The sequence below is a fragment of the Kitasatospora sp. NPDC054795 genome (assembly GCF_053611565.1).
On record NZ_JBSHAP010000069.1, the window covers coordinates 1 to 47,416 of the forward strand.

General features: G+C 74.9%; 39 protein-coding genes and 1 pseudogene. 12 read left to right on the plus strand and 28 right to left on the minus strand.

Features of this window, described 5'->3' with window-relative positions; translation table 11 throughout:
- Positions 1-68 precede the first annotated feature (68 nt).
- Positions 69-938 carry an NAD-dependent protein deacetylase gene (locus tag ACWGJO_RS24085; RefSeq protein ID WP_452186723.1) on the minus strand — a complete coding sequence of 290 codons (870 nt, stop codon included), beginning with the start codon at positions 936-938 and terminating at the stop codon, positions 69-71.
- 277 nt (positions 939-1,215) lie between these two features.
- The gene (locus ACWGJO_RS24090) at positions 1,216-2,019 is read right to left on the minus strand and encodes a class I SAM-dependent methyltransferase (RefSeq protein ID WP_359898524.1); all 804 of its coding nucleotides are present in this window, start codon (positions 2,017-2,019) and stop codon (positions 1,216-1,218) included.
- Between the two features lie 271 nt (positions 2,020-2,290).
- Between ACWGJO_RS24090 and ACWGJO_RS24095 the strand changes: the two genes are divergently transcribed.
- A complete protein-coding gene (locus tag ACWGJO_RS24095; RefSeq protein ID WP_452186725.1) occupies positions 2,291-2,986 on the plus strand; it encodes a Tat pathway signal sequence domain protein in 696 nt (231 codons plus the stop codon).
- Between the two features lie 86 nt (positions 2,987-3,072).
- Here the strand turns inward: ACWGJO_RS24095 and ACWGJO_RS24100 are convergent, their stop codons facing one another.
- From ACWGJO_RS24100 to ACWGJO_RS24130, 7 genes are read right to left on the minus strand one after another with little or no spacing between them, the layout of a single operon-like run.
- On the minus strand, positions 3,073-3,837 hold the full coding sequence (locus ACWGJO_RS24100) for a methyltransferase domain-containing protein (RefSeq protein WP_452186727.1): 765 nt from the start codon (positions 3,835-3,837) through the stop codon (positions 3,073-3,075).
- A 3-nt stretch (positions 3,838-3,840) separates the two neighbouring features.
- Positions 3,841-4,626: an SDR family oxidoreductase gene (locus ACWGJO_RS24105; RefSeq protein WP_452186729.1), complete on the minus strand. Its 786-nt coding sequence runs from the start codon at positions 4,624-4,626 to the stop codon at positions 3,841-3,843.
- Complete coding sequence (locus ACWGJO_RS24110; protein ID WP_452186730.1) at positions 4,623-5,486, minus strand: TauD/TfdA family dioxygenase; 864 nt, start codon at positions 5,484-5,486, stop codon at positions 4,623-4,625. The genes ACWGJO_RS24105 and ACWGJO_RS24110 overlap by 4 nt, the downstream gene beginning before the upstream one ends.
- Positions 5,487-5,498: 12 nt before the next feature.
- Entirely contained in the window at positions 5,499-6,773 is a 1,275-nt protein-coding gene (locus ACWGJO_RS24115) for an aspartate aminotransferase family protein (protein ID WP_452186784.1), read from the minus strand.
- Between the two features lie 11 nt (positions 6,774-6,784).
- Positions 6,785-11,308 carry an AMP-binding protein gene (locus ACWGJO_RS24120; protein WP_452186732.1) on the minus strand — a complete coding sequence of 1,508 codons (4,524 nt, stop codon included), beginning with the start codon at positions 11,306-11,308 and terminating at the stop codon, positions 6,785-6,787.
- Complete coding sequence (locus ACWGJO_RS24125) at positions 11,305-11,874, minus strand: DUF6309 family protein (RefSeq protein WP_452186734.1); 570 nt, start codon at positions 11,872-11,874, stop codon at positions 11,305-11,307. The genes ACWGJO_RS24120 and ACWGJO_RS24125 overlap by 4 nt, the downstream gene beginning before the upstream one ends.
- Before the next feature lie 11 nt (positions 11,875-11,885).
- Positions 11,886-12,713 (minus strand): phytanoyl-CoA dioxygenase family protein, encoded by an 828-nt coding sequence (locus ACWGJO_RS24130; RefSeq protein ID WP_452186736.1) that lies wholly within the window; start codon positions 12,711-12,713, stop codon positions 11,886-11,888.
- A 375-nt stretch (positions 12,714-13,088) separates the two neighbouring features.
- Here ACWGJO_RS24130 and ACWGJO_RS24135 point away from each other — a divergent pair, with 375 nt between their 5' ends.
- The 3 genes from ACWGJO_RS24135 (at position 13,089) to ACWGJO_RS24145 (ending at position 14,789) form a co-directional block, all read left to right on the plus strand.
- Positions 13,089-13,751 carry a TetR family transcriptional regulator gene (locus tag ACWGJO_RS24135; protein WP_387728081.1) on the plus strand — a complete coding sequence of 221 codons (663 nt, stop codon included), beginning with the start codon at positions 13,089-13,091 and terminating at the stop codon, positions 13,749-13,751.
- 127 nt (positions 13,752-13,878) lie between these two features.
- Positions 13,879-14,073: a DUF1918 domain-containing protein gene (locus ACWGJO_RS24140; RefSeq protein ID WP_359898515.1), complete on the plus strand. Its 195-nt coding sequence runs from the start codon at positions 13,879-13,881 to the stop codon at positions 14,071-14,073.
- A gap of 44 nt (positions 14,074-14,117) precedes the next feature.
- Positions 14,118-14,789 carry a DedA family protein gene (locus ACWGJO_RS24145; RefSeq protein ID WP_452186738.1) on the plus strand — a complete coding sequence of 224 codons (672 nt, stop codon included), beginning with the start codon at positions 14,118-14,120 and terminating at the stop codon, positions 14,787-14,789.
- A 7-nt stretch (positions 14,790-14,796) separates the two neighbouring features.
- Here ACWGJO_RS24145 and ACWGJO_RS24150 read toward each other — a convergent pair whose 3' ends face one another.
- The 6 genes from ACWGJO_RS24150 to ACWGJO_RS24175 all read right to left on the minus strand — a co-directional run bounded on the left by ACWGJO_RS24150 (position 14,797) and on the right by ACWGJO_RS24175 (position 21,235).
- A complete protein-coding gene (locus ACWGJO_RS24150; protein ID WP_380540520.1) occupies positions 14,797-15,537 on the minus strand; it encodes a PIG-L deacetylase family protein in 741 nt (246 codons plus the stop codon).
- Between the two features lie 145 nt (positions 15,538-15,682).
- Complete coding sequence (locus ACWGJO_RS24155) at positions 15,683-16,885, minus strand: MFS transporter (RefSeq protein WP_452186741.1); 1,203 nt, start codon at positions 16,883-16,885, stop codon at positions 15,683-15,685.
- A 5-nt stretch (positions 16,886-16,890) separates the two neighbouring features.
- On the minus strand, positions 16,891-17,463 hold the full coding sequence (locus ACWGJO_RS24160) for a GNAT family N-acetyltransferase (RefSeq protein ID WP_452186743.1): 573 nt from the start codon (positions 17,461-17,463) through the stop codon (positions 16,891-16,893).
- A complete protein-coding gene (locus ACWGJO_RS24165; RefSeq protein ID WP_452186786.1) occupies positions 17,460-18,674 on the minus strand; it encodes a type III PLP-dependent enzyme in 1,215 nt (404 codons plus the stop codon). The genes ACWGJO_RS24160 and ACWGJO_RS24165 overlap by 4 nt, the downstream gene beginning before the upstream one ends.
- Before the next feature lie 171 nt (positions 18,675-18,845).
- Entirely contained in the window at positions 18,846-20,159 is a 1,314-nt protein-coding gene (locus ACWGJO_RS24170) for a DUF6271 family protein (protein ID WP_452186745.1), read from the minus strand.
- Complete coding sequence (locus tag ACWGJO_RS24175) at positions 20,141-21,235, minus strand: phytanoyl-CoA dioxygenase family protein (RefSeq protein WP_452186747.1); 1,095 nt, start codon at positions 21,233-21,235, stop codon at positions 20,141-20,143. The genes ACWGJO_RS24170 and ACWGJO_RS24175 overlap by 19 nt, the downstream gene beginning before the upstream one ends.
- 432 nt (positions 21,236-21,667) lie before the next feature.
- Here ACWGJO_RS24175 and ACWGJO_RS24180 point away from each other — a divergent pair, with 432 nt between their 5' ends.
- A complete protein-coding gene (locus tag ACWGJO_RS24180) occupies positions 21,668-23,629 on the plus strand; it encodes an FUSC family protein (protein WP_452186749.1) in 1,962 nt (653 codons plus the stop codon).
- Positions 23,630-23,735: 106 nt separating this feature from the next.
- Here the strand turns inward: ACWGJO_RS24180 and ACWGJO_RS24185 are convergent, their stop codons facing one another.
- Positions 23,736-25,139, minus strand: coding sequence for an amidase (locus ACWGJO_RS24185; RefSeq protein ID WP_452186751.1), 1,404 nt, complete (start codon positions 25,137-25,139; stop codon positions 23,736-23,738).
- 308 nt (positions 25,140-25,447) lie between these two features.
- Between ACWGJO_RS24185 and ACWGJO_RS24190 the strand changes: the two genes are divergently transcribed.
- On the plus strand, positions 25,448-26,797 hold the full coding sequence (locus tag ACWGJO_RS24190) for a cytochrome P450 (RefSeq protein WP_452186752.1): 1,350 nt from the start codon (positions 25,448-25,450) through the stop codon (positions 26,795-26,797).
- A gap of 140 nt (positions 26,798-26,937) precedes the next feature.
- Complete coding sequence (locus ACWGJO_RS24195; RefSeq protein ID WP_452186754.1) at positions 26,938-27,669, plus strand: rhomboid-like protein; 732 nt, start codon at positions 26,938-26,940, stop codon at positions 27,667-27,669.
- 72 nt (positions 27,670-27,741) lie between these two features.
- On the opposite strand, the gene ACWGJO_RS24200 is transcribed toward ACWGJO_RS24195, so the two are convergent.
- The gene (locus ACWGJO_RS24200) at positions 27,742-28,323 is read right to left on the minus strand and encodes a DUF421 domain-containing protein (protein ID WP_452186756.1); all 582 of its coding nucleotides are present in this window, start codon (positions 28,321-28,323) and stop codon (positions 27,742-27,744) included.
- 54 nt (positions 28,324-28,377) lie between these two features.
- Complete coding sequence (locus ACWGJO_RS24205; RefSeq protein ID WP_452186758.1) at positions 28,378-29,205, minus strand: LysR family substrate-binding domain-containing protein; 828 nt, start codon at positions 29,203-29,205, stop codon at positions 28,378-28,380.
- Positions 29,206-29,263: 58 nt separating this feature from the next.
- Here ACWGJO_RS24205 and ACWGJO_RS24210 point away from each other — a divergent pair, with 58 nt between their 5' ends.
- Positions 29,264-29,701: a DUF5997 family protein gene (locus ACWGJO_RS24210; protein WP_359898503.1), complete on the plus strand. Its 438-nt coding sequence runs from the start codon at positions 29,264-29,266 to the stop codon at positions 29,699-29,701.
- A gap of 82 nt (positions 29,702-29,783) precedes the next feature.
- On the opposite strand, the gene ACWGJO_RS24215 is transcribed toward ACWGJO_RS24210, so the two are convergent.
- Entirely contained in the window at positions 29,784-30,914 is a 1,131-nt protein-coding gene (locus ACWGJO_RS24215; protein ID WP_452186760.1) for a YncE family protein, read from the minus strand.
- A gap of 356 nt (positions 30,915-31,270) precedes the next feature.
- Between ACWGJO_RS24215 and ACWGJO_RS24220 the strand changes: the two genes are divergently transcribed.
- Positions 31,271-31,975 (plus strand): hypothetical protein, encoded by a 705-nt coding sequence (locus ACWGJO_RS24220; RefSeq protein ID WP_452186788.1) that lies wholly within the window; start codon positions 31,271-31,273, stop codon positions 31,973-31,975.
- Between the two features lie 23 nt (positions 31,976-31,998).
- Here the strand turns inward: ACWGJO_RS24220 and ACWGJO_RS24225 are convergent, their stop codons facing one another.
- The 4 genes from ACWGJO_RS24225 to ftsH form a co-directional block, all read right to left on the minus strand.
- Positions 31,999-32,766 carry an SDR family NAD(P)-dependent oxidoreductase gene (locus tag ACWGJO_RS24225; protein WP_452186762.1) on the minus strand — a complete coding sequence of 256 codons (768 nt, stop codon included), beginning with the start codon at positions 32,764-32,766 and terminating at the stop codon, positions 31,999-32,001.
- A gap of 174 nt (positions 32,767-32,940) precedes the next feature.
- Positions 32,941-33,921: an ADP-ribosylglycohydrolase family protein gene (locus tag ACWGJO_RS24230; protein ID WP_452186764.1), complete on the minus strand. Its 981-nt coding sequence runs from the start codon at positions 33,919-33,921 to the stop codon at positions 32,941-32,943.
- Positions 33,918-34,757, minus strand: a complete 840-nt coding sequence (gene nadE / locus ACWGJO_RS24235; RefSeq protein ID WP_452186766.1) for an ammonia-dependent NAD(+) synthetase — start codon at positions 34,755-34,757, stop codon at positions 33,918-33,920. Before nadE ends, ACWGJO_RS24230 begins: the two co-directional genes overlap by 4 nt.
- 65 nt (positions 34,758-34,822) lie before the next feature.
- Positions 34,823-36,706 (minus strand): ATP-dependent zinc metalloprotease FtsH, encoded by a 1,884-nt coding sequence (gene ftsH / locus ACWGJO_RS24240; RefSeq protein ID WP_452186768.1) that lies wholly within the window; start codon positions 36,704-36,706, stop codon positions 34,823-34,825.
- 787 nt (positions 36,707-37,493) lie between these two features.
- Between ftsH and ACWGJO_RS24245 the strand changes: the two genes are divergently transcribed.
- Entirely contained in the window at positions 37,494-38,087 is a 594-nt protein-coding gene (locus tag ACWGJO_RS24245; protein WP_452186770.1) for a DUF1707 SHOCT-like domain-containing protein, read from the plus strand.
- Between the two features lie 111 nt (positions 38,088-38,198).
- Here ACWGJO_RS24245 and ACWGJO_RS24250 read toward each other — a convergent pair whose 3' ends face one another.
- The 5 genes from ACWGJO_RS24250 to ACWGJO_RS24270 form a co-directional block, all read right to left on the minus strand.
- The gene (locus ACWGJO_RS24250; RefSeq protein ID WP_401054577.1) at positions 38,199-38,906 is read right to left on the minus strand and encodes a mycothiol-dependent nitroreductase Rv2466c family protein; all 708 of its coding nucleotides are present in this window, start codon (positions 38,904-38,906) and stop codon (positions 38,199-38,201) included.
- Positions 38,907-38,993: 87 nt separating this feature from the next.
- Positions 38,994-40,583 (minus strand): alpha/beta hydrolase, encoded by a 1,590-nt coding sequence (locus tag ACWGJO_RS24255; RefSeq protein ID WP_452186772.1) that lies wholly within the window; start codon positions 40,581-40,583, stop codon positions 38,994-38,996.
- Positions 40,584-41,194: 611 nt separating this feature from the next.
- Positions 41,195-41,935 (minus strand): DUF6461 domain-containing protein, encoded by a 741-nt coding sequence (locus ACWGJO_RS24260; protein WP_452186773.1) that lies wholly within the window; start codon positions 41,933-41,935, stop codon positions 41,195-41,197.
- 241 nt (positions 41,936-42,176) lie between these two features.
- A complete protein-coding gene (locus tag ACWGJO_RS24265; protein WP_452186775.1) occupies positions 42,177-43,412 on the minus strand; it encodes a glycosyltransferase in 1,236 nt (411 codons plus the stop codon).
- Between the two features lie 269 nt (positions 43,413-43,681).
- On the minus strand, positions 43,682-45,118 hold the full coding sequence (locus ACWGJO_RS24270) for a purine-cytosine permease family protein (RefSeq protein WP_452186777.1): 1,437 nt from the start codon (positions 45,116-45,118) through the stop codon (positions 43,682-43,684).
- 71 nt (positions 45,119-45,189) lie between these two features.
- On the opposite strand from ACWGJO_RS24270, the gene ACWGJO_RS24275 reads away from it, so the two are divergent.
- Positions 45,190-45,882 (plus strand): TetR/AcrR family transcriptional regulator, encoded by a 693-nt coding sequence (locus ACWGJO_RS24275; protein ID WP_452186779.1) that lies wholly within the window; start codon positions 45,190-45,192, stop codon positions 45,880-45,882.
- A gap of 62 nt (positions 45,883-45,944) precedes the next feature.
- A pseudogene (locus tag ACWGJO_RS24280) lies at positions 45,945-47,414 on the plus strand (amidohydrolase); the annotation flags it as partial.
- Positions 47,415-47,416 lie beyond the last annotated feature (2 nt).

Below are 47,416 nucleotides of genomic sequence, written 5' to 3' on the forward strand. Positions count from 1 at the left end.
GGCCCACCAGGGCCGCGAACAGGCCGCTCAGGGCACCGATCGGGCCGCCCGCTGCCCGAACAGGCCCGTCAGGCCGCGTCGAGCAGCCGGGCGACCTCCGTCATGGCCGGCCCCAGCGGCAGGTCGAGCCGGAGCGCGGCGAGTTCGTCGCCGCGCGTCGGCCCCTGGTTGACGATCGCGACCGGCAGCCGCGACCGGGCGGCGCGGCGCACGAAGCGCAGCCCGGACAGGACCGCCAGCGAGGAGCCGAGGACCACCAGCGAACTGGCCGCGTCGACCAGTTCGAAGCAGTGCTCGACCCGGGGCAGCGGGACGTTCTCGCCGAAGAAGACCACGTCGGGTTTGAGCACTCCGCCGCAGTCCGTGCAGGCGGCGACCCGGAAGCCGTCCACCACGGGCTGCGGCAGCTGCGCGTCGCCGTCGGGCCGCAGCTCCGCCCCGGTCGGCCGGAAGCCGTGGTTGAGCTCCTCCAGCCGCCGATCCAGCTCGGCCCGGGTGCTGGTGCGGCGACAGTCGAGGCAGACCACCCGGCGGAGTCCGCCGTGCAGCTCGACGGCCTCCCGGGTGCCGGCCGCGTGGTGGAGACCGTCCACGTTCTGGGTGATGACCGCCGCGACGTGCCCGGCCCGGCGCAGCCGTTCCACCGCGTGGTGTCCGGCGTTGGGCCGGGCCCCGGCGATCGCGGGCCAGCCGGTGTGGCTGCGGGCCCAGTAGCGGCGCCGGGCGTCGGCGCTGCCGGTGAATTCCTGGTACGTCATCGGGGTGCCGCCGCGGCGGCGTCCGGTGGCGCCGCGGTAGTCGGGGATCCCGGACTCGGTGGACAGGCCCGCCCCGCTGAGCACCACCGTGCCACGCCGGTCCAGCAGCCCCACCAGGGCTTCCAGCCCCTCCCCCGGTGGCACGGCGGCCCGTCCGTCCGGGTGTTCGAACGCGTCCATACCGTCGAGGTTAGACCGAGAACGGCCCCCGCTTCCCCGCCCGGCCGGAGGGATCCTCGGCGGCGCCGGTGGCGAAGGCCGTGATCCGCTCCAGGGGCGGGTTCCAGCCCCGGGTGGTCTCCACGGCCAGGCAGGGGGCGTCCAGCGCGATCGGTGTCCAGGACTCGATCGGCCGCTCGCCGCGCGCGATGCGGCGGCGCCAGCGTCGTCTTGCCCGCCCCGGGCGGGCCGCTCACGACGAGCAGCCGCGGGCGGCGGTCCGCGGCCGGGCGGCGGTTCACGGCCGGCGCGCCCAGGCGGAGATCATCGGGGCGGTGGCCAGGTCGAGCCGGCCGCCGGCGACGTTGGCCAGGTGGCGGTCGATCTCCTCGTCCGTCGCGAGCCCTTCCCGCACCAGCAGCCCGCGGATCTGCCGGACCGTCGCGTCCTCCAGGACCGCGCAGGCCGGCGAGGTGATCGGGAAGTAGGCGTCGGCCCGGACGTCGACGAGGCCGGCCTCGCGCAGCGCCCGGGGCAGCGTCCGCCCGTACGCGAGGTCGGCGCCGCGCCCGGCCATCAGGGTGCGGAAGCCCGACCGCAGCCGGTTGGCGAGGCGCTCGTCGGGCCCGGACTCGTCCGGGCAGAGCAGCGGCTGGAGGGCCGGGTCGGCGTCCTCCAGGAGCAGTCGGCCGCCGGGGCGCAGCGCCTGGACCATCCGGCGCAGGGCCTCGGCGCGGTCGGCGACGTGCACCAGGACCAGCCGGGCGTGCACCAGATCGAAGCCGCCGGGCGGCGGCGGGTCGGCGGCCACGTCGTGGCGCAGCACCTCGATCACCCCGCCGGCGGCGGGGGCGGTCCAGGAGACGTCGATGTCGGTGGCGACCACCGTGCCGGTCGGGCCCACGCGTTCGGCGAGACCGAGCGGCACCGAGGGGCCGCCCGCGCCGACCTCCCAGCAGCGCATGCCGGGGCCGATTCCGAGGGCGTCGACGTGCCGGAAGGTCACCGGGTCGAACAGCTCGGCGAGGGCGCGGAAGCGGATTCCCGCCTCCGACTGGCGGTTGTCCAGGAGGTAGCCGTGGTCGCTGTCGTGCTCAGCCATGCCGGAATTCTCGCAGGCGGCGGGGCCGCCGGGTGCTCCGGCCCCTCGGGGTCGCGGGGTCGGGCCGGTGAGCCGGCGGTCAACCAGACCGCAGAGACGGCGAGTTGGGGTTTATTGACGAAAAGTCAGCAAGTTCGTCCCATCGCCTTGACGGCGCACGGTCACGGCTGGACCGTAGGGAACCCGGAAACGCCGCGCGCTCCCCGGTCCCCACCGCTCGGGAGCCGCGAGAGGACGTCTTCTCGCCCCTCACCGAGGAAGAGGTTTTCCCATGCGCTTCAGCCGTCACCTCGCCGTCACCGCCGCCGCCGTCACCGCCGTCTGCGCGGCCGGCGCACTGGCCGCCGCCCCCGCCTCCGCGTCGCCGCAGCCCCTCGCCGCCGGTCCGGTGCTCACCACCGGGAGCGCGGGCGGTACCGCCGTCGCCGTGGGCGACGCGCTCTCCGCGCCGCTCGCCACCGGCAGCAAGGCCACCTTCTACTCGACCGCGACCAGCACCACCGGCGTCACCTGCGCCACGTCGCAGCTCTCGGCCTCGGTGCTGGGCAACCCGGCGGCGCCGGGCAGCGCGACCGCCTCGCTGACCGGGCTGACCTTCGGCTCGTGCACGGCCAACGTCACCGGGGTCACCTCGGTGCGCAGCCTGACCGTCGGCAACCTGCCGTACGGCGTCACCGTCTCCGACGCGCCCGGCCTGCCGGTCGCCCTCACCGGCGGGTCCGCCGGGACGATCCAGGCCACCGCCGTCCTGGACACCTGGTTCGGCACCATCACCTGTTCCTACCAGCTGAGCGGCGCCTTCACCGGCAACGCCGACAACGCCGCGCACAGCCTGGCGTTCCGCACCGAGCACTTCGCCAAGAGCGGCGGCTCGACGCTCTGCCCGGCCGACGGCTACTTCTCCGCGACGTACGGCCCGGTCGCCGACACCAGCCAGGCGGGCGGCCCGGCGGTCTTCGTCAACTGACCGCCCCGCGGGACCACCGGGGTGGGCGCGGCAACGCCGCCGCGCCCACCCCGGTTCCCGTCGTCCGGCCCGCGACCGCCGGCCGCTCAGGCCCCCGGCTCCCGGTGCCGCCACCGCACCGGGTCCACGGCCTCCGCCGCGCCCGGTGCGCCCGCCGCACCCGGTGCGGTCCGGGCCGACGGCCGGTGGGCGGCGGTGGAGAGCACCAGCAATTCGTTCCCCCCGGGCCGGTACTCGTAGGACACCTGCTCCACCCGGCTCGGGACGCCGAGTTCGGCCAGTTCCCCGCGCAGCCGGTCCAGCCCCTGGTAGCGGACTCCCGTGTCGTACACCACGAGCGGGAAGATCCTGACCTCCCGGCGCGCCACCCGGGCGAGTTCCAGCAGGGCCGCCCGGTGGAAGTCCTCGTCCAGCCGGTTGCCGTAGGAGAACAGCAGGTGCGAGCTGAGCACGAGGTCGAAGGAGTCGTCGGCGAAGGGGAGTTCGGGCAGCGATCCGGCCACGTAGCGCTCGGGTCGGGCGGCGATGTCGGCGCGGAAGGTGCGGGCGTTGGCGGTCCACTGGCGGATCATGTCGTCCGCGTCGGCGTACCAGGACCGGTCCCAGCCCTCGGTCTCCTTCACCAGCAGCTCGCGTTTGAACGCGGTCTCCCGCTCCACCAGCAGGCCCAGTTCCTCGCGGTGCTCGGCGTACTGGAGGTCGACGGCGACGGCGTCGACACCGCGCCGTCCGGCCTCGGCGACGAAGCTCGCCGCGCCGGCCGGGCAGTCCAGGATGCGCTGTTCCAGGTCCCGCTCCCCCAGCGCGAACATCGCCCGGTACTCCGCGAAGGAGCGTGCACTGACCAGCACGGCTCAACCCCGTCCGACGAACGGCATGGTGGTCGGCAGCACCACCAGGGACTGGATGGTGGTGTCCGGCGGCTGCGAGGCCATCAGCACCAGCGCCTCGGTGAAGCGGTCCACCGGGATGGTCGCCTCGACGGCCATGGTCCGGTCGGCCTGCATCGCGGCGGGCTGCGGGCCGCCGTCCACCGGGGTGACGTTGCCGACGTCGATCTGCCCGCAGGAGATGCCGTACGGCCGGCCGTCCAGGGCCAGCACCTTGGTGAGGCCGAGGACGGCGTGCTTGGCGGCGGTGTACGCGATCGAGTTGGGGCGCGGCACGTAGGCCGAGGGCGCGCCGTTGTTGATGATCCGTCCGCCCTGCGGGGACTGGGTGCTCATCACCCGGAAGGCCTCGCGGGCGCAGAGGAATCCGCCGGTGACGATGGTGTCCAGCACCCGGTTCCAGTCCTCGAACGGGGTCTCGGCGATCGGCCGGCGCGGGGCGGCGGCGCCCGCGTTGTTGAACAGCAGGTCCAGTCGGCCGTACCGGTCGAGGACGGTGTCGAAGAGCCGGGCGACCTCCTCCGGGCTGCGGATGTCGGTCGGGACGGGCAGCACCCGGTCGGCGGCCGGGCCGGCCAGGGCCGCGGTCCCCTCCAGCGCGTCCTTGCGGCGCCCGGCGACGACCACGGTCCAGCCGGCCGCCAGCAGGGCCAGCGCCGAGGCCCGGCCCAGCCCGCTGCCCCCGCCGGTGACGATCGCCACCCGTCCGTGCGGCCCGGTCACCGCACCGGGATCTCCTCCGCTGGTCACGGCGCCCACTCCTCCCCCTCGTTCACCCAGACCCGCAGCATCCGCCGGGAGTACGGCCCCGGCTCGTCGACGAACGGCGAACGCCCGTGCAGCACACGGCTGTTGCGGATGATCAGCAGGTCCCCGGCGGCCATCGGCAGCCCGAAGGCGATCTCCGGCCGGTAGAGCACCTCGTCCAGCACGCCGAGCGCCTCCCACTGACGGTCCGTCAGGTCCGGCCCGCCGCGGTCGGGCGAGGAACGGACCGTGCGGGTCTGGTAGTAGCAGCCGACCGTCCCGTCCTTGCGGTCGTACAGGATGGGGGTGACCACCACCTGCGGGCCGGCCCGGCCGCTGCGCTCGAAGGTCCACTCCTCGCGGAGCGTGGCCAGCGCGTCGGGCCGCTCCCGCTGGATCAGGTCGTGCACGTGCCGGGCGCTCGCCAGCTTGGTCAGCCCGCCGCCGTCGAAGGCGGGCCGCAGGCACAGCAGGACCAGCAGGTCGCAGGTGTCGCAGTGGAAGCCCAGTTCGGTGTTGCCGTCACCGTCCTGGTCGTGCAGCACCGAGGTGAGGTCGCCGCGCCCGTTCTGCGGGACGATCCGGCCGAAGTCCCGCAGCAGGAAGGAGAGCACCTCGGTGATCTCCTGCTCCGGGTGGGCCGGGTCCACCAGGCCGCTCACATGGGTGATGCCGACCGAGTCGGCGGCGTTCCGGACGAACTCCCGCAGCCGGGCCCGCACCTTCCCGGCCGCGTCCCACCGCCCGGCCCGCGCGTCGGCCCAGAGCAGCCGTCGCTCCCGCTCCCCCAGCGGGAGCGACCAGAGCTCCCGCCGGGCGTCCAACTCCAGGCTGCTCCAGCCGATTTCGGTCACCGCATCCATGTCCTCTCCTCCCTATCGGTCGCCGGCCGCAACGGCCTTCGCCCACAGCTCCAGGCCCTCGTCGATCTGTTCGGCCGTGACGACCAGCGCGGGGATCATCCGGACCACGTTGAGGTGGATCCCGCACAGCAACAGCAGCAGCCCGTGCTCGGCCGCGGCCTGCTGGGCGCGCCGGGCCGCCTCCGGGTCCGGCGTGCCGTCGGGACGGCAGAACTCGCTGGCGGCCATCAGCCCGAGCCCGCGGACGTCGGCGATCCCGGGCGTCCCGGCGGCCACCGCCCGCAGCCCGGCCAGCAGCCGGACGCCCTGCTCGGCCGCGTTCTCGACCAGCCGCTCCTCGCGCAGCACGTCCAGGGTCGCCAGCGCGGCGGCGCAGGCCACCGGGTTGCCGCCGTAGGTGCCGCCCTGCGAGCCCGGCCAGGCGCGCCCCATCAGCTCGGTGGGCGCGGCGATCGCGGACAGCGGGAAGCCGCTGGCCAGCCCCTTGGCGGTGATCAGGACGTCGGGACGGACGCCGGCCCCGCCCGGGTGGGCGCTCTCGTGCTCGTGGGCCCAGAACCGGCCGGTACGGCCGAAGCCGGTCTGCACCTCGTCCACCACCAGCAGGAAGCCGTGCCGGTCGGCCCGCTCGCGCAGCCCGGCCAGGAAGCCGGGCGGGGCCGGGACGTAGCCGCCCTCTCCGAGCACCGGTTCGACGAACACGGCGGCCGTCTCGGCGGGCGCGGAGACGGTGGCGAGCACCTCGTCCAGTCCGCGCAGGGCGTGCGCGACGGCCTCGTCCTCGGACAGGCCCAGCCGGAACGCGGCCGGGAAGGGCGCCACCGCGACCCCGGGCATCAGCGGGCCGATACCGGCCCGGAACCGGGTGCCGGCCGTGGTCAGCGAAGCCGCGCCCATGGTCCGGCCGTGGAAGGAGCCCTCGAAGACGATCACGTTCTGCCGTCCGGTGGCGTGCCGGGCGAGCCGCAGCGCGGCCTCCACCGCCTCGGTGCCGGCGGTGGCGTAGAACAACGAGTCCAGGCCGGGCGGCAGCACCTCGCCGAGCCGCTCGGTGAGCGTGAGGAGCTGGTCGTGCAGCACGGTGGTGTACTGCCCGTGGATCAGCCGGCCGGCCTGCTCCCGGACGGCCTCGACCACCTTCGGGTGACAGTGGCCGGTGCTGGTCACCCCCACTCCGGAGGTGAAGTCGAGGTAGCCGCGGCCGGCGGCGTCGTAGAGGTGGAGTCCTTCACCGCGTACGGCGACGACCGGGGTGGCCTGCTTGAGCGCCGGGGAGAGCTGGGACACGGGGCCTGCCTTCACGGGTTGGTCCTGCCTTCACGGATGTCGTCACGACGTCGGTCGCGACGTTCGTCACGGATGTCGTCACGGATGTCGTCACGGGTGGGTGGGATCGGGCCGGCGCCCGGCAGGTAGCCGGCCTCGGCGGCCCAGGTGAGCGCGGCCGACCACCACTGCGGGGTCGGCGCGGCGAAGCGCACGCCCAGCCGGTCGAGCACCGCGGTGGTGTACGCGCTGTCCACCAGCACCCGGCGTTCCTCCTGCGCCGCCCACGCGGCGGCCACCCGGGCGGCCGTCGGGTGGCGGCGCTCGGCCCGGGCCAGGGCGGCCGCGAAGCCCTCCTCGTCGGTGAGCCGCACGGAGTGGCCGTGCCCGGCCAGCCACCGCACCAGCTCGTCGTGCGGGACGGCGTGCGGCGTCTCCACGTGGTACGCGCCGGGCGCGGTGTACGGGTCGAGGGCGATCGCGGCGATCCCGGCGGCCACCGTGTCCACGTACGAGAACGCGAAGGCGGTGTCCGGCCGGCTCGGCGCGGCGCCGGCCAGCAGGTAGCCGCGGATCAGCTGGTAGATCCGGTTGTCGCCGGCGTTGGCCTGGAACGCGCCGGTCCGGCTGTGCGCCGCGATGTGGCCGCTGCGGTGGAGGTGGGCGGTGTGCCCGCGGGCGGCCCAGGCGCGGACGGCCTGCTCGGCCCGGTACTTGGTCCGCTCGTACGGAGTGCGGAAGTACTGGCCGATCTCCAGGTCCGCCTCGCTGAAGCGGCGCGGCGGGCCGTCGACGCCGCCGGAGACGGCGAGCGTGGAGACGTGGTGGAGCCGGGTGTCCGGCGCGTTCTCCGCGACCCAGTCGAGCAGCCGCCGCACCGCCGTGTGGTTGGTGCGCTCCAGCTCGTCGGGCGAAGCCACCAGCCGGACGTCCGCCGCCGCGTGCACCACCAGGTGGGCGCCCCGGGCGAGTTCCAGCCCGGCCGGGGAGAGGCCGAGGCCGTCCCGGTCGATGTCCCCGGCGAGCGCGCGGACGGGACCGGCCGCCCCGGCACCGAGCCGCTTCAGCGCCTCGGCGTCGTCCGCGGCCCGCACCAGGCAGGTGACCTCGGCGCCACGGCGGAGGAAGGCCTCCAGCAGGTGCCGCCCGAGGTAGCCGGTGGCGCCGGTGAGCAGTACCCGGGCGGGTTCGCGCACCCTCGCCCGGGCCGCCGGGGCGACGCCGGGGTGCAGCAGCTGGCCGGAGGTGGACAGCGGCGCCCGGACGACCGGTGCGGCCTCCGGGGCCCCCGCCTCGGCCGCCACCGCCCGGGCGAACCGCCCGGTGATCCGCTCGGCGGCGGAGTGCGGCAGGCCGGGCCGCCCGTACACCAGGTCGGCGACCAGCCGCTGCTCCACCACCCGTGCGGTGAGGCGCAGTTCGTACAGCGGGTCGCCCCCGGTACAGCGGGCCGTCCCGGCCTGTTCGGCGGCGACCGTCCAGTCCAGCGCGGGTTCCTCGGGCAGCCGGAAGGTGCCGAGGAAGTTGAAGCCGACGTCGGGCCGCCCGCCGGGCGCGTCCATCGGCCGGACGGGTGCCTCGCGCAGCCGCCGCGCCACGGTGTCCGGGGTGGCCCCGGCGTCCAGCGCGACGTGCTTGACGGCGGTGAACCAGCCGACGGTGTCCAGGAATTCGCCCTCGTCGCCGACCGCGTCCCGGCCGTGGGTCTCGACCTCCACCGCGAGCCGGGGGCGGCCGCTGTCGCCGGTGACGGCCCCGGCGAAGGCGGCCAGCAGCACGGCCTCCAGCCCGGACCCGGCGCCGTGCCGGGCGATCAGCCGGGCGGTGGCCTCCGGGTCGAGCGCCCAGCTGAGCGCGCCGGGCGCCTGGGCCTCTCCGACGGCGCCCTCCCCGAGCGCGGATTCCCCGACCTCGGGCTCCCCGGCCTCGGGCTCCCCGGCCTCGGGCTCCCCGGCCTCCCCGGTGACCGGCTCGGCAGCGGGAGACGCGGCCGCCGCCCAGGCGTAGAAGTCCGCCGTCGGCGGCAGATCGGCCGGCTTCCGGTCGAGCACCGCCCGGTACGCGTGCGCCAGGTCGTCCAGCAGGATCCGCCAGGACAGCCCGTCGACCACCAGGTGGTGCGCGATCAGCGCGAGCCGGTCGTCGGTGCCGGGCGGACCGGTGAACAGGTGGGCGCGCAGCAGCCGGCCGGCCGCCGGGTCGAGGCTGCGGTGGAGTTCGGTGCAGACCCCTGCGACGGTGTCGGCGATCTCCCCGGCCGCGCGCGGGAGCCGGGAACAGGAGACCGGGTCGAGGCCGGCCACCTCCCGGAGCTCGCCGCAGCCGTCGGGGGTGACCGGGCGGCGCAGCGCCGGGTGCCGCTCCAGGACGGCCGCGACGGCCACCGAGAGCGCCTCCGGGTCGACGGAGGTGCGGCAGCGCAGCAGCACGGACTGGTTCCAGTGCCGCGGCTCCCGCAGCGACCACTGCCGGTACAACCAGCGCTGCGCCGGGGCGAGCCGGTAGCCGCCGGCGTCACCTTGCGGGGCGGGGACGGACGGCGCGGCCGGGACGGCGGCCGCCGCCAGGCCCTCGGCCGTCGGGTGCCGGTAGAAGTCCTCGTAGGCGACCCGCAGGCCGGAGCGCCGCAGGAAGGCGATGGTGCGCATGGCGAGGATGGAGTCCCCGCCGAGGGCGAGCACGTCGGCGCGCGGCCCGACCGCGGGCAGGCCGAGGGCGCCCGCCCAGAACCGGGCGATCTCCCCGGCCGGGCCGCTCCCGGCGGTGCCGCTGGACTCCGCCCGGGCCTCGACCAGTTCGGCCGCCAGCTCGGCCAGCCGCTGCCGGTCGAGCTTGCCGTTCGGCCCGACCGGGAACTGCGGCAGCACCAGGATCGGCTGCGGCACGGAGTAGCCGGGCAGCCGGTCCCGCAGGTGCGCGCGCAGGTCCTCCAGCGTCTCCTCCCCCGCCGACCCCGCCGACCCCGCCGAATCCGTCGACTCCGCCGCCCCTGTTGCCCCCGTTGCTCCCCTCGGCCCCTCCGGGCCGCCGGCGCCTCCCAACAGCCGGACGACGCCGATCAGTTGGTTGCCGAGTGCGGTCTCCCGCAGCAGCGCCGCCGAGCGGGCGACGCCGGGGTGACCGTCCATCGCCCGCTCGACCTCGGCGAGGTCCACCCGGTAGCCGCGGACCTTCACCTGGCGGTCCACCCGGCCCAGGAAGACCAGGCCGCCGTCCGCCCGCCGGCGGCACAGGTCCCCGGTGCGGTAGACGAGTTGGCCGTCGTGCCGGACGAAGCCGCGTGCGGTCTCGGCCGGCCGGCCGTAGTAGCCGGCGGTCACGCCCCGGCCCCCGATGAGCAGTTCGCCGACCGTGCCGTCCGGTACCGCCCGGCCGGTGCCGTCCACCACGGTCAGCAGCACCTCGCCGATCCCGGTGCCGATCGGTACGGTCGGCTCCTCGGCGGGCAGTTGGCCGGCGGAGGTGACGAGCAGGCAGGTGGCGCCGACGGTGGTCTCGGTCGGGCCGTAGTGGTTGGCCAGCCGCGCGGTGGTGCCCCGGTCGAGCAGGGCGGCGGCCAGCGGACGGGGCAGCGGCTCGCCGCCGAGCAGCACGGTGTGCAGCGGCGGGGAGTCGGCCGGACGGCCCTCCAGCAGGGCGGTCAGGTGCGAGGGGGTGGTCTTCAGCACGTCCACCCGGGCCCGGCGCAGCGAGGCCCAGAAGGCCTCCGGGTCGCGCACCTCGCGGTCCGGCACGAGGTGCACCGAGCCGCCGGTGGCCAGGGCGAGCAGCCAGGCGGTGTGGCCGAGGTCGGCGGCCAGGGTGGTGACGTGCGCGGCGCACGGGGCGTCGGCCTCGGTGAGGCAGAGCCGCCCGGCCAGCGCCCGGGCGTAGTGCACGGCGTTGGCGTGGGTGACGGCCACCGCCTTGGGCTCGCCGCTCGACCCGGAGGTGAAGGAGAGGTAGGCGAGGTCCTCGCCCCGTACCTCGACGGTCGCCGACCGCGGCCCAGGCAGCGCCTCGACGACCGGCGCGACCCCGACGACCGGCGCGACCCCGACGCCGGTGCCCGGCGCCTGCCCGGTCCCGGTGCCGGGCGCCCCGGCGTCCTCGACGCTCAGCGCCTCCGCGCCCTCGGCGCCCGGCGTCCGCCCGGCCCCGACATCCACCACCTCCCCGCCGAGCCCGCCCTCGGTGGCCAGTACCCGGGCCACCCGCACGGACGCCAGCCGCCGGGCCAGGTCGGCCGCCGACCAGTCCGGATCGGCCAGCACGGCCGCCGCACCCGAGCGCAGCACCCCGTACAGCAGCACCAGCATCCGGGCATCCCGGGGCCCGACCAGGGCGACCCGGTCGCCCCGGCCGGTGCCGGCGGCGGCCAGCCGGGCGGCGATCCGGCCGGCCGCGGCGTCGACCGTGCGGTAGTCGAAGCTGCGGACCCCGTCGCCCAGGGCGGGCCGGTCGGGGTGGGCCCGGGCGAGGTGCGCGAGAAGTTCGGGCAGCGAGCGGGCCCCGAGGACGGGGTCGGCCGCGTGGCCGCGGGACGCGGAGCGGAGGTGCTGCGTCGCGGGGGTCACGCCGACTCGCCCCCCGTCCGGCCCGCCCGGGCCGGCCCGGCGACCACCCCCGGGTCGCCCACCAGGTACCCGTCGAGCAGCGCCCGCTCGGGCAACCGTCCGGCCAACTCCCAAGCCAGCATGCGGTGCAGGCCGTCGAGGTGGATCAGCCCGGACCGGACCGCGAGGTCCCCGTAGTCGGAGTGGTCGACCGGCGCGGTGCTGAGGAAGACGGGCGTGAACGGTGCCCACCGCAGCAGCCGCAGCTTGGCCGCGCAGACCGGGTTGGCGGCCGCCCAGGCGGCTCCGCCGGCACGGATCCGCTCGGCCGCCTCGGCCACCGTCAGCCCGGAGCGCGGCACCGTTTCGAGCTCCCCGCCCTCGCTGAGGTGCCAGGGCAGCACGACGCCCAGGACGTCCGCCCGGGAGAGCCGGATCCGCCACCAGCCGCCGGGGATGCGGTCGGCACGTTCGAGGTTCTCCTCGCCGTACATGTTGCTGTTCGCCTCGTGGGCCCGCTCCACCGGGTGGTCCCGCAGGTAGGCGTCGTGGACCTCGGGGAAGGCGACGGCGGTGACGATCTCCACGGCAGTGCTCCTCAGACGGTTCCGGTGTACTCGGTGCGGGCGTGTTCGCCGGCGGTGTACTCGGTGAAGTGCCGCTCGGCGAACAGCTCGGGCCACTGGCCGTCGGCCAGGTCCAGTTCGCGGGCCCGGGCGAGCATCTGCCGCCAATAGGGCTTCACCGGGCGCCAGCGCGCCCCCACCTGGCAGTACGAGGCGTCGACGAAGTACCGGGGGTGGCCCGGCCCTTCGGGCGCCGGTCTGCGGGTGTGGAACAGTGCCGAGTTGAGCAGCACCGTCGAGCCGGGCGGCAGCCGGTCGAGGACCACCTCGCCGGGCAGTTCCGCGGTGCCGTGGTGGGCGAAGGCGGACTTGCCGACGGCGCGCAGGTGCGAGCCGGGCAGCACGGCCAGGCTGCCGACCCGCTCGTCCAGTCCGCCGAGGTAGTGCAGCGCGTGGACCATCAGCAGCGACGGGTCGGAGCGGTCGTTGGGCTCGTAGTCGTGGTGCCAGGCCTTGCCCGGGATCCCCGGGTCCTGGCGGTCGCTGTGCAGGTGGTGGAAGACGAAGTCCGGCCCGAGCAGGCGGGTCAGGGTGCGCAGCAGCGGTGGGTGGGTGAGGAGTTCGCCGTGGGCGGGCAGTTCCAGTTCCAGCAGCGGAGGCGGTCCGTGGCGTAAGGGGTCGGCGCACGCGGCGATCGACCGGGCCCGCAGGCCCTCGTCCACCCACCGGTCGACCTCGGGGGCGAGCCGTTCGCGCAGCGCTTCCGGCAGCAGGCCGGGCAGGACCAGGTATCCGGACTCCAGGAACTGGCGGCGGTGCTCGGTGTCGAGGGCCTCACGCCCTCCGGAGTGCAGCGTCACCGAACCGATCCCCTCCTTCCGTCGGGCGGGCACACACAGGGTCGTGACGCCACAGGACGTGGCGCGGGCAGTGGAGGCACACGGTGTCGTCCAGACCTCGGGTGGCGGCGGTGCGTCCGTCACAGGCGTCTCGGCCGCCACAGCTGAATCGCGATCACCACGAAGAGGCATGCGTTGATCACGCAAAGTAGTCCGCCCCAGGAGTATGAACCTGTCATCGCGTCCACGACAAGGCCTATACCAGCTCGTGGACACCTTCCCGCCACCGTGCCGTTCAGCTCCGGCCACCAGTCGGCTCCCGCCCCACGGGGAACTCCGGGCCGTTCGCGCCCCGGTGATTCGCCGCCGTCACGGCGGATGCGGCACAGTGAGGTCATGAGCGACAGGAGTCACCCCGCCCCCGGACCGGTCAGGCGCCGCCCGGTCCAGCAGCGCAGCCTGGAGCGGTACGGCCGCATCCTGGACGCCTGCGCCGGGCTGCTGGACGAGGTCGGGGCGACCGCGCTCACCACCAAGGAGGTCGCCCAGCGCGCCCAGGTGCCGATCGGCACCCTCTACCAGTTCTTCGCCGGCAAGGAGGACCTGCTGGCCGCACTCGCCACCCGCAACCTCGACCACTACCTCCAGCGCCTGGACGCCCGGCTGGCCGCCGCCGCGCCGGTCGGCCCCGCCCTCTTCACCGACCTGGCCGTGGAGGAGTTCGTGGCGATGAAGCGCGCGGTGCCGGGCTTCGGCCAGCTGGACTTCGGCCTGGCGGGCCCGGCCGTCCCCAGCGGCGTCCAGGACGACCTGCACCTGCTGGACGCGGGCGTGGACAACAACACCGCCGTCGCGCTGCGGCTCCAGGCGCTCGGCGGCGAACTGTTCCGGGCGGGCGACCCGTCGGCCACCACGCTGACCCTGCGGGTGGCCCTGGAGGCCGCCGACGCGGTGCTCAAGCTGGCCTTCCGGGAGGCGCCCGACGGCGATCCGGCGCTGATCGCCGAGTGCAAGCGGTTGGTCCGCGGCTACCTCGCGCAACAGTCCTCCGCCCGCTGACGCCGGACCCCGCGCCCCTCGCGCACCCCGTCCGCCCGAGGCGTTGCGCGCCCGCCGCACCCGCAGCACAGTGGATAGCGGGAACGGCCGTGGAGGCGGCCGGGCACACGACCCGAGGGAGCAGACCATGCAGGCAGCGGTAGGTGACCAGCTCCACATCCACAGCAGGTCGGTGGGCATGGTGGACCAGAAGGGCGAGATCGTCGAGGTGCGCGGCACCGACGGACAGCCGCCGTACATGGTCCGGTTCGAGGACGGCCACGAGGGTCTGATCTACCCGGGCCCCGACTGCAACATCGAGCGTCGCGAGGCGAACCTCTGACCGACACCCCCGTCACCCCGCCCCGCGCGAGGTGGTGAGGAGCGGTGTCCGCTCCCACGACCCCGCTGCCCGGGGCACTCGCCGGGCTCGCGCCACTGCTGGACCACTACGGGTACCTCGCGGTGGCGCTGCTCGTGCTGCTCGACAACTGCGGCATCCCGGTGCCCGGACAGACCGTGCTGGTGCTGGCCTCGGTGTACGCCGGCGCCGGGCACCTCGACTTCGCCGCCGTCCTGCTGGTCGCGGCCGGCGCCGCCGCGCTCGGCAACAGCCTCGGCTACCTGATCGGCCGCACCGGCGGGCGCGCCTTCGTCCACCGCTGGGGCCGCTACGTGCTGCTCACCCCGGCCCGGATGGACCGCGCCGAGGACTTCTTCGCCCGGCACGGCGGCAAGGTGGTCACGGTCGCCCGCTTCGTGGACGGGCTGCGCCAGTACAACGGGATCATCGCCGGGACCACGGAGATGCCCTGGCGCCGGTTCCTGCCGTTCAACCTGCTGGGCGCGGTGCTGTGGACGGCGGTCTGGGGCACCTTCGGCTACCTCGCCGGGGCCAACATCGGCGCGGTGTACCGCACGGCGCTGCGCTACCAGGTCTGGTTCGCGGTCGGGCTGGGCGTACTGGTCGCCGCCGTCCTGCTCCGGCAGGTACTGCGCCAGCGCGGCACGGGCACGGGCACGGGCAAGGGCACCGACACCGGCACCGGGCCCGAGTAGCCGCCGGTCAGCGCAGCGGGAACACCTCGAACGGCACCGCGAAGCGCGTCCCCAGCCGGCTGCCCGCGCCCCGGCCGAAGCCCTCCAGGAACTCCCGCGGCTCCGCCATCGCCCCGCCCAGCCCGGCCAGGTACGCCTTGTGCTCCTCCAGCGAGGCGACGCCCCGGTCGAAGTGCGCGGTGGTGTCCACCGCGTGCCCGGCGTCCGGCGAGGCCACCGCCCAGATCTGCCGCACGCCGTTCCACGGCTCGTGGCCCTCGGCCAGCAGCTCGCGGAACACCCAGCGGTTCCCGGCGTCCCGGACCCCGTCCAGGGTGGCCCGGCCGACCGCGATGTGGTCGGCCTGGTTGAGGAACTGCCCGCCGTAGGTGTCCCGGAAGTTGCTGGTGATCACGATGTCCGGCCGGTGCCTGCGCACCACCCGGGCGATGTCCCGGCGCAGCGGCAGCCCGTACTCCACGACCCCGTCCGGGTGTCCGAGGAACTCGACGGTGTCGACGCCGACCACGCGCGCCGAGGCGATCTGCTCGGCCTCGCGCAGCGGGCCGCACTCGGCCGGGTCCAGCGAGTCGATGCCCGCCTCGCCGCTGGTGACCATCGCGTAGACGACCTTCTTGCCCTGCGAGGTCCAGCGGGCGACGGCCGCGGCCCCGCCGTACTCCATGTCGTCGGGGTGGGCGACGATCGCCAGCGCGGTCTGCCAGTCCTCGTCGACGGGCTCGAAGGGCTCGGGGGCCTGCTCGGTCATGCTGCTCGTTCCTCTCGGTGCGGCTCACGGTCGTACGGACGCACCAAAGTCGCACGGCCGTACCACCCGTGACTCTAGAAGACCCGCTTCCCCCACGCCCCGTCAGACACCGTCGCCCCCGGTCGGCTTGCCCCTGACGCGGGCGTCAGGGGTTGGCGTCCGGGCGTCCCGCGGCGGGGGCGGCGGAGGTGTCCTGGCCGGGCCAGCGGATCCGGGTGGCGCAGAGGGAGACGACGGCCGCCGAGGCGGCGACGGCGGCCATGCCCCAGAGCAGGCTGGTGGCGCCGGCGATGAAACCGATCACGGCGGGGCCGGCCAGCAGGCCGGTGGTGCCCATGGCGGCGACCAGCGAGAGGGCGTCGGCGCCCTGCCGGGCGGCGGCGACGTAGACGCACGGGGTCACCGCGGCCACGCCGAGGCCGACGCAGGCGAAACCGAGCAGGGTCGGGACCACGCCGCCGACCGCCAGGGCCAGGGCGAGTCCGAGGCCGGCCAGCAGGCTGCCGGTGCGCACGATCCGGCCGTCGCCGAAGCGGGTGCGCCAGCCGTCCGCGAAGATCCGGGCGCAGACCATCATCACCGAGACCACCGCGATGCCCATCGGGGCGAGCCCGGCGCCGGCGTGCACGTAGTCCTTGAGGTAGAGCGCCGACCAGTCGTTCATGGCGCCCTCGGTGACGGTGCCGAACACCATCGCCAGGCCCATCCAGAGGGTCGCGACGGTCGGCAGCACGAAGCCGCGGCGCCGCTTCCTCTCCTCCGGTTCGGCGGCTTTGGCCGGCCGGTCCGCCAGCAGCCCCGGCCGGGCCGTCACGACCAGCACCGCGAGCAGCGCGGCGGCCACCCCGAAGTGCACCGCCAGGGTGCCGGTGACGGAGGTGACGCCCGAGGCCAGCAGGGCGGCGAGCAGTGAACCGGCGCTGAAGGTGGCGTGCAGCCGGGACATCGTGGCCCGCTCGAAGCGGGCCTCCAGCGCGGCGCCCTGGGCGTTCATCGCGACGTTCAGGCAGCCGACCGCGACGCCGTCGAGGAACAGCACCAGCAGCATCACGGGGTAGTTCGGCACCACCGACAGGGCGAGCAGGATCACGCCGAGGGCGAGCGCGGACAGCACCGAGAGCAGGCGGGAGCCGAGCCGCCGGGTCAGCACCGCGACCAGGGGGAAGGACACCGCCGCGCCGATTCCGCAGGTCATCAGCAGCAGGCCGATCTGGGCCTCGCCCAGATCGAGCCGGGCCTTGAGCGCGGGCACCCGGGAGACCCAGGTCGCGTACTGGAATCCGAGGACGAAGAACAGGGCGCCGATGGCCACTTGGGACCGGCGGAAGTCGTCGCGAACGGGGGACATCGGTATCAGCCCACTTCGGCTCTGGAGTACGGCCCGCGGATCGCGGTGGAGTGCGGCAGCGGCCGGACCGGGACGGCGTCCAGCGGCATCGCCATGTAGACCGCCCGGGTGCCGTAGCTCTCGGGCAGGTCGATCTCGGGCCGGGCGCGGTAGCCCAGCGGGGTCCACAGCACGTGCGAACCGCGGACGGCGACCAGCGAGGCGCTCCGGTAGCCGGCCGTCCGGGCGGTGTGCTCCAGGTGCCGCAGCAACCGCAGGGACAGGCCCCGGCCGCGCAGGTCCTCGGAGATCACCAGGTCGTGGGCGTGCATGTTGGTCGGCCGCTCGCCCGCCTCGGCCCCGTCCTCGCCGCGGCCGAGGTCCGGGCAGCGGAACAGCGGGTACGGCAGGGCGAGCAGGTAGCCGCCGAGGCCGCCCGGGTGCTCCAGCACGAAGCAGGTGTCCGGCGAGGCCCGGTGCCGGGAGCGCAGCGCCTCGCGGCCCTCGGACAGGCCGCTGGCGGCGTAGGCGCGCTCCTCCAGCGCGACCACGGCGTCCCAGTCCTCCTCCCGGAGCAGCCGGATGCGGTACTCGCTCATCGCTCTCCTCCGTCGCGGCGCCCGCCGATGCAGCTGTACGGCAGCGGCGCGAAGCCGTTGAACCCCTGGGTGGCGTAGGCGGTGGCGTACGCGCCGCAGGAGTGGATCCAGACCGGTTCGCCGGAGCCGATCGCGCGCGGGACGCGCACCAGGCCGCCCTCCTGCGCGTACGCGTCGTCGCTGTCGCAGGTCGGGCCGGCCACCACGGCGTTGACGAACTGACCGCCCGGGTGGGTGGGGAACTCCAGCCGGTACTGGAGCTGGTCCATCTCGTACAGGCCGTTGAACTTGCCGCAGCTGAGGTAGAGCCAGTCCTCCCGGGTGCCGTCGGGGCGGTGGCGGGAGGTGAGCCGGGAGACGTGGGCGCGGATCGCGCCGTGGTCGGCGACCAGGTGCCGCCCGGGCTCCAGCAGGAACTCCAGCGGTGCGGCGTTGACGGCGCTCAGCCGCTCCATGCCCTCGCGGATCACCGCGAACATCTTGTCCAGCGGCGGGTCGAGCGGGCGTCCGCCGCGGTCGAGGACGCCGAGGGCGGGCAGGCCGCCGCCGAGGTTGATCCGGGTCGGGGTGATGCCGCGCCAGTTGAGCGCCTCCAGTACGGCGGCCAGCGACTCCACGGCGGCGCTCCAGGCCTCGGCGGTCATCTGCTGGGAGCCGACGTGCACCGACAGTCCGGACGGCACGAGCCCGGCGGTGCGGGCGGCGTCGAGCACCCGCACGGCGTCCTCGGGCGTGCAGCCGAACTTGTGGCTCAGGCCCCACAGCGCGCCCTCGCCGGTGGTCGCGATACGGCAGAACACCCGTGCGCCGGGGGCGTGTTCGGCGATCGCCGCGACGTCCTCCAGGCTGTCTGTGGCGAGGTCCCGCACGCCCAGCCGGTGGGCCTCGGCGATGTTGCGGTCGGACTTGACGGTGTTGCCGTAGTGGATCAGTTCGGGCGGCACACCGGTGCGCAGCGCCTGGGCGATCTCCTGCGGGCTCGCCGCGTCGAAGCCCGAGCCGAGGGCGGCGAGGTGGTCCAGCACCTCGTCCACCGGGCAGGCCTTCATCGCGAAGCGGACGGCCACGCCCGGCAGTTCGGCGCAGAGCGTGGCGTACTGACGGCCGATGCCGTCCAGGTCGTAGATGATCCGGTCGTCGGTGGCGGCGGCGAGTGCGGCGCGCAGCGCGGTGAGGTCGTGCTCGTCGGCGCGGCGCGTCTCGGTGTGCACCGCGGAGACGGCCGGGGCACGGTGGGCGGGCGGGCGGGCGGCGCTGTGGCCGCCGGCGCGGCCGCCGGGGTGGCCGGCGGCATGGCTGGTGGCGTGACCGGCGGTGTGGCCGGTGGCATGGCTGGTGGCATGGCTGGTGGTCTGGCGTATCACGTGGAGTTCCCCGTCCGGCTAGCGTGGCCGCCGGTCGACGGGGGTGGTCCTGCTCGCCCGCACCAGCGGGCCCCACGCGTCGATCAGCGCTGCGAAGTCCTCGATGTCCGTCTGCGCCTCGTCGAGCAGGCGTGCCCGCAGGGGCGCCAGGTGGTCCGCGAACTCGGCGTACTTTCCGCCGAGGCGTCGGTAGCAGCGGTCGAGTTCGGCGAGCCTGCGGTGGTTCTCCGCGCGGTCCGTCGCGGCGCTGCGACGGGCGGATTCGGCGATCGGTTCGGGGCGGACGCGGTGCTGTTCGTCCAGCAGGGCGCCGCCGGCCGCCTCCATCTCGGAGTAGACCGGGTAGAGGTAGAGCATGGAGAGCAGGAACTTGGCGTAACGCAGCTGGTAGGCGGTGAAGCCGGGGCCGGTGCGCCGTTCCGGGGTGTGGTAGTTGACGATGTGGCGGTTGTGGGTGACGCCCGGCAGGGTCGCGTCGCGCACCAGGTGGTGCAGGAAGTAGTCGCTGCCGATGGTGTCGGTGGCGGGCGGCAGCGGCACCCGTTCGTAGACCTCGTGGTGGAGGCCGATGTTGCACATGTCGATGTGCCAGATGTCGGGCAGGTCGAGCACCGCGCGGTCGGCGGTGAACGGCTCGGTGCCGCCTCCGGTGAAGGACTCGGCGACGAGTTCGCGCTTCTTCTCCTCGCTCGCGCCGGTGGGCGCCCAGAGCGCGACCACGTCGTGGTGGACCTCGGGGTCGAGTTCACGGATCTCGCCGATGTCGACGGAGGGTTCACCGACGAAGGAGGCGCCGACCAGTGCGACCGGCTTGTCCGCGTGCGCCGCGTCGAGGGTGTTCTCGGTGACGGCGGCGGCCGCGTCGGCGGCCTTCAGTCCGAGCGTGGCCAGCTCGTGCTCGATCGGGAACACCGGTTCTCCGTCGAGCAGTTGGTACCGGCTGTCGGAGTCCCGGCGGTGCACCGACTCGCAGCCGAGCGCGGCGGCCAGCAGGAACGCCCGGTTGGTGCAGGCGCCGTAGGAGACGGCGTCGGGCAGCATCAGGCGCAGCAGCCGGCCCGGGTCGGCCTCGCCGGATCGGTCGATCACCTCGCACAGGAAGGCACGTTGGGCGTCCTCGTCCAGGTGGTGGACGACCACGCCGTCGACGGCCGGCAGGCCGGCGAGGGCCCCGGCGTGCCGGGCACGGTCCGCGGGCTCGGCGGAGTCCAGCACCAACAGGTGTACCCGGACACCGAACCGCTCTACGGCGTGGGCGGCTTCGGCGCCGATCGCGGTGATGGTGTCCGCGCACGCGCGGTTGGTGGGCAGGGTCAGGCAGACGTCGCGCATTCCAGCTCCCCCGTGTCCCCGCATTCGTCGAACGGCTTGCCGCTCCAGGACCGAAGGCCGAGCAACTTCTCCCCCAGCTCGGTGAGTTCGGCGGTTCCGTAGCGCTGCGCCTCGGGCCGGTCGGCGTCGCCAACCAGCGTGCGGTTCCAGTCCGGCGTGCCGAGCGTGCGCCAGGACTCCACCCGGGAGCGGCGCAGCTTCTCGGACTCCTCCAGTGCGGGCATCATCGACAGGTACTGCACGGCGCGCACGCCGTCGGCCGAGGTGTTGGGCGCCACGCCGTGGGCGAGCAGGCCGTTCCAGATCAGCAGGTCACCGGCCTTCAACTCGGGCCGGACGACCGGGAACTCGGCGCGGTCGACGTCCGGGCGGATCGGGTCGCGGTCGGCCGGCTGGGCGGCCCGCCACTCGTCGAAGCGGCGGAACAGCTCCGGGTCGCACTGGAAGCCGCCGCGGTCGGGGGCGGTGTCGTTGAGCGCGATGATGCCCTGGACGCGCTGCGGCAGTATGTCCCGGGTGGTGTCGACGTCCCAGTGCAGCTCGATGTCGAAGCCTCGGTCGGTGGGCTCGATCAGCGCGCGGTCGCGGTTGCGGACGTTCGGCGGGTTGAGGTTGAGCCGGTCGAGGGTGACCCAGAGCTCCTCGCAGTCCCACACGTCCACGAAGGCGTCGTAGACGCGCTGCGACTGGCGGCTGTCCCAGATGAGCTGGTGGTGGTAGGCCTCGACGAAGCCGTAGACGTGCAGGTGCCGGTCGAGCTCGTCGCGGTACTCGCGCTCGCGGTACCAGTCCTCGGGGCGGTCCGGCGACAGGCCCTGGAACTCCCAGGCGAAGTCGAGCAGTCGGCGCGCGGCCCCGGCCGGGATCGCCTGCTTCACCACCACGTAGCCGTAGGTCCGCCAGAACGCGTGGTCCTCCTCCGAGAGCACCCGCAGCGGGTGCTTCTTGCGGACCTCGCGCAGCGCGGTCGGGGTGAGGTAGCTCTCGGTGTCGGCACTGAAGTAGGGGCGCTGCGACGCGGCCCGGTACAGGTATTCCCCGTCGGGTCCGTCGGGGTGTTCGGCAGGGCTCGGCATGGGCAGTCACTCCATGGTTCGTAGTCGACGCAGCGCTTCCTCGCGGGCTCGACGCGGGCACGGCGAGCCGACGGCCGGCCACCGGCCGCAACAGGAATTCGAGTGCGGCCCGGAGGGCCGTCCGTATACGGTCCTTCTCGCCTCGGCCCGCGGGCGCGGAACAGCGCCACGTCAGGGGGCCAACTCTCCCGCCCGGCAAGGCACCTCACCCCGCATCAGCCTTTGCCGAACCGCGCTCCCCATACGTTGGACTAGACCAACTAATGGTGTCAACCCTTTCCTGCGGGTTACCGATTGGGAAATCAACGCAGCTCACGACACCTCTCGGGGTTCGCTTTATGTTTCGGAGACTGACATAAGAGCGGGTATGTTTCTGGAATTGACATATTCGCGCGCACGGTGAACCCGTCGGCCCGGCCGTACGTTGGGCTCATGGCACCCGCGCTGACGGCTCCCCCGTGGCTGACCGAGGGTCTGCGGCCCCGGGCCGCGCCCGTCCCGTGGGCGGCGGTCGCCCGCGCGTCCGTCGCCCTCTCCGCGCCGCTCGCGGTGGGCACCGCCACCGGGCGGCCCGCCTACGGCGCGCTGGTGTCGATGGGCGCGCTGTCCGGAGTCATCGGGGACACCGCCGACGCGTACCGGATGCGGATCTACAACATCGCCGTGCCCCAGCTGTTCGGCGCCCTGGGGATGCTGCTCGGCACCCTGGTGTTCGGCGCCGGCTGGACGGCCGTCGCGACGGTGACCGTCGTCGCGCTGGTCTCCGGCATGATCTCCTCGATCGGCGCCGTCGCCTCCGTCTCCGGGCTGCTCCTGTTGCTCAACGCGGTCGTCGGGGCCGGACTGCCCCTGCCCTCCCCCTGGTGGCTGCCGCCCGCCCTGCTGCTGCTCGGCGGCCTGGTGGTGCTCGCCCTGACCCTGCTCGCCTGGCCGCTGCGCGTGGGCGTCCCCGAACGGGCGGTGGTGGCCGGCACCTACCGGGCGGTCGCCGACCTGCTGGAGGCGGCCGGCACTGCGGAGTACGACGGACGCCGCCGCGAACTCACCCGCTCGCTCAACCAGTCCTACGACCTGCTGCTCGCCCGCCGGGCCCGCCGGCACGGCCGCTCACCCACCCTGGTACGGCTGCTCGCCCAGCTCAACGCGGTGATCCCGGTGGTCGAGGCGGCCTCCGCGGCCCAGCTGCGCCCGCCCGAGTTCGGCCCGCTGGCCGCCGGCTACCCGGCCGCCGTACGCGCGCTGGCCGACGCCGTCGAGCAGAACCGCACCGGCCCGCCCCCGCCGCTCGGCCTGCCGGTCCCGGCCGGCCCGTCCACCCGCGCGCTGGTCCAGGCGATCGGGCACGCCGCCGTCGTCGTGCACGAGGCCGCACCCGACCCGTACGCCACCGGCGACCGGCTGGGCCGCCCCGCCGGGATCGAAGTCCGGGCCCGGCGGGCGACCAGGGCACTGCTGCTGTCCGGCGCGTCCTGGCGGTACGGGCTGCGGCTGGCACTGTGCATCGGGCTGGCACAGGTGCTGGTCTCGGTGATCGCGGTGCCCCGCTCGTACTGGGTGACGCTGACCGTGACCTTCGTGATGAAGCCCGACTTCGGCTCGGTGTTCTCCCGCGCGGTGCTGCGCGCGCTCGGCACCGCCGCCGGGCTGCTGATCGCCGTCCCGGTCCTGGCCGAGGTGCCGCACGGCTGGTGGGACGTCCCGGTGATGGCGGCACTGGCGGCCCTGATCCCGGCCCTGTCCGCCAAGGGGTACGCCTTCCAGACCGCGGCCATCACCCCGGTGATCCTGCTGCTCTCCGACCTGCTCAACCACCAGGGCTTCCACCTGGTGCCGCCCCGGCTCTACGACTCGCTGATCGGCTGCGGCATCGCGCTGCTGGTCGGCTACCTGCTGTGGCCGGACTCCTGGCACACCCGGATCGGCGACCGGCTCGCCGACGCCGTCCAGGACACCGCCTCGTACGTGTCACTGGCCCTCGCCACCGCGCCCGGACGGGACGAACCGGCCCGCGCCCGCTACCGGCGCCGCCTCTACCGTGACCTGTCCACCGTGCGCAGCGAGTTCCAGCGGGCGCTCACCGAGCCGCCGCCGGTCGGCACCCGGGCGGAGGCCTATTGGCCGGTGGTGATCGCGGTCGAGCGGATCGTGGACACCACCACCGCCACCCGGGTGCGGATCGAGCACGGCGCTCCGGTGCCGACCGCCGCCGAGGTCGCCACCGTCACCCGGGAGCTGACCGGCCTCGCCGAGGCGCTGCGCACCGGTGGGCCGCCGCCGGGGGCGGAGCCGGACGCGCTGGCGCCGGACTGCGCGCTGGCCCGGCTCCACCACGAGGTGTGCGCCGCCCGGTCGGTGGTCGCGCCGATGCCCCGGACCGCTGCGCCGGCGCCCTGAGCGCGGCCGGTCCCGGAGCCGCAGCGTTCGGTCCCGGACCCTCGGTGTTCGATCCCCGACCCCGCGGGTTCGGTCCCGGCTCCGGGCGCGCCCCGCCCCGCCGGGTTCAGTCCTGGATCCGCCGCCAGGGCCGGTCCGCCTCCAGCGCGAAGGCCAGCTCCAGCAGCAGCCGCTCCTGCCCGTGCGCCGCCGACAGGTGCACCCCGACCGGGAGTCCGCCGGGCTCGGAGCCCGCCGGCAGCGCGATGCCCGGGCCGCCGGTCACGTTGTTGACCGGGGTGAAGGCGACGTAGCGCATCAGCCGGTCCATCAGCTCGTCGAAGTCCACGTTCGGGCTCAGGTACCCGATCGGCGGGGCGGTGTGGGCGAGCACCGGGGAGAGGATCACGTCGTGGGCGCGGAAGATCCGCGCGTACACGCCCTCGGCCCGGCGCAGCCGCCGCAGCACGCCGGGGGTCTGCGGGAACTCCGCCCGGAACCGGCGGCGCAGTCCGGTGGTCAGGCCGTCCAGCTTCCCGGCCCGGAAGCTCGGGTCGATCAGCAGCCGGCCGGTGGCGGCGATGGCCCAGGCGATGTAGCCCCAGTAGCTGACGAAGTCGCGGGAGAACTCCTCACCGAAGGGCAGTGCGGTCGGCTCGACCAGGTGGCCCATCGCCTCCAGCCGGGCGGCGGTCTCCTCGACCACCTGCCGGGTCGGCCCGTCGGTCTTGGCGATCGGCGAATCCACCACCAGTCCGATCCGCAGCCGCCGCTCGCCCGGCCCCTCGACCAGGCCGAGCGGGGGCAGCCCGGGGTTGCCGCGGTGCCGCTCGGCGGCGGCGAAGAAGGCGGCGGTGTCGCGCACCGAGCGGGTCAGCACGCCGTCGGTGACCAGGTCGATCGGCAGTTTGCCGCTCTGGGCGTTGGTGACCAGCCGGCCCCGGGTGGGCTTGAGCCCGACCAGCCCGCAGCAGGCCGCCGGGATGCGGATCGAGCCGCCGCCGTCGTTGGCGTGCGCGATCGGCACCACGCCGGCGGCCACCAGGGCCGCCGCGCCGCCCGAGGACGCGCCGGGCGAGTGCGAGGGCTTCCAGGGGTTGCGCACCGGCTGGGCGGTGGCGAACTCGGTGGAGGCGTTGAGGCCGAACTCGGGCAGTCTGCTCTTGCCGAGGACGGCCAGGCCGGTGGAGAGGAACTGGTCGGTGAAGCGCGCGTTGCGGCGGGCCGGGCGGGCGCGGTAGGCCTCGCTGCCCATCGCGGTCGGCAGGCCGCGCAGGTCCACGTTGTCCTTGAGGAAGGTCGGTACGCCCCAGAGCGGACCGCCGATCCCCTCCCGGCTGATCTGCGGTTTGTCATACGAAGCATGGGCGACGGGCAGCAGCGTGCCGTCCACCCGCGCGGCCCGGTCGACGGCCGCGCCGACCAGTTCCCTCGGGTTGACCGCGCCGGCCCGGACCAGCGCGGCGAGCGCCACCGCGTCGTGGGCGCCCAGGGCGTCGTCGGCGAACGCGTGGACCCGCTCGTCGGTCATCCGAACTCCCCACTCCCTGCCGGACGTTCCACCGTCCGGCGATCGCACCGGTTGGTCGTACCTGCCCGGTTCTACTCACCGGTAGTCTCGCAGGGCTTCGAGTGTAGGCACGACCGGCGGCCGTCGCCCGACCGGGGTCGACCCCGACGGGTAAACGCTCCATCAAATCTTCCAGGGCGCACGACCGTTCGGCCCGCGCCCCCGCGTTCACCCCGTCCGCCCGTCCACGATCGTTTCGCCGCACGCCGCCGGGAAAGATCACGTTCGCGATTCGTCCCGGTCCTCCCGCCCCAACCAAGGTGACGCCCGTGCCGACCCCCTTCTTCCCCACCACCCGGTTCACCGCGGCCACCGCCCCCGGCGGCCTCCCGCTGCTCGGCCACGCCCCCGCCCTCCTCCACCGCCCGCACGAGTTCGTCGCCGGCCTGCCCGCCCACGGCGACCTCGTCCGGCTGCGGCTCGGCCCGCTCCACGCGTACGTGGTCTGCCACCCCGAGCTGGTCCGCCGGCTGCTCGCCGACGACCGCACCTTCGACAAGGGCGGGCCCCTCCTCGACAAGGCCCGGGAGGTCCTCGGCAACGGCCTCGCCACCTGCCCCGCCGCCGCCCACCGGCGCCAGCGCCGCATGCTGCAGCCCGCGTTCCACCGCGACCGGCTGCCCGGCTACGCCGCGCTGATGGCCGAGGAGATCGGCGGCGCCACCGCCCGCTGGCGCGACGGCGACGTGATCGACGTCCCCACCGCGATGCACCGCCTCTCCACCGCCGTCACCGCCCGCTGCCTGTTCGCCGCGCACGAGCGGGCCGGCACCCTGCCGGTGCGCCGCTCCATGGACGCCGTCACCCGCGGCGTCGGCCGTCGGGTGATGCTTCCGCTGCCCGGCGCCGACCGCCTCCCCACCCCCGGCAACCGCCGCTTCCGCCGCGCCCGGCAGGACCTGCGGGAGATCACCCGGCGGCTGATCGCCGACCACCGCGCCGCCGGCACCGACCGGCACGACCTGCTCTCCACGCTGCTCGACGCGACGGACGAGGACGGCCGGGGCCTGACCGACGCCGAGGTCCACGAGCAGGTGGTGACCTTCCTGCTGGCCGGCACGGAGACCACCGCCGCCACCCTCTCCTGGGCCTGGACGCTGCTCGCCGCCAACCCGGCCGTCCGGATGCGGCTGCACGCCGAGCTCGACACCGTCCTGGACGGCCGGCCCGCCCGCCACGAGGACCTGCCCGCCCTGCCGCTCACCGCCCGGATCGTCAGCGAGACCCTGCGGCTCTACCCGCCGCCGTGGATCCTCAGCCGCACCGCCACCGCCGACACCGGGCTCGGCGGCCACCGCATCCCGGCCGGCGCCACCCTGCTCTACAGCCCCTACCTGCTGCACCGCCGGGCCGACCTGTTCCCCCGCCCCGACCGCTTCGACCCCGACCGCTGGCTCACCACCGCCCGCCCCGCACCCGGCACCTACGCGCCCTTCGGCCTCGGCGCCCGCCGCTGCATCGGCGACGTCTTCGGCACTACCGAGGCCGTCCTCGCCATCGCCACGATCGCCGCCCGCTGGACCATCGCCCCCACCCCGGGCCGGCCCGTCCGCCCCACCCGCGGCTCCTCCCTCACGCCCCGGCCCTTCACCGCGACACTCACCCGCCGGGTCCGCTGACCGGACGGCGACCGGGCTCCGACGCCGGCCGCGCCGGGTCCGCCGACCGGATCCCGACCCGGCTTCGGTACTGTCCCGGCGTGGCCGGCCGCACGGGCGCCGGCCGGAACCACGCCGCTCGACCGGGACGCCACCAGACCATGAACGCTCGAACCCCCTCGGGGCTCCTGACCGGGCTGCTGCGCGCCGCCCGGACGTACCCGCGCCGCTCGCCGCTGACCTTCGGCTACGTCGTCCTGCTCCTGCTCGGGCACGTCTGGGTCGAGAACCTGCTCGCCGCCGACCGTGCGGACGCGCTGCGCGACCACATCAGCACCAACCTCGACAACCTGCACGACCACCCGGTCAGCGCCCTGCTCGGCAGCGCGCTGCTCTTCGACGGCACCCTCACCGAGATCCTCTCCACCGGCTTCGGCAGCACCCTGATCACCCTGGGCCTCGGCGTCTGCTGCTGCCTCGCCTGGACCGAGCGCCGCTTCGGCGGCCTGCGCGCCGCCGCCGTGTTCCTCGGCGGGCACATCGGCGCCACCCTGATCACCGCCGCGGTGATCCTGCTCGCCCTGCGCCACGGCTGGTACCCGGAGAGCGTCCGCGGGGCCTCGGACTACGGCATCAGCTACGGCGCCCAGACCGTCCTCGCCCTCGCCACCCTCGCCGTGCCCCGTTGGGCCCGGCTGCCCTGGGCCGCCTTCGTCGTCGCCTGGCCGCTCTCCGGCGGCGACTGGCCCGGCCCCCTCCCGGGCTTCACCACCGTCGGGCACCTCCTCGCCGCCGCCCTCGGCTTCGCCCTGGCCGCCACCGTGGCCCTCGGCGCCTCGCGGCGCCGGCGTGCCGGGGCCGAGCGGCCGGCGGACGTCCACCCGAACCCGTGACCAGCCCCGGCTCTCCAGGGCCTCCCGGTTCCAGGGCCTGTCGAGGCGGGCGGGCCGAGGCCCGGGCGGCGGTCAGCCGGGCGGGCGGCGGTCAGCGGCTATGGCGGTGAGCAGCCGCTCGATCTCCTCCAGCCGGCGCCGCAGGTCCTCGACGTCGCCCCGGGTGGCGCTCTGCTCGCCCGCCTTGAGGGAGACCAGCAGCTGTCCGTCCGGCTCCAGCCGGGCCCGGGCGACGTCGCCGACCTTGTCGCCGTTCTGGATCCGGATGGCGTGCTCCAGCTCGGACGGGCGCAGCGCCAGGCTGTGCAGCGCGCCGGCGACCAGCTTGCCGTCCTTCACCACGGTGGTCGGCCTGCCCTCCAGGATCCGCGCGGCCCTCGGGTCGCGCGCGAGCCAGCGGGTGACGGCGGCGTTCACCGCGATCAGGGTCACCGCCCCGATCGCGCCGCCGAGCAGGCTGTTGTCATTGCCGATGATGGCGTTCTGCACCACGTTGGAGAGCAGGAAGACCACCACCATGTCGAAGGTGTTCAGCCCCGCCAGACCGCGCTTCCCGGCGAGCCGGAACAGCACCAGGATCAGCACGTAGACGGCGATCGTGCGGAGGACCTTCTCCACGATCGGAATCTGGACGGCCATCAGGTCGTGCCACACTGCCCCGCTCCTCCCGCCTCGACCGCTGCGAACGGGGCAGAGGCTACGCCACGGTCACCGCTTGGGCCTGCCGCGCCGGGCCGCCGAGCCCCGCCCGCCGGCCTTGGCTCCCCCGGCCTTCGGCGCCCCGGCCCGCTGCCCGCCGGACTTCTGGCCGCCCGCCTTCTGCGCACCGCTCTTCTGCCCGCCGGCCCGCTGCGGCTGCGGCTTGCCCCGGCCCGCCGCCGCCTTCTTCGGCTGCGCCTCGGGAGCCGCCTGCCCGGCCCCGCGGCCGCGCGAGCTGTTGACCGTACGGCCGCGGACGATCCCGATGAACTCCTCCACCAGGTCCGTCGTCCGCTCCTGCGGCCAGGACAGCGCCACCTGGGACTGCGGCACGTCCGCCACCGGCCGGAAGGTGAGGTCCCGGCGGTGGTGCAGCCGGGCCAGGGACTGCGGCACCAGGAGCACGCCGACGTTCGCCGCGACCAGCTCGACCGCGTCCGCGGTGCTGTCCGGACGGGCGACGGCGGGGCGCCCGGGCAGGGTGTCGGCGGTGAGGCCCAGGGTGTCGTCGAGCGGGTGGAAGACCACCTCGTCGGCCAGATCCTCCACCGAGGCCTCCTCGGCGGCGGCGAGCCAGTGGTCCTTGGGGAAGACCACGACGGTGGTCTCGGTGTAGAGCGGGATCGCGCTCAGCACGTCCTTGTCGACCGGCAGCCGGACCAGTCCGGCGTCCGCGCCGCCCTCGCGGAGGGTCCGCTCGGCGTCGCCGGACGCGACCGCGAGGAGGTCCAGCGGCACGTCCGGGAGCCGCTCCTCCCAGACCCGGACCCATTTGCCGGGGGTCACGCCCGGGACGTACACGAGCCGGAAGGTCGGGTTCACCTGCATGTCTGTCACAGGGCAAGGCTACCGACCGTGACCGGGAGCGCCCGCGCACTCCCTTACCCTTGTCACCATGACATCGCTCAAGCAGAAGACCAGCCAGACCATGAAGCCGGCCACGGCGGCCAAGAAGCTGGGGATCTACCTCGACGCCGCGCCGACCGACTTCCAGGAGGGCGTGGTCTCCCGCGAGGAGCTGAACGCGCTGCAGGCCGAGCCGCCGCAGTGGCTCCAGGACCTGCGCAAGAACGGCCCGCACCCCCGCCCGGTGGTCGCCGCCCGACTCGGCATCTCGATCTCCGGCCTGGCCCGGGGCGGCGTGACCGAGGCGCTGACCACCGAGCAGATCGAGGCCCTCCGGGCCGAGAACCCGCTCTGGCTCCAGCACGAGCGCGCCAACCAGGTGGACCTCCGCAAGGAGACCGCCCGGATCAAGGAGAAGCACGAGAAGGAGGCCGCCGAGGCCGCCGCCAAGGCCGCCAAGGAGGCGAAGGCCGCCCAGGCCCGCTGACCCGCCCTCCCCGGGCCCGGCACGGCGGCGCTCCGGCGCCGGCTGCCGGGCCCGTTCTCGTCGGGCGCCGCTCGGCGGGTCCCTAGAAGCGGACGGTCCGCAGGACGGAGTCCCCGCCCTTGAGCCCGGCCAGGTAGAGGGTGCGGCCGTCCGCGCCGAGCTGGACCTGGACGACGGAGTCCAGGCCGAAGCCGGTGACGGTCTCGCCCGGAACGGCCGCGCCGGTGGCGGGGTCGTACGACAGCAGTGCGGCCTGCGGGGTCCTCGCGCCGGTGAACACGTGGACCCGGCCGGAGTCCGGGCTCGTCCCGAGCAGCTGGGGGCCGTCGGCGAAGGCCCCGAGGCCGAAGGCGGACCGGAAGGTGTTCGTCTCCGGGTCCAGGATGTCGGCGGTGACGGTGCCGTAGTCGCGGTAGCCGCTCGCGTAGACGGTGCGGCCGTCGGCGGCGAGCACGATCTCCTCGGCGGAGCCGAAGTCCGCCACCGGGTCGATGACCTCCGGGGCGGCGCCCTCGACGTCCAGGTGGTAGAGGTTGTCCGCGGTGCCGACCCAGGCGTCGGTGGCGTCGGGGCCGAGCACCACCCGGCCGACGGTGTAGCCGGTGAGGGTCACGCCGCCGGTGAAGCTCCGGGTGGCGGGGTCGTAGGCGAGGACGCGGCCGGCCCGGCTGCCCAGGCGCACGCCCCAGGGGCCGTACTGGGACAGGTACACCCGGGTTCCGTCCGGGCTGACGGTCACCCCGTTCAGCGCGCCCTTGGTCATGGCCCCGGGGCGGGGCTGGTCGGGCGTGGCGACCCGGGCGAGCTGCTGTCCGGTCGCGGCGTCGAAGGTCAGCAGGTCCCAGTCGACGGTCACGTAGACCCGGCTGCCGTCCGGGCTGACGGTCGGACGGCCGACGCTGTCGAAGCCGGTGACGGTGAGCAGGTCGGTGCTCGCCCCGGTACGGGTGTCGATGCTGCGGACGACCCGGGCCGAGTGGCCGGGGTCGACGGCGTGGCCGACCACCGCGTAGACGCGGGTGCCGTCCGGGACGACGGCGAACGACTCGGCCGTGCCGCCGAACGCCAGGTTGTCCGCCGTCGGGACAGCCCGGGCCGCGCTGACCGGCGGGCCCTCGGGCGCCGCGGCCGCGGCCTCCGTCCCGGTCAGCAGCAGTGCCCCTGCCGCCGCCACCGCTCCAAACCAACGCGCTTTGCGCACAAGCCTGTTCATGCTTTCCCTCCCGCCGGTCGGATCGCGGCACTGCCGCGTCCGCGTCAGGCTACGACACGGCCCGCGGACGGCGAAGCGGTTCGGTCGTACTCTGCCCGGCTCCGTCCGAACACAGCCCCTTCACGGCATCGACAGAACCGGAACCGGCCATCGGCGGCGGCCGGATCCACCTCCACCGCGGAAACGGTTCCGCACGCCCGGCGAAGGCTTCCCGCGCCCGCACGTGGCGTCACTCCGACGGCCCCTCGGACGCGGTAGGGTCCGCTGGCGCGGCACCGGCCCGTCCGGCGGCCGCCGCCCACGCCCACCCCCGAGGGAGGAACCCCGTGCCGGCTCCCGTCCGCCGCGCCCCGGCCATGGCCGCGGCCGTCCTGCTCGCCGCCGCAGCCGCAGGCTGCTCGCCCGGCGGCGACCACGCCGCCAAGGGGGCCACGTCCGCCTCCGCCTCCGCCCCGGCCGCTGCGGGTGATGCCGCGGCGGCCGCCCCGCCCCTGGCCGCCGCGATCGTCACCGGACCCGGCCCGAAGGCGAGTTACGACGTCCAGCCGCAGCCCGCGCCGGGCAGCTGCCACTACCGCTACACCGCGGACAAGCAGCCGCTGCCCGACCCCTCCTGCACCCCGGGCGCGATCAGCCCGGCGGTGAACCCGGGCAACCTCAAGGACACCATCTGCAAGCAGGGCGGCTACACCTCGACCATCCGCCCGCCGTCGAACATCACGGGCAAGGAGAAGGCCGAGAACGCCAAGTCCTACGGCTACGACGGCCCGATGGGCGACGCCGAGTACGACCACCTGATCAGCCTCCAACTCGGCGGCGACCCCAACGACCCGCGCAACCTGTGGGTCCAGCCGCCCTCCCCCGGCCACGTCCCCGGCAAGGGCCCGAACAACCCCAAGGACTCGGTGGAGACCCACCTCCACACCGCGATCTGCAAGGGCCAGGTCACCCTGGCCGCCGCCCAGCAGGCGATCGCCACCGACTGGACGACCGCCGAGGCCAAGCTCGCCCTCCGCGCCGCATCCAGCCCGACCTCCGAGCCCGACGCCGACGGGGACTGACCGGCCGCCCCCGAAGCCCGGACTCAACGTCCCAGCACCGCACCGCCGTTGAGTCCGATCACCTGACCTGTCAGATACCCGGCGGCCGGGGAGGCGAGGTACGCGACCGCCTCGGCCACATCGGCCGGGGTGCCCGCCCGACCGACCAGGGTGTCCGCGACCTTCCGGGCGTGGAACTCCTCGCTCCAGCCGGCGCCGAAGATCTCGGTGCCCTCGATGTAACCCGGCGCGAGCACGTTCACCGTGATCCCGTCCGGCCCCAACTGCCGGGCCAGACCGAACGCCCAGCCGTGCAGCGCGGCCTTGGCGGCGGCGTACGAGCCCGCCGAGTGCGGGCCCGCGCCACCGCGCTGGGCCGCGGCCGAACTGACCACCACCAGCCGGCCGCCGGGACGGCGCAGCCCGTCCTGGAGCGCGGTGGTCAGCAGTACGGCGGTGAGCAGGTTGCCGTCCAGGTCCCGCCGCCAGGAAGCGGCCAGCGCGCCCAGGCTGCCGTCGGCCGGCGGGGTGACGATCGCACCCGCGTTGTTCACCAGCACGTCCACCGGCCCGAGTCCGGTGATCCGGGCCGCCGCCGCCTCGACCGCCGCCGGGGCGGTCAGATCGGCCGCGACCGGCACGACCCGCCCCGGACCGGCGGCCCGCTCGATCTCCTCCCGGGCCTGCTCCAGCACGGCCGGCCTGCGGCCCAGGATCACCACCCGGTACCCGTCCCCGGCCAACCGCGCCGCGATCGCCCGGCCTATCCCGGTACCGCCACCGGACACCACCGCGAGCCGATCCACCGTCATCACTTCGTCCCCCGCTCGTCAACCGGCCGCACGCCGGTCGCGCCGACCCCGGAATGGGCCGCACACCCCCATCGTGGCAGCCCCGCCCCTTGGCCCCCGCGCCGTACCCCGGCACCGTGGCCGGGCACGCGGGCGGGCGCGCTCCTCGCTCATCCGCCGGCGCCGGGCACCGCGTTACCGGTCGCGCCGGCGGGCACCCCCGCTGCCCCGATCCGCGCCACCGGCCTCCCAGGCCGCCAACCTCCGCGCCAGATCGAGCAGTTCGGGCGCGCGGAGCACTCGCCCGCCGAACCCGGGCAGCTCGACGTGCAGCGGCCCGGTCCAGCGCTCCGGGATCGCCGCCAGGCCGTACCGGGCACCGGCCAGGCCGCCGGTGACGGCGGCCACGGTGTCGGTGTCCCCGCCGAGGTCGATCGCGGCGCGCAGCGCCTGCTCGAAGCCCTCGGTGGTGCGCAGCGCCCAGACCGCCGAGCCGAGGCAGGGCCATACCGCGCCGTTGGCCTCGGTGGCGCGCTCCGGGTGCCAGTCGGGGGCGAGGACGGTGGCGTAGCGCTCCCGGTGGCCGGGGTCGACGTGGGCGAGGACGGCGGGGAGCTCGGCCAGCGGGTCGGCGCCGTGGAGCGCGAGCCGGACGAGCTCGTGGAAGATCGCCGAGCCCTCCCAGGCGGCCCCGTCCCCGTGGGTCAGCGCCGCGATGCGCCGGGCCGCGTCCATGGTGGCCCGCCGCCCGGCGCGGGCGAACGCGACGGCGGAGGTCGAGGCCCGCATCAGGGCGCCGTTGCCGGCGGCGCGCAGCGTGGTGTTGAAGTGGACGGCGGCGGCGAGGTCCCAGGGCAGGCCGCTGGTCAGGACGGCTTCCGTCTGGATGCCGATGTCCTGGGGGTCGGCGGCGGCCCAGCGGCGGAACCGGTCGAAGACGTCCGGGAGGTCCAGGCTTTCCCGCTCGATCAGGGACTCGGCGACCAGGACGGCCATCTGGGTGTCGTCGGTCGCCTCGCCGAGCCCCCAGCCGCCGCCCGCCACCAGGTCACCGGGGGTGTCCGGGAAGCGGGCGGAGAAGACGCCGGCCGGGCCGAACTCGTAGGGGGCACCGAGGGCGTCGCCGACGGCGGCCCCGAGGACGGCCCCGGCGGCGCGCTCGTCGGGGCCGGTCATGCCACGGGCGGGACGACCGGCAGGTTGCGCTTGTGCTCGGTGCGGCGGTAGTGGCCGAGGACGGTGCGGAAGACGTCCTCGCTGACCGGCAGGCCCTCCAGGAAGTCGTCCAGTTCGTCGTAGCCGACCCCGAGGGCGTCCTCGTCGGGGCGGCCGGGGGCGAGGTTCTCCAGGTCCGCGGTCGGGACCTTCTTGACCAGCTCGGCCGGTGCGCCCAGCGCCTCGGCGATCGCCCGCACCTGCCGCTTGGTCAGGCCGGACAGCGGCATCACGTCGGCCGCGCCGTCGCCGAACTTGGTGAAGAAGCCGACGGCGGCCTCGGCGGCGTGGTCGGTGCCGACGACCAGCCCGCCCTTGGCGCCCGCCGCCGCGTACTGGGCCACCATCCGCTGGCGGGCCTTGACGTTGCCGCCGACGAAGTCCTCGTGGCCGTGGTCGGTGTAGGTCAGGCCGGCCGTCTTCAGAGCGGCGAGCGCGCCGTCGGTGGCGGGCTTGACGTCGACGGTCAGCACCTCGTCGGCGCGGATGAAGCCGAGCGCGAGCTGGGCGTCCGCCTCGTCAGCCTGGACACCGTACGGCAGCCGCATCGCGGTGAAGGTCACCTGGCGGCCCTCGGCCCGCAGCCGCTCGACGGCGAGCTGGCAGAGCCGTCCGGCGGTGGTGGAGTCGACGCCGCCGCTGATGCCCAGCACCAGGCTGCGCGCGCCGGTGGTCCGCACCTGCTCGGCCAGGAACTCCACCCGGCGCTCGGCCTCCGTCGCGGGGTCCGGCACGGGCGCGACCCCGAGGGCACGGGCGATCTCCCGCTGGACGTCGGCGGGCAGGGGCTCGGTCATTCCGACTCCTCGGGACGGTGGTGGGTGGCGCGGTCACGAGGATACGACCACCGGCGATGCGGCCGTCACGGGCGGGGGGTCTCCCCCGGCCCGTCCGCGTCCGCCGGCCCGTCCGCGTCCGCCGCCCTGTCCACGTCCGCCGGCCCGTCCGGCTTCCGCAGCGAGACCGGCCGCTCGGGGCCCGGCGCCGGGTGCGTCAGGATGTCGAGCACCACCGCGCCGTCCACCGTCTCCTGGGCCACCAGCAGCGCGGCCAGCTCGTCCAGGTGGTGCCGGTGCTCGGTGAGCAGGCCGAGGGCCCGCCGCTCGGCCTGGCGCAGCAGGCCGGCCACCGCCTCGTCCACGGCGCGCTGGGTCTGCTCGGAGTACGGGCGGCGCAGCAGGTCCTCGGGGCTGTCGCCGAGGTAGTGCGGGGTGCCGCTGGAGTAGCCGACCGGCCCGAGCTCCGGGGAGAGGCCGAATTCCCGGACCATCCGGGTGGCGACCGAGGTGGCGTTGGCGAGGTCGTTGGCGGCGCCCGTGGAGCCTTCGCCGAAGACCACCAGTTCCGCCGCGCGGCCGCCGAGCTGGACGGTGAGCAGGTCGGTCAGGTAGCCCTCGCTGTACAGGTGCCGCTCGGCCTCGGGCAGTTGCTCGGTGGCGCCGAGGGCGACGCCGGCCGGGAGGATGGTCACCTTGGCGACCGGGTCGGCGCGCTCGCACAGCGCGGCCATCAGGGCGTGCCCGGACTCGTGCACCGCGACGGCGTGCCGCTCCTCGGGCAGCAGCGCGTTGGAGGACTCCCGGCGGCCGAGCAGCACCCGGTCGCGGGCGGTGTCGAGGTCGTCGGCGGTGAGGGTGGCCCGGTCGGCGCGCACAGCGTTGATGGCGGCCTCGTTGACCAGGTTGGCGAGGTCGGCGCCGGAGAAGCCGGGGGTGCCGCGGGCGAGCCGTCCGAGGTCGACGTCCGGGGACAGGGTCTTGCCGCGGGAGTGCACGGCGAGGATGGCGGCCCGCTCGGCCTGGTTGGGCAGCGGGACGGTGACCTGCCGGTCGAAGCGGCCGGGCCGCAGCAGGGCCGGGTCGAGGGCGTCCGGGCGGTTGGTGGCGGCGATGACGACGATGCCGGTGCTCTGGTCGAAGCCGTCCATCTCGGCGAGCAGCTGGTTCAGGGTCTGCTCGCGCTCGTCGTTGCCGCCGAACCGGGTGCCGCCCGCGCGCCGGCCGCCGACGGCATCGATCTCGTCGATGAAGATGATCGACGGTGCGCGTTTGCGGGCCTCGTCGAAGAGGTCGCGGACCCGGGAGGCGCCGACGCCGACGAACATCTCCACGAAGCCGGAGCCGGTCACCGACAGGAAGGGCACCGAGGCCTCGCCGGCGACCGCCCGGGCCAGCAGGGTCTTGCCGGTGCCCGGCGGCCCGACCATGATCACCCCACGTGGCCCCTTGGCCCCGGCGGCGGCGTACCGCTCCGGGCTGCGCAGGAAGTCGACCACCTCGCTGACCTCCTGCTTCACCCCCTCGTACCCGGCCACGTCGGCGAAACCGGTGTCCGGCCGCTCGGCCTCGATGATCTTGGCCCGGGACCGCCCGATGGCGCTCAGGCCGCCGCCCAGCGAGCGGGCGGCCATCCGGCCGGACCAGAGGAAGAGCGCACCGAAGATCAGCAGCGGCAGGAACAGCAGCAGGGTCGACCAGATCGAGCCGCTGCTGCTCCGGCTGCCGGTGACGGCCACGTGGTGGTCGGCGAGCGCGCTGCTGAGCCGGGAGGTGTCCAGGGCGGTGGGGATCTGGCTGGTGAAGTGGGTGCCGTCCTTGAGCGTGCCGCTCACCCCGCCGGTGTCGTTGACGTTCACGGTCTGCACCTGGCCGGAGTCCACCCGGCTCACGAAGTCGGAGTAGCCGTAGCGCGTGCCGGGCTTGCCGGAACTGGAGAAGAGCACCAGCAGGAGCATCGTGACCAGCACCGCGACGGGCAGCAGCCAGCGGCGCCACGACGGCGGAGGCGGAGCTTTGGCCGGGCCGCCGGGGCCCTGGTTCCGGCCCTGGCCGGGGCCCTGCCCGGGGCCCTGCCCGGGGCTCGGGCCTCGCGGCTGGCCCCAGCTCTGCCTCGGGCGCGGGCCCGGGTCGGAGTCGCGGTCGGCGCCGGAACCGGGGCCGGAACCGGGTCCCCGGTCGGAGCCGGGGTCGGCGCCGGGGCTGGAACCGGGACCGGGTGGAGTCGCGGAGTGACGGACAGCGCGCAGCCGGATTCGTACGATCATCCACGCTCACCGCCTCTCGGGGGGGCCGAACAGCCTCCGCCCCTCCATGGTCGGACGGTCCGGGCCCGGACGGGAGCCCGAAGGGGGTGGCAACGGTCCACTCGGGGGAGAGCGACCCGCTCGGCGCCACGGCCCGCAGCGCCGGATCGGGCTCGGGCGGCGGGCTCGGCGGCGGGCTCGGCGTCGGCACGGGAGGCGGACTCGGGCAGGTCGAAGGCCGGTCCGGTACGTGGGAGCGGGCCGTCGCGAACGGTTCGCGGAAGCCGGCCGGGCGCTTCCACCGCACCCGGCGAAGCCTTCGCCCGGCCGCTCCGGCCGAGGCGGCCGCGTCCTCGACGGCCCTTCGACCCGCGTCCTCGGCCGTCCCCTCCGACCGTCCCCGCCGGCCGCTTCTTCGGCCGCTCCTCCGGGCGCGCTCAAGGATCCTCGGGCTGTGCGGAGTTGGCGATCGAGCCGCCCACCAGGACGATTCGTGACCTAGAGTAGCCGCATGGTCAACGAGGAACTGCCAGCCCTGCACAAGACGCCCGAGGCCGCCGTGGAACCCCGGGCCGGGGACAGCGACCGGGAGGCGGTGGCCGAGCAGTTGCGGGTCGCCGCCGGTGACGGCCGCATCGACCTCGGGGAATTGGAGGAGCGGCTCGACCGCACCTACGCCGCGCGGACGTACGGCGAACTCGACATCCTGGTGGCCGACCTCGGCGGCCGGGTGGAGGCCCGGGAGGCGTCCGCGGCGGAGGAGGTCCTCACACTCCGGCCCCGGATGAACAACATGGTGCAGAGCGGCCGCTGGTCCGTGCCCCGCCGGATCGTCGCGGAGACCAAGATCTCGCTGCTCACGGTCGACTTCACCGAGGCCGTGTGCCCCCACCAGGAGATCACGGTCGAGGCGTCGACCGGCATGGGCCACATCCGGCTGATCGTCCCGCGCGGCTGGGGCGTACGGATCGACCCGTCGAGCACCAACACCGGAAACATCGTCAACAAGGCCGCCGAGCAGGCGGAGCCGGGCGCCCCGGTGCTGACCGTGATCGGCCACCCCCGGTCGGGGCCGATCAGGATCAAGCAGCGCCGCCGGGGCTGACGGGCGGAGGCCGGGCCCGCGGCAGTCCTCCGTCCGTGCGGGCACCGAGGGGGCACGTTGCGGGCACGGCGAGGGCACGGCGAGGGCTCGGCGCGGCCTCCGCCGGGTGGCTCAGGAGAAGTCGAGCCCGCCCGTCCGGGTCCGCTTGAGCTCGAAGAACTTCGGGTACCCGGCCAGCAGCCGCACGCCCTCGAAGACCCGTACGGCGTCCTCGCCCCGCGGGATGGCGCTCAGCACCGGACCGAAGAAGGCGACGCCGTCCACGTGGATGGTCGGCGTGCCGACCTCCTCGCCGACCGGGTCCATGCCCTCGTGGTGGCTCTTGCGCAGGGCCTCGTCGTACGCGGTGCTGTTCGCCGCCTCGGCCAGCTCCTCCGGCAGCCCCGCTGCCACGAGCGCCTCGCGGATGACGGCGTCGTCGGCCTCGCGGTCCTGGTCGTGCAGTCGGGTGCCGAGCTCGGTGTACAGCTCGCGCAGCACCTGCGGACCGTGCTGTTCGGCGGCGGCGATGCAGACCCGCACGGGGCCCCAGCCGGTGGTCATCAGGCGCTGGTAGCGCTCGGGCAGGTCGGTGCGGCCCTCGTTGAGGACGGACAGGCTCATCACCCTGAAGTTCAGGTCGAGTTCGCGCTGCCGATCGACCTCCAGGATCCACCGGGAGGTTATCCAGGCGAAGGGGCAGACGGGGTCGAAGTAGAAGTCGACCTTGACGGTGTCGCTGTCGGCCCGGTGGCCGTTGTCGAGGTGCTGGTCGAGGTGCTGGGCAAGCTGTTGGGCGGGCGCGCCGGTCGTCATATCGTTCGTCACATCGTTCGTCACACCGGAGAGGCTAGTGGACCGAGTGGCCCACTCTCCAGAGCCAATCGACAGCTGCCGCAGTGGGCCACTTTCCCGCCGCCCGGCCACTCAGCCGCACGTCGTCCCGTCCGCCGGCACCGTGCCGTCCAGGAGGTAGGCGTCCACGGTCTGCTTCAGGCACGGGTTGCCGGTGTTGTAGCCGCCGTGCCCCTCGCCCTGCAGGGTGACGGTGATGCCGACGCCCGCGCCGAGCTGCTCCGCCATCGTGCGGGCGCCCTCCACCGGGGTCGCCGGGTCGCCGGTGGTGCCGACCACCAGGACCGGGGCGGCGCCCGGCGCGGAGACCTCCGGGTGGGCGGCCCTGCCCGGGACGGGCCAGCCGGTGCAGGCGGTCAGGCCCCAGGCGGTGAAGGACCCGAACACCGGGGAGGCGGCACGGAACTGCGGCAGCTGCTGCTGCACGTCCTGGTCGGAGTAGCGCTGCCGGGCGTCCACGCAGTTGATCGCCCGGTTCGCGGCGTTCAGGTTGGTGTAGTGCCCCTGCGCGTCTCGCCCGTTCAGCCGGTCGGCGAGCTGGAGCAGCGTGTCGCCGGTCCCCAGCTCCATCGCCTCGGTGAGCCCGGTGGCCAGCGCGGGCCAGGTCCCCTGGCTGTACAGGGCGGCCACGATACCGGTGACGGCCAGGCTCTCGGTGAGCTGCCGCCCCTGCTTGGTGGGCAGCGGCGACTGCGCCAGCTTCTGCACCAGTGCCTCGACCTTCGCGCTGCCGTCGTCGCCGCCCGCACCGGTCGGACAGGCGGTCCCGGCCTGGGCGGCGCAGGCCTTCATGAAGTCGCCGAGAGCGAGCTGGAAGCCCTGGGCCTGGCCGAGCGCGGACTGCTGCGGGTCCTTGGTCGGATCGACCACCGAGTCCAGCACCATCCGTCCGACCTGCTGCGGGAACAGGTGCGCGTAGACGCCGCCGAGCTGGGTGCCGTAGCTGATGCCGAAGTAGGAGAGCTTCTGGTCGCCCAGCACCTGCCGCATCAGGTCCAGGTCGCGCGCCGCGCTCTCGGTGTCCACGTACGGCAGCACCGCGCCGGAGTTGTGCTCGCAGGCGGCGGCGAAGCCCGCGTTGTCGGCGTCCAGGGCCTTCACCGCTTCGGGGGTTTCGGGGGTGCTGTCGGCGGCGGTGGCGGCGTCCATCGCCCGGTCGTCCAGGCATGTCACCCCGGCGCTGGCACCGACTCCGCGCGGGTCGAAACTCACCAGGTCGTAGCGGGAGTTGAGGGAGCTGTAGCTCGCGGCGAGGGCGGGCAGGGCGGCCACGCCGGAGGCGCCGGGGCCACCGAAGTTGAACAGCAGCGAGCCGATCCGGTGCTCCTCGTCCTTGGCCCGGCTGCGGATCAGCGCGAGGTCGACCGTCGTACCGTCCGGCTTGCCGTGGTCCAGCGGGGCCTTGAGGGTGGCGCACTGCCAGTCCTCGGCGGCGGGCGCGGTGCCGCTGCCCTGGGCGCTGGTGGGGGCGGAGCAGGCGTGCCAGTCCAGCTGTTGGGCGGCCGCTCCGGTGGCGGCGCCGGTCCCCGTCCCCGCGCCGCCGGCCGCGGAGGTGGGCGCGGGCTCGGCGGCGGAGGAGCCGTCGCCCTGACAGCCGGTGGCGGCGGTGAGCAGCAGGGCGGCCAGGCCGAACGCTCCGGCGCCGCGGACGACGGTGTGCATGGGGTGGGTCCACCTCTCGGGTCGGTTGGCGCTCGGCACGCGGCCTCGGGCCGGCCGGACGCCCCGGCGCTCGGCGGGACGGCGTACGCCCGACGCTCGGTTCGTCGACGCACCACAGACCCTAGGGGCCGGATCCCGCGGATGCCTGGTGGAACCCCCTGGACGGGGGCGTGCGCCGAACCGGATTCCACCGGCCGACCGGGTGAAGGACGGGGCCGCACGGCCCGACTGCGGAGGCTCGCGACGACGGTGGGGGCGCGTCTCCCCGGCCCCCGTCCTGCCCTGGCCCTGCCGATCGGCAGGGCCACCGGCGGGATTGCGCCTCGGGAACCTCCCGATCGGCACATGTGCGACGAGCAGCCGGCGCGCAAGGATGACGGCCATCGGGGCCCCGCCGGTGGGGCCCGGAAAGGAACCCTGCCGTGACCACCCTGTTCCCGTCGCTTCCGGGCCTGCCGCTCCCGTTCCCGCAGCTCCCGTTCCTGTCGCTCCCGTTCCTGTCGGTCCCGCGTCTGAGGTTCGCCCTGCCCTCCGTCCGCCGGGTCCTCCTCCGCGCCCGCGTCAACGCTTCGTGGGCCATCGGTGCTGCGGGGCACCGGCACAGCACCCCCTCAGCGCAGCGCCATGCCCGGGGTTCCCCGCACCGCGTACGCCGGCAGGCGCAGCCCGCCGAGGGCGGCCCGGGGCAGGCTCAGCCCGAAGCGCCGCTCGACGGCACCGAGGGCGCGGCGGCGGGCGTCCCCTTCGGGCTCACGCCCGGGGTCGCGGGGGGTCACGCCGTCGGCCTCCAGGACTCCGGCGGCGACCAGGTCCGGCACCAGCAGGTCCGGCTCCTGGCCCCAGCGCCAGCGTTCCTCGCCCAGACCGAAGCCGCACAGCACGGCGCCGTCCCGGGCGTAGTCGAGCAGGGCCGGCCGCTGCTCCGGCATCGGGCGGAAGTGCACCACCTCGACGCCCTCGCGCGCTATCTCGATGAGCAGTTCGCCGCCCGTGGAGTCGCCGTACTCGATCGCGAACGACCAGCCGGCACAATCGCCGACCCGGATCACGCCGTCGCCGTCGTCACCGGGGCGGTAGACCTCGATGTCCAGGTCCCGGATCTCGGTGTCGCTGATCGGCTCGGTCGCGGTGGCCGGGTCGGCGCCCATCCGGCGGGCGAGCTCCTGGGGCGTGATCCCCCGGGCGAAGACGACGCCGCCGACCTCACCGTCCGGGTCGGGTCCGGCCGTTGACGGTCGGCCGGTCGACCGGCGCCCCGTTGACGGTCGGCCCGTGGCCGGCCGGCCGATGTCGGCGAGCCACTGGATGCCGTCCCCGTCCTGTCCCACTCCCCCGTGCGTACCGTCGGTCATGCCGCCCTCCCCTCGCGCATGGCCTGCGGTGACCGGGCGCGCAAGTGGGCACCCTAACCGACCCTGCCGACACCCGGCCGCCGGTCGCCGGATCAATGCCGGAACCGGCCGTGCGCGGGCCGACACCCCCCCTGATCGATCGGAAGGAGACCGATCCGGAATCGAACTCACCCGGCCCGCACGGCCGTTCACCGGGTGCCACCGTTCACCCGGCACCTGCGCGGCCCGGTTCCCCGGACACTCACCCGGACCCGGCGGGCACCTTCCGGCCCGCGGCTTCGAACAGCAGCTTCGCGGCCACCGTCGCCCCGTCGGTGCGGATGGCGCCGGCCACGTCCCCCGCCCGCGCCCGGGTCCCGGGCGCCAGGGCCGTACCGAGCGCGGCGGAGAGCGAGTCTACGGTCGGCATCCGGTCGAGGTGGGCCGCGCCGATGCCCAACTCGGCGACCCGGGCGGCCCAGTACGGCTGGTCGGCGATCCGGGGGACGACCACCTGCGGCGCGCCCGCCACGGCCGCGGTCGTCGTGGTGCCGGCGCCGCCGTGGTGGACGACGGCGGCCACCCTGCGGAACAGGGCCTGCTGGTTCACCTCGCCGACGACATGGCAGTCCTCGCGGTCGTCGACCGGGGTGAGCCCGGCCCAGCCACGGGCGAGCAGCACCCGGCGGCCGTGCGCACGGCTCGCCTCGACGGCCACCCGCGCGATGCCCTCCGGGGCGTGCGCGGCCATGCTGCCGAAGCCGACGTACACGGGTGGTTCACCGGCGTCCAGGAACGCCTCCAGGTCGGCCGGGAGCGGGCGGTCGTCGGGGAGGATCCACGCCCCGGTCGGCACCACGTCGAGTTCCGTCATGCCCTCCGACGGGCACAGGGTCGGATCCGCCGCCAGCCATGGCCGCTCGGTGAAGACGTGGTCGCGGACGTTCTCCACCGGCGGCAGACCGATGGCCGCCCGGTGGTCGTTGAGCGCCTCCCGGTACAGCCCGTTGACCCGCTGGGCGTCCTGCTCCCAGAGCTTCCGGTAGTCGGTCTCCTCCTGCGGGGACGGCGTGCCCGGCCGCCGGCCGGGCCGGAAGTGCCGCGAGGGCAGTCCGAAGATGTGGAAGCAGGCCAGCACGTAGTGGAGGCCGAGCTTCTCCGCGACGTCCCGCGCCCCGGCCGGCATCAGGCCGGTCGCCAGCAGCACGTCGCAGCCCTCGGCCGCCGCGGTCAGCGTCTCGAACCTCGCGCCGACCAGCTCGCGGGCCAGCCGGAACGCGTCCTCCGCCGTCGGCGGCCTGGGACCGGCGACGATCGAGCGCACCGACGGGCCGAGCGGCACCAGCGGCACCCCGACCCTCGCCAGCAGAGCCGCGAACTCCTCGTCCGGCGGCGCGCACACCCGTACCTCCGCGCCGAGCCCCCGCAGCGCCGCCGCCAGCCCCGCCAGCGGCTCGACATCCCCGCGCGATCCCCATGTCGTCATCAACACGCGCATTTCACGACTCCCGTTTCCGCAGGTCATGGCCTTACGGTCGGGATTCTGCGCCACGACCGGGGCCTTGCCGCAAGCCCCGGGTCACGCTGTAGCTTGATAGTGGCAGGGGGATCGACTCTCCTTGCCGTTTCCTCTGGCCACCCGGTCCCACCCGCTCCCCCGAACCGGCCGAACCGGCCGCACCGCTCGGCCACCCGCCATGAGCGGGCGGCCAGGCGGGCAAGCAGGCGGGCGGGCTGGCGACCGGCAGCCCGGCACACCGCCGCGCGCTACACTCCACGCCGACGCATCAGCACCCCGTACAGCACCGCGGCCACCACCACACCCGCCGGCAACGCCAGATCCACCCCGGCCAACGCCGCCAACGGACCCGTATAGAGCGTGTCCACACCGAGCGCCGCTGCCGTGACGCCGCCCGCGAGGGCGATGGCGCCGGCCGGGTTGACACCGGCGCGGTACCAGAAGGGACTGCCGGGGCTCTCGTCGCCGAGGGCGCGGCCGTCGTAGCGGTTGCGGCGCAGCAGGATGTCGGTGGCGTAGACGGCGGTGCTGGGGCCGAGGAGGACGACGGTCAGCTGGAGGACGTTGCTGACGGTGTCGAGGAAGTTGGAGACCAGCAGGGCGTACAGCGTCAGCGAGACCGCGACCGCGCCGTCCACCAGCACGCTGAGGGTGCGGCGGATGCGGATTCCGACGGCCTGGAGGGCGAGGCCCGCGCTGTAGGCGGTGAGGGCGTTGACCGCGATGGTGCCGACCACGAGGGAGAGCAGGAAGACGGGGTTGAACCACCCGGGCAGGATCTGCCGGAGGGCGGCCTGCGGGTCGGTCATGTCGACGGCGGAGGCGCCGAGCACGCCGAGGCCGCCGACCACCACGCTGGGCAGGAAGCCGCCGAGGGCCGTCCACCCGAGGACCGCTCGCGGGGCGGTGGTCGCGGGCAGGTAGCGGGAGAAGTCCGCGCTGGTGGTGTACGAGAGCGGGCCGGAGGCGATCAGGGTGACGCCGGCCAGGACGGCCGCCCAGAGCCGTCCGCCGGTGAGCGGTTCGGGCTGGCTCCAGGCGAGGTCGGCGTGGGTGACGATCGCGTAGCCGACCACCGCGAACGCCGCTGTGAGGGCGAGGGTGATCGGCAGGTAGAGCCGGACGATCACGGCGTGCCCGTACACGCTGATGGTGAGGGTCAGCACGACGATCGCGACCACGATGGTGATCTTGATCGGGGTGGTCGGGGTGATTCCCGCCTCCTCGGCGAGCGAGAAGGCGGCGACGGCGGCCGCGGCGAGGTTCAGCGCGAAGTAGCAGACCGAGATCATCCAGCCGGTGACGGCATTGTTCACCCGGTTGCCCCGGATGCCGTACATGGCGCGGGTGATCACCTCGCTGGGCGCGCCGGCTGCCGGTCCGGAGACCGCGAGCAGGCCGGTGCCCAGCCAGAACAGGTTGCCGAGGACGACCACGGCGAAGGCCTGCCAGAGGTCGAGGCCGCTCAGGACGAGGGCGCCGCCGACCACCAGGTTGAGGTAGTTGACGCTGGCCGCGGCCCAGACCGGGAACAGTTCGCGGGCGCGCCCGCGCCGCTCGGTATCGGGGATGTGGTCGATGCCGTGGACCTCGACCCGGCCGCCCCGTTCCTGCCGGGGCGGGGCGGCCGGGTGCGGGGGTAGGTCCGGGGAATTGCGGGGGTGGTCCGGGAGCGTGGACGCCATTGGGGGCCCTCCGTGGGGGTGTCGTGCCCACCTGCTTGCTTATTGGTCGCACACTCAATAGCATCCGGAACATGACGTCAAGCGTTCAGCGCAAGCGGGTTCGCAAGTCCCCCGAGGACCGCCGGGCGGAGATCGTCGGCGCCGCGGCCGAGGTCGCCCTCACCGAGGGACTGGAGTGCATCACCCTGCGCCGGATCGCCGAGCAACTCGACGTCCGGCCCGGCCTGATCAGCCACTACTTCCCCGCCGTCGAGGACCTCGTCGCCGAGGCCTTCGGCAGCGCAGCCACCGCGGAGCTGGAGGCACTGCTGCCCACCGAGCCGCCGGACGGGTCCGCGCTGCGACACCTGGCGCGCTTCTTCGCCCGCACCACCGGCCCGTCCTACGACGACATGAGCCGGCTCTGGCTCAACGCCCGCCACCTCAGCCGCTACCGCCCCGTCCTGCGCGAGCGCGTACTCGACCAGGAGAACGGCTGGCGCGGCCGACTCGGCGGTGTCATCGCCACCGGGGTCGAGCAGGGCGAATTCCGCACCGAAGACCCGGTGCTGACGGCCGTTCGGATCCTTGTCGTGATCGACGGCCTGGCCGTCCACGCCAACACCGGACTGCGCGACCACCCGTCCTCCGTCACCCGGCTCGCCGCCGCCACCGCCGAACGCGAACTGGGCCTGGCCTACGGCACGCTGAACCCCGCGGACACCACGAGCCCGGCGGACGCGCCCACGCCCCCCGCTCCCGCCCCGGTCGCCGAGCAGTCCTGACCGAAGCCTCCGCACCCCCGCAACCCCACCCCGCCCCCACCCGCAGCACCGCTGGAGCCGAAGTGCGCACCTCCCTGGTCCTCCTCTCCGCCCGTCTGCTCGACCCCGCCTCGGGCGGTTTCCTCCCGCAGACCGCCCTCGCCGTCGTGGACGGCCGGATCGCCGCCCTCGGCGACGACCGCACCGTCCGCGAACTCGCCGACCCCACGACCACGGTGATCGACCTCAAGGGCGCCGTGGTCACCCCCGGCCTGGTGGACGGCCATCTGCATCCGGTCACCGGCGCCGAGCTCACCCACGGCCTGGACCTCTCCGCCTGCACCGACCTGGCCGGCGTCCGCGCCGCCCTCGCCGCCGAGGCCGCGCGCCTCGCCCCCGGCGCCTGGTTGCACGCCTGGGGTCTGGACCCGAACGTCTTCGGCGACCGTCCGGTGGAGTCCGCCGCCCTCGCGTCCGTCCTGGACGGAGTCCCGGCGCTGCTCCAGCTCTTCGACGCCCACTCGATGCTCGCCAGCCCGCGCGCCCTGGAGCTGGCCGGCGTGGACGGCCCGCGCAGCTTCGACCAGGCCGCCGAGGTGGTCTGCGACGCCGAGGGCCGCCCCACCGGCCTGCTGCTGGAGGACGCCGCCTGCGAGCTGGTCGAGCGCGCCGCCCCCCGGCCCACCCGCGCCGAGCGCCGCGACCGCCTCGCCGTCGCGCTGCGCGCCGTGGCCGCCACCGGCCTCACCGGCGGCCACGCGATGGACGCCAACGGCGACAGTCTCGACCTCTACGCCGACCTGGACGAGGCGGGCGAGCTGCCGCTGCGGCTGCGCGTCGCCCCCTGGTGCCAGCCCGGCGTGGACGCGGACGGGCTGCGCGCGCTGATCGCGCAGCAGGACCGGGGCGGTCGGCTCTGGCGGGTGGACGGCGTCAAGCTGTTCATGGACGGCACGATCGACAACGGGACGGCCTGGCTGGAACGCCCGGACTGCCACGGCGAGTCCACCCACGCCTTCTGGCCGGACCCGGCGCACTACACCCACGTCATCGGGGAGCTGCACCGCGCCGGGATCCCGACCGCCACCCACGCGATCGGCGACGCCGCGGTCCGGCACGCGCTCGACTCGATCGAGAAGGCGACGACGACCGAGCCGACGAACGCGGCAAGGAACGCGGCAAGGAACGCGGCGGCGAACGGGGGCACGACGCCCGGGACCTCCCCCGTGCGGCACCGGATCGAGCACATCGAGACCGTTCCGGACCCGGTGGTCCGGCGGTTCGCCGAGCTGGGCGTGATCGCCTCCATGCAACCCACCCACTGCTGCGACTTCACCCGCGCCGACCACACCGACAACTGGTCCCGCCGCCTCGGCGAGGAGCGGGCCGACCGCGCGTGGCGCTGCCGGGACCTCTGGGACGCGGGCGCCACCGTCGTCCTCGGCTCGGACTGGCCGATCGCCCCCTACCCGCCGCTGGGCGGCATGGCGGGCGCCCGCCCCCGCCCCCCCACCCCCGCCCAGAGCCAGGCCCCGCACAACCCCGGCCCGGCGCT

Excerpts from the sequence above, each read along its gene's own strand:
- ACWGJO_RS24260 (WP_452186773.1), bottom strand. The coding sequence starts at position 41,935 with ATGACCGACGGTACGCACGGGGGAGTGGGACAGGACGGGGACGGCATC.
- ACWGJO_RS24215 (WP_452186760.1), bottom strand. The coding sequence starts at position 30,914 with ATGAACAGGCTTGTGCGCAAAGCGCGTTGGTTTGGAGCGGTGGCGGCG.
- ACWGJO_RS24180 (WP_452186749.1), top strand. The coding sequence starts at position 21,668 with ATGGCACCCGCGCTGACGGCTCCCCCGTGGCTGACCGAGGGTCTGCGG.
- ACWGJO_RS24265 (WP_452186775.1), bottom strand. The coding sequence starts at position 43,412 with ATGCGCGTGTTGATGACGACATGGGGATCGCGCGGGGATGTCGAGCCG.
- ACWGJO_RS24175 (WP_452186747.1), bottom strand. The coding sequence starts at position 21,235 with ATGCCGAGCCCTGCCGAACACCCCGACGGACCCGACGGGGAATACCTG.
- ACWGJO_RS24135 (WP_387728081.1), top strand. The coding sequence starts at position 13,089 with ATGAGCGACAGGAGTCACCCCGCCCCCGGACCGGTCAGGCGCCGCCCG.
- ACWGJO_RS24255 (WP_452186772.1), bottom strand. The coding sequence starts at position 40,583 with ATGCACACCGTCGTCCGCGGCGCCGGAGCGTTCGGCCTGGCCGCCCTG.
- ACWGJO_RS24150 (WP_380540520.1), bottom strand. The coding sequence starts at position 15,537 with ATGACCGAGCAGGCCCCCGAGCCCTTCGAGCCCGTCGACGAGGACTGG.
- ACWGJO_RS24090 (WP_359898524.1), bottom strand. The coding sequence starts at position 2,019 with ATGGCTGAGCACGACAGCGACCACGGCTACCTCCTGGACAACCGCCAG.
- ACWGJO_RS24275 (WP_452186779.1), top strand. The coding sequence starts at position 45,190 with ATGACGTCAAGCGTTCAGCGCAAGCGGGTTCGCAAGTCCCCCGAGGAC.
- ACWGJO_RS24195 (WP_452186754.1), top strand. The coding sequence starts at position 26,938 with ATGAACGCTCGAACCCCCTCGGGGCTCCTGACCGGGCTGCTGCGCGCC.
- nadE (WP_452186766.1), bottom strand. The coding sequence starts at position 34,757 with ATGACCGAGCCCCTGCCCGCCGACGTCCAGCGGGAGATCGCCCGTGCC.
- ACWGJO_RS24160 (WP_452186743.1), bottom strand. The coding sequence starts at position 17,463 with ATGAGCGAGTACCGCATCCGGCTGCTCCGGGAGGAGGACTGGGACGCC.
- ACWGJO_RS24210 (WP_359898503.1), top strand. The coding sequence starts at position 29,264 with ATGACATCGCTCAAGCAGAAGACCAGCCAGACCATGAAGCCGGCCACG.
- ACWGJO_RS24245 (WP_452186770.1), top strand. The coding sequence starts at position 37,494 with ATGGTCAACGAGGAACTGCCAGCCCTGCACAAGACGCCCGAGGCCGCC.
- ACWGJO_RS24185 (WP_452186751.1), bottom strand. The coding sequence starts at position 25,139 with ATGACCGACGAGCGGGTCCACGCGTTCGCCGACGACGCCCTGGGCGCC.
- ACWGJO_RS24220 (WP_452186788.1), top strand. The coding sequence starts at position 31,271 with ATGGCCGCGGCCGTCCTGCTCGCCGCCGCAGCCGCAGGCTGCTCGCCC.
- ACWGJO_RS24095 (WP_452186725.1), top strand. The coding sequence starts at position 2,291 with ATGCGCTTCAGCCGTCACCTCGCCGTCACCGCCGCCGCCGTCACCGCC.
- ACWGJO_RS24085 (WP_452186723.1), bottom strand. The coding sequence starts at position 938 with ATGGACGCGTTCGAACACCCGGACGGACGGGCCGCCGTGCCACCGGGG.
- ACWGJO_RS24140 (WP_359898515.1), top strand. The coding sequence starts at position 13,879 with ATGCAGGCAGCGGTAGGTGACCAGCTCCACATCCACAGCAGGTCGGTG.
- ACWGJO_RS24155 (WP_452186741.1), bottom strand. The coding sequence starts at position 16,885 with ATGTCCCCCGTTCGCGACGACTTCCGCCGGTCCCAAGTGGCCATCGGC.
- ACWGJO_RS24270 (WP_452186777.1), bottom strand. The coding sequence starts at position 45,118 with ATGGCGTCCACGCTCCCGGACCACCCCCGCAATTCCCCGGACCTACCC.
- ACWGJO_RS24225 (WP_452186762.1), bottom strand. The coding sequence starts at position 32,766 with ATGACGGTGGATCGGCTCGCGGTGGTGTCCGGTGGCGGTACCGGGATA.
- ACWGJO_RS24170 (WP_452186745.1), bottom strand. The coding sequence starts at position 20,159 with ATGCGCGACGTCTGCCTGACCCTGCCCACCAACCGCGCGTGCGCGGAC.
- ACWGJO_RS24230 (WP_452186764.1), bottom strand. The coding sequence starts at position 33,921 with ATGACCGGCCCCGACGAGCGCGCCGCCGGGGCCGTCCTCGGGGCCGCC.
- ACWGJO_RS24110 (WP_452186730.1), bottom strand. The coding sequence starts at position 5,486 with ATGGATGCGGTGACCGAAATCGGCTGGAGCAGCCTGGAGTTGGACGCC.